58 protein-coding genes and 1 pseudogene (2 of these 59 cut by a window edge) are annotated in these 57,671 nt (G+C 52.7%); 48 read left to right on the plus strand and 11 right to left on the minus strand.

The features are described from left to right. Positions 1-545, minus strand: partial view of a lipoprotein gene (locus EH228_RS03975; protein WP_152320374.1) — the 5' portion only. It extends 19 nt beyond the left edge of the window; the window shows 545 of its 564 coding nt (coding positions 1-545); the start codon lies at positions 543-545; the stop codon falls past the left edge of the window. 555 nt (positions 546-1,100) lie between these two features. On the opposite strand from EH228_RS03975, the gene rimJ reads away from it, so the two are divergent. The 3 genes from rimJ (at position 1,101) to murJ (ending at position 4,326) form a co-directional block, all read left to right on the plus strand. Continuing rightward, entirely contained in the window at positions 1,101-1,697 is a 597-nt protein-coding gene (gene rimJ, locus EH228_RS03980) for a ribosomal protein S5-alanine N-acetyltransferase (protein WP_152320375.1), read from the plus strand. Between the two features lie 42 nt (positions 1,698-1,739). Beyond that, positions 1,740-2,663 (plus strand): Gfo/Idh/MocA family protein, encoded by a 924-nt coding sequence (locus tag EH228_RS03985; RefSeq protein WP_152320376.1) that lies wholly within the window; start codon positions 1,740-1,742, stop codon positions 2,661-2,663. Between the two features lie 127 nt (positions 2,664-2,790). Beyond that, positions 2,791-4,326, plus strand: coding sequence for a murein biosynthesis integral membrane protein MurJ (gene murJ / locus EH228_RS03990; protein WP_152320377.1), 1,536 nt, complete (start codon positions 2,791-2,793; stop codon positions 4,324-4,326). Between the two features lie 257 nt (positions 4,327-4,583). On the opposite strand, the gene rne is transcribed toward murJ, so the two are convergent. Then, positions 4,584-8,084 (minus strand): ribonuclease E, encoded by a 3,501-nt coding sequence (gene rne, locus EH228_RS03995; protein WP_152320378.1) that lies wholly within the window; start codon positions 8,082-8,084, stop codon positions 4,584-4,586. A 573-nt stretch (positions 8,085-8,657) separates the two neighbouring features. Here rne and rluC point away from each other — a divergent pair. Continuing rightward, a complete protein-coding gene (gene rluC / locus EH228_RS04005; RefSeq protein ID WP_152320380.1) occupies positions 8,658-9,620 on the plus strand; it encodes a 23S rRNA pseudouridine(955/2504/2580) synthase RluC in 963 nt (320 codons plus the stop codon). A 273-nt stretch (positions 9,621-9,893) separates the two neighbouring features. Here rluC and EH228_RS04010 read toward each other — a convergent pair whose 3' ends face one another. After that, positions 9,894-10,478, minus strand: a complete 585-nt coding sequence (locus EH228_RS04010; RefSeq protein WP_152320381.1) for a Maf family protein — start codon at positions 10,476-10,478, stop codon at positions 9,894-9,896. 142 nt (positions 10,479-10,620) lie between these two features. On the opposite strand from EH228_RS04010, the gene yceD reads away from it, so the two are divergent. The 22 genes from yceD to EH228_RS04120 all read left to right on the plus strand — a co-directional run bounded on the left by yceD (position 10,621) and on the right by EH228_RS04120 (position 30,037). Next, entirely contained in the window at positions 10,621-11,142 is a 522-nt protein-coding gene (gene yceD / locus EH228_RS04015) for a 23S rRNA accumulation protein YceD (protein ID WP_152320382.1), read from the plus strand. 14 nt (positions 11,143-11,156) lie between these two features. Beyond that, entirely contained in the window at positions 11,157-11,327 is a 171-nt protein-coding gene (gene rpmF, locus EH228_RS04020) for a 50S ribosomal protein L32 (protein ID WP_016192161.1), read from the plus strand. A gap of 23 nt (positions 11,328-11,350) precedes the next feature. Then, positions 11,351-12,385, plus strand: a complete 1,035-nt coding sequence (plsX, locus tag EH228_RS04025) for a phosphate acyltransferase PlsX (protein WP_152320383.1) — start codon at positions 11,351-11,353, stop codon at positions 12,383-12,385. A gap of 6 nt (positions 12,386-12,391) precedes the next feature. Continuing rightward, positions 12,392-13,345: a beta-ketoacyl-ACP synthase III gene (locus tag EH228_RS04030; protein WP_152320384.1), complete on the plus strand. Its 954-nt coding sequence runs from the start codon at positions 12,392-12,394 to the stop codon at positions 13,343-13,345. Positions 13,346-13,361: 16 nt separating this feature from the next. Beyond that, positions 13,362-14,285: an ACP S-malonyltransferase gene (gene fabD, locus EH228_RS04035; protein WP_152320385.1), complete on the plus strand. Its 924-nt coding sequence runs from the start codon at positions 13,362-13,364 to the stop codon at positions 14,283-14,285. A gap of 18 nt (positions 14,286-14,303) precedes the next feature. After that, the gene (gene fabG / locus EH228_RS04040) at positions 14,304-15,038 is read left to right on the plus strand and encodes a 3-oxoacyl-ACP reductase FabG (protein WP_152320453.1); all 735 of its coding nucleotides are present in this window, start codon (positions 14,304-14,306) and stop codon (positions 15,036-15,038) included. Positions 15,039-15,192: 154 nt separating this feature from the next. Next, complete coding sequence (acpP, locus tag EH228_RS04045; RefSeq protein ID WP_004157115.1) at positions 15,193-15,429, plus strand: acyl carrier protein; 237 nt, start codon at positions 15,193-15,195, stop codon at positions 15,427-15,429. Positions 15,430-15,513: 84 nt separating this feature from the next. Further along, on the plus strand, positions 15,514-16,755 hold the full coding sequence (gene fabF, locus EH228_RS04050) for a beta-ketoacyl-ACP synthase II (protein ID WP_152320386.1): 1,242 nt from the start codon (positions 15,514-15,516) through the stop codon (positions 16,753-16,755). A 170-nt stretch (positions 16,756-16,925) separates the two neighbouring features. Further along, complete coding sequence (pabC, locus tag EH228_RS04055) at positions 16,926-17,726, plus strand: aminodeoxychorismate lyase (RefSeq protein WP_152320387.1); 801 nt, start codon at positions 16,926-16,928, stop codon at positions 17,724-17,726. 11 nt (positions 17,727-17,737) lie between these two features. Next, positions 17,738-18,757 (plus strand): endolytic transglycosylase MltG, encoded by a 1,020-nt coding sequence (gene mltG, locus EH228_RS04060; protein ID WP_152320388.1) that lies wholly within the window; start codon positions 17,738-17,740, stop codon positions 18,755-18,757. After that, positions 18,747-19,379, plus strand: coding sequence for a dTMP kinase (tmk, locus tag EH228_RS04065; protein ID WP_152320389.1), 633 nt, complete (start codon positions 18,747-18,749; stop codon positions 19,377-19,379). Before mltG ends, tmk begins: the two co-directional genes overlap by 11 nt. Then, positions 19,376-20,374: a DNA polymerase III subunit delta' gene (holB, locus tag EH228_RS04070; protein ID WP_152320390.1), complete on the plus strand. Its 999-nt coding sequence runs from the start codon at positions 19,376-19,378 to the stop codon at positions 20,372-20,374. The genes tmk and holB overlap by 4 nt, the downstream gene beginning before the upstream one ends. A 9-nt stretch (positions 20,375-20,383) precedes the next feature. Beyond that, the gene (locus tag EH228_RS04075; RefSeq protein ID WP_152320391.1) at positions 20,384-21,175 is read left to right on the plus strand and encodes a metal-dependent hydrolase; all 792 of its coding nucleotides are present in this window, start codon (positions 20,384-20,386) and stop codon (positions 21,173-21,175) included. Positions 21,176-21,475: 300 nt separating this feature from the next. Beyond that, positions 21,476-22,909, plus strand: coding sequence for a PTS glucose transporter subunit IIBC (gene ptsG, locus EH228_RS04080; protein ID WP_152320392.1), 1,434 nt, complete (start codon positions 21,476-21,478; stop codon positions 22,907-22,909). 289 nt (positions 22,910-23,198) lie between these two features. After that, positions 23,199-23,549 (plus strand): purine nucleoside phosphoramidase, encoded by a 351-nt coding sequence (gene hinT / locus EH228_RS04085; protein WP_152320393.1) that lies wholly within the window; start codon positions 23,199-23,201, stop codon positions 23,547-23,549. A gap of 26 nt (positions 23,550-23,575) precedes the next feature. Further along, positions 23,576-23,947 carry a YcfL family putative periplasmic lipoprotein gene (locus tag EH228_RS04090; RefSeq protein ID WP_152320394.1) on the plus strand — a complete coding sequence of 124 codons (372 nt, stop codon included), beginning with the start codon at positions 23,576-23,578 and terminating at the stop codon, positions 23,945-23,947. Positions 23,948-23,958: 11 nt separating this feature from the next. After that, on the plus strand, positions 23,959-24,558 hold the full coding sequence (lpoB, locus tag EH228_RS04095) for a penicillin-binding protein activator LpoB (protein WP_152320395.1): 600 nt from the start codon (positions 23,959-23,961) through the stop codon (positions 24,556-24,558). Then, positions 24,518-25,387 carry a thiamine kinase gene (thiK, locus tag EH228_RS04100; RefSeq protein ID WP_240116217.1) on the plus strand — a complete coding sequence of 290 codons (870 nt, stop codon included), beginning with the start codon at positions 24,518-24,520 and terminating at the stop codon, positions 25,385-25,387. Before lpoB ends, thiK begins: the two co-directional genes overlap by 41 nt. A gap of 12 nt (positions 25,388-25,399) precedes the next feature. Further along, positions 25,400-26,422 (plus strand): beta-N-acetylhexosaminidase, encoded by a 1,023-nt coding sequence (gene nagZ / locus EH228_RS04105; protein ID WP_152320396.1) that lies wholly within the window; start codon positions 25,400-25,402, stop codon positions 26,420-26,422. 24 nt (positions 26,423-26,446) lie between these two features. Beyond that, positions 26,447-26,989, plus strand: a complete 543-nt coding sequence (ycfP, locus tag EH228_RS04110) for an alpha/beta hydrolase YcfP (RefSeq protein ID WP_152320397.1) — start codon at positions 26,447-26,449, stop codon at positions 26,987-26,989. A gap of 889 nt (positions 26,990-27,878) precedes the next feature. Continuing rightward, positions 27,879-29,183, plus strand: coding sequence for an NAD(P)/FAD-dependent oxidoreductase (locus EH228_RS04115; RefSeq protein ID WP_152320398.1), 1,305 nt, complete (start codon positions 27,879-27,881; stop codon positions 29,181-29,183). 314 nt (positions 29,184-29,497) lie between these two features. Continuing rightward, a complete protein-coding gene (locus EH228_RS04120; RefSeq protein WP_152320399.1) occupies positions 29,498-30,037 on the plus strand; it encodes a glycine zipper 2TM domain-containing protein in 540 nt (179 codons plus the stop codon). 266 nt (positions 30,038-30,303) lie between these two features. Here EH228_RS04120 and EH228_RS20780 read toward each other — a convergent pair. After that, positions 30,304-30,459: pseudogene (locus tag EH228_RS20780) on the minus strand (transposase); the annotation flags it as partial. Positions 30,460-30,681: 222 nt separating this feature from the next. On the opposite strand from EH228_RS20780, the gene EH228_RS04130 reads away from it, so the two are divergent. The 12 genes from EH228_RS04130 to EH228_RS04185 all read left to right on the plus strand — a co-directional run bounded on the left by EH228_RS04130 (position 30,682) and on the right by EH228_RS04185 (position 40,573). Next, positions 30,682-31,323, plus strand: a complete 642-nt coding sequence (locus EH228_RS04130) for a tyrosine-type DNA invertase (protein WP_152320400.1) — start codon at positions 30,682-30,684, stop codon at positions 31,321-31,323. 342 nt (positions 31,324-31,665) lie between these two features. Continuing rightward, positions 31,666-32,307, plus strand: coding sequence for a fimbrial protein (locus EH228_RS04135; RefSeq protein WP_152320401.1), 642 nt, complete (start codon positions 31,666-31,668; stop codon positions 32,305-32,307). A gap of 81 nt (positions 32,308-32,388) precedes the next feature. Beyond that, positions 32,389-32,973, plus strand: a complete 585-nt coding sequence (locus tag EH228_RS04140) for a hypothetical protein (protein WP_152320402.1) — start codon at positions 32,389-32,391, stop codon at positions 32,971-32,973. A gap of 25 nt (positions 32,974-32,998) precedes the next feature. Beyond that, positions 32,999-33,754, plus strand: a complete 756-nt coding sequence (locus EH228_RS04145) for a fimbrial biogenesis chaperone (protein WP_193323260.1) — start codon at positions 32,999-33,001, stop codon at positions 33,752-33,754. Between the two features lie 44 nt (positions 33,755-33,798). After that, positions 33,799-34,443, plus strand: coding sequence for a fimbrial protein (locus EH228_RS04150; protein ID WP_152320404.1), 645 nt, complete (start codon positions 33,799-33,801; stop codon positions 34,441-34,443). An 8-nt stretch (positions 34,444-34,451) separates the two neighbouring features. Then, the gene (locus EH228_RS04155; RefSeq protein ID WP_152320405.1) at positions 34,452-35,162 is read left to right on the plus strand and encodes a hypothetical protein; all 711 of its coding nucleotides are present in this window, start codon (positions 34,452-34,454) and stop codon (positions 35,160-35,162) included. 89 nt (positions 35,163-35,251) lie between these two features. Then, a complete protein-coding gene (locus EH228_RS04160; protein WP_152320406.1) occupies positions 35,252-35,941 on the plus strand; it encodes a fimbrial protein in 690 nt (229 codons plus the stop codon). 14 nt (positions 35,942-35,955) lie between these two features. Continuing rightward, a complete protein-coding gene (locus EH228_RS04165; RefSeq protein WP_152320407.1) occupies positions 35,956-36,693 on the plus strand; it encodes a hypothetical protein in 738 nt (245 codons plus the stop codon). A 52-nt stretch (positions 36,694-36,745) separates the two neighbouring features. Next, positions 36,746-37,468: a fimbrial biogenesis chaperone gene (locus EH228_RS04170; RefSeq protein WP_152320408.1), complete on the plus strand. Its 723-nt coding sequence runs from the start codon at positions 36,746-36,748 to the stop codon at positions 37,466-37,468. Positions 37,469-37,946: 478 nt separating this feature from the next. Continuing rightward, a complete protein-coding gene (locus tag EH228_RS04175) occupies positions 37,947-38,783 on the plus strand; it encodes a fimbrial biogenesis chaperone (RefSeq protein WP_193323261.1) in 837 nt (278 codons plus the stop codon). A gap of 84 nt (positions 38,784-38,867) precedes the next feature. Then, complete coding sequence (locus tag EH228_RS04180) at positions 38,868-40,352, plus strand: fimbria/pilus outer membrane usher protein (RefSeq protein ID WP_193323262.1); 1,485 nt, start codon at positions 38,868-38,870, stop codon at positions 40,350-40,352. Next, positions 40,283-40,573 carry a DUF3300 domain-containing protein gene (locus EH228_RS04185; RefSeq protein WP_338030637.1) on the plus strand — a complete coding sequence of 97 codons (291 nt, stop codon included), beginning with the start codon at positions 40,283-40,285 and terminating at the stop codon, positions 40,571-40,573. The genes EH228_RS04180 and EH228_RS04185 overlap by 70 nt, the downstream gene beginning before the upstream one ends. On the opposite strand, the gene mfd is transcribed toward EH228_RS04185, so the two are convergent. Together mfd and EH228_RS04195 are read right to left on the minus strand one after the other, a co-directional pair. Beyond that, positions 40,542-43,985 carry a transcription-repair coupling factor gene (gene mfd, locus EH228_RS04190; RefSeq protein WP_152320412.1) on the minus strand — a complete coding sequence of 1,148 codons (3,444 nt, stop codon included), beginning with the start codon at positions 43,983-43,985 and terminating at the stop codon, positions 40,542-40,544. The two genes, EH228_RS04185 and mfd, sit on opposite strands and share 32 nt — an antisense overlap. A 78-nt stretch (positions 43,986-44,063) precedes the next feature. Further along, a complete protein-coding gene (locus tag EH228_RS04195) occupies positions 44,064-44,273 on the minus strand; it encodes a hypothetical protein (protein WP_152320413.1) in 210 nt (69 codons plus the stop codon). 274 nt (positions 44,274-44,547) lie between these two features. Between EH228_RS04195 and lolC the strand changes: the two genes are divergently transcribed. The 4 genes from lolC (at position 44,548) to cobB (ending at position 48,624) form a co-directional block, all read left to right on the plus strand. Then, a complete protein-coding gene (gene lolC / locus EH228_RS04200) occupies positions 44,548-45,747 on the plus strand; it encodes a lipoprotein-releasing ABC transporter permease subunit LolC (protein ID WP_152320414.1) in 1,200 nt (399 codons plus the stop codon). Beyond that, a complete protein-coding gene (gene lolD, locus EH228_RS04205; protein WP_152320415.1) occupies positions 45,740-46,444 on the plus strand; it encodes a lipoprotein-releasing ABC transporter ATP-binding protein LolD in 705 nt (234 codons plus the stop codon). The genes lolC and lolD overlap by 8 nt, the downstream gene beginning before the upstream one ends. After that, positions 46,444-47,688 (plus strand): lipoprotein-releasing ABC transporter permease subunit LolE, encoded by a 1,245-nt coding sequence (gene lolE / locus EH228_RS04210; protein WP_152320416.1) that lies wholly within the window; start codon positions 46,444-46,446, stop codon positions 47,686-47,688. The genes lolD and lolE overlap by 1 nt, the downstream gene beginning before the upstream one ends. Positions 47,689-47,790: 102 nt before the next feature. Continuing rightward, positions 47,791-48,624, plus strand: a complete 834-nt coding sequence (gene cobB / locus EH228_RS04215) for a Sir2 family NAD+-dependent deacetylase (RefSeq protein WP_152320417.1) — start codon at positions 47,791-47,793, stop codon at positions 48,622-48,624. Between the two features lie 88 nt (positions 48,625-48,712). Here cobB and EH228_RS04220 read toward each other — a convergent pair whose 3' ends face one another. From EH228_RS04220 to EH228_RS04235, 4 genes are read right to left on the minus strand one after another with little or no spacing between them, the layout of a single operon-like run. Then, positions 48,713-49,558: a metal ABC transporter permease gene (locus EH228_RS04220; RefSeq protein WP_152320418.1), complete on the minus strand. Its 846-nt coding sequence runs from the start codon at positions 49,556-49,558 to the stop codon at positions 48,713-48,715. After that, positions 49,555-50,421, minus strand: a complete 867-nt coding sequence (locus tag EH228_RS04225; protein ID WP_152320455.1) for a metal ABC transporter permease — start codon at positions 50,419-50,421, stop codon at positions 49,555-49,557. Before EH228_RS04225 ends, EH228_RS04220 begins: the two co-directional genes overlap by 4 nt. Continuing rightward, a complete protein-coding gene (locus EH228_RS04230; protein ID WP_152320419.1) occupies positions 50,421-51,269 on the minus strand; it encodes a manganese/iron ABC transporter ATP-binding protein in 849 nt (282 codons plus the stop codon). Before EH228_RS04230 ends, EH228_RS04225 begins: the two co-directional genes overlap by 1 nt. After that, positions 51,266-52,168, minus strand: coding sequence for a metal ABC transporter substrate-binding protein (locus EH228_RS04235; RefSeq protein WP_152320456.1), 903 nt, complete (start codon positions 52,166-52,168; stop codon positions 51,266-51,268). The genes EH228_RS04230 and EH228_RS04235 overlap by 4 nt, the downstream gene beginning before the upstream one ends. 242 nt (positions 52,169-52,410) lie before the next feature. Between EH228_RS04235 and EH228_RS04240 the strand changes: the two genes are divergently transcribed. From EH228_RS04240 to EH228_RS04255, 4 genes are read left to right on the plus strand one after another with little or no spacing between them, the layout of a single operon-like run. Next, positions 52,411-52,974 carry a peroxiredoxin gene (locus tag EH228_RS04240; RefSeq protein WP_152320420.1) on the plus strand — a complete coding sequence of 188 codons (564 nt, stop codon included), beginning with the start codon at positions 52,411-52,413 and terminating at the stop codon, positions 52,972-52,974. Between the two features lie 40 nt (positions 52,975-53,014). Further along, the gene (locus tag EH228_RS04245) at positions 53,015-54,247 is read left to right on the plus strand and encodes a protein-disulfide reductase DsbD family protein (RefSeq protein ID WP_152320421.1); all 1,233 of its coding nucleotides are present in this window, start codon (positions 53,015-53,017) and stop codon (positions 54,245-54,247) included. A gap of 26 nt (positions 54,248-54,273) precedes the next feature. Beyond that, positions 54,274-54,840 carry a sigma-70 family RNA polymerase sigma factor gene (locus EH228_RS04250; protein ID WP_152320422.1) on the plus strand — a complete coding sequence of 189 codons (567 nt, stop codon included), beginning with the start codon at positions 54,274-54,276 and terminating at the stop codon, positions 54,838-54,840. Further along, positions 54,827-55,456 (plus strand): NrsF family protein, encoded by a 630-nt coding sequence (locus EH228_RS04255; protein WP_152320423.1) that lies wholly within the window; start codon positions 54,827-54,829, stop codon positions 55,454-55,456. Before EH228_RS04250 ends, EH228_RS04255 begins: the two co-directional genes overlap by 14 nt. Positions 55,457-55,555: 99 nt before the next feature. Here EH228_RS04255 and EH228_RS04260 read toward each other — a convergent pair whose 3' ends face one another. Next, positions 55,556-56,743 (minus strand): benzoate/H(+) symporter BenE family transporter, encoded by a 1,188-nt coding sequence (locus tag EH228_RS04260; RefSeq protein WP_152320424.1) that lies wholly within the window; start codon positions 56,741-56,743, stop codon positions 55,556-55,558. Between the two features lie 89 nt (positions 56,744-56,832). Between EH228_RS04260 and EH228_RS04265 the strand changes: the two genes are divergently transcribed. Together EH228_RS04265 and pepT are read left to right on the plus strand one after the other, a co-directional pair. Next, positions 56,833-57,399 (plus strand): helix-turn-helix domain-containing protein, encoded by a 567-nt coding sequence (locus EH228_RS04265; RefSeq protein ID WP_420841446.1) that lies wholly within the window; start codon positions 56,833-56,835, stop codon positions 57,397-57,399. Between the two features lie 112 nt (positions 57,400-57,511). Further along, positions 57,512-57,671, plus strand: partial view of a peptidase T gene (gene pepT, locus EH228_RS04270; RefSeq protein ID WP_152320426.1) — the 5' end (the start) only. 1,073 nt of this gene lie beyond the right edge of the window; 160 of the gene's 1,233 nt are visible here — the first part of the coding sequence; it begins with the start codon at positions 57,512-57,514; the stop codon falls past the right edge of the window.

Below are 57,671 nucleotides of genomic sequence, written 5' to 3' on the forward strand. Positions count from 1 at the left end.
ACCAGTTCGCCCGGTTTCACTTCAAGCCCTTTAGCGAAGCGTTTCGCCAGTGACTCCGCTTTGCTGCGGTCGGTACTGAGTACGTAAGCCGGTTTCTGATTGAAGTAATCCTTCAGTGACTGGTTCAGATAAGGTGTCAGGGCCGTTAGTACATTTTGCATCTTCTCTGGTTGCACTTGTACATCCACCAGTTCCATATCTTTCAGATACACGGCCCCTTGCTCCTGATTGAAGACCGGCTGGGCTTTCATGGTCAGTTTCATCTCGGCATTTTGCGGACCAAACAGGGAACTAATATTGACCTTTGCATTCCCCGTTAACATGATTTTGTTCGGTTCTTCACGGCCAATCTGACTACTGAGATCGGACAGGACAATATGGGCGTCGACCAGTCCGGATACGCCAATCTGCTTCTCGTAGTTGTTATGCTTTTGCAGCGCCTGATTGACTTCTTGTTCACTGATAGTGTACTGCGTTAGTTTGTCACAGCCGCTCAGTAATCCTACCAACAGCAAGGCGCTTAACCCGGCTAAAAACTTCTTCATAGCAATCCTCATAATGTGATGCCGTCAGTAACCCTCCTGACGAGGGGTATAGCTTGCCTGACATTGTAGCGGGAGTCACCAGGATTACCGGTAAAACAACAGGAAAATGAAAACGAAGGCAATCAGACTGGCAGCATCTGTGCGACAGGCACATTTTTCAGCGCGAAGATCATTCGGCCTTTCACACAGAAAGAGCAATGCTCGTAAATAAACAGAGGAAGTGGCCTCTTTACCATGATGGCCGCAGCTAAATGTCATATTCTTCATCTGTTGGTGTAACAATTATGCTGAAATTTTATTGGTGGTGTTTTATCGGTCGATCATTACGTGGATATATACTTTGAATATTCACGAAGCATAAGACAGTAAGAGTGCGAGCTTTCAGGAGCATAGACCGACAGGGTGACGGGGATGAATGAGAGCAGCTAACACACATCTTACTTGAAGTGTGGTGAGTATAGTGATAATTAGCAACCACATAGCGGTCAGTGGCGATGCAGGCTGGCTATTTATCAATCAAATTTATTCATCTGTCGGTTGAATTCAGGAGAAAAGATGTTTGGCTATCGTTCCGCTGCCCCGAAAGTATCACTGACAACCGACCGGCTGGTGGTCCGTCTGGTCCATGAACGTGACGCTTGGCGTTTAGCGGATTATTACGCTGAAAACCGGGTGTTTCTCAAACCCTGGGAGCCCACTCGCGATGACAGCCATTGTTATCCTTCCGGCTGGCAGGCTCGTCTCGGGCTGATCTCAGAGATGCATAAGCAGGGTAACGCTTACTATTTTGCGGTGATGGATCCGGATGAAAACGAAGTACGCGGTGTCGCGAATTTCAGCAATGTGGTGCGAGGTTCATTCCATGCCTGCTATCTCGGTTATTCGCTGGGTGAAAAGTGGCAGGGGAAAGGCATGATGTTTGAAGCGTTGCAGGCGACCATTCGCTATATGCAACGTCAGCAGCGTATGCACCGCATTATGGCTAACTACATGCCGCACAATCAACGCAGCGGTAACCTGTTGGCCCGGCTCGGTTTCGAGAAAGAGGGCTACGCCAAAGACTATCTGCTAATTGATGGCCGCTGGCAGGATCATGTGCTGACCGCGCTGATCGCCAGAGACTGGTTGCCTGAGCGACGTGGGCAGCGATGAAAATAATGCGACACGACGGGCAGTTGAGCAGGAGAGAGTAACATGGCTGAGCTGCAAGTGGGGATCGTCGGGCTGGGAAGTATTGCGCAGAAAGCCTGGCTACCGGTGGTGAGCAGAACGGATAACTGGCAGATCGCCGGCGCATTTTCGCCAAATCAACAGAAAGCGCGGGCAGTATGCGACAGCTACCGGATCCCGCTATTTCCCTCTCTCGCACAACTGGCCGCCGTCAGTGACGCCGTCTTTGTTCATACCACGACTGAAAGCCATTTCAGCATTGTAAAGTCATTATTGCTGGCTGGCGTGGATGTCTGTGTCGATAAGCCGCTGGCGGCGAAACTGAGTGAAGCAGAACAACTGGTGGAGTTGGCACATAAGCGGGGGCGAAAATTAATGGTGGCTTTTAACCGCCGTTTTGCCCCTCGTTATCTGCAGCTTAAAGCAGGTTTAGTCCAGTTGGCTTCGCTGCGTATGGATAAACATCGTTGCGACAGCGTGGGGCCGCAGGATCTTTTTTTCACGTTGCTGGATGATTATCTCCATGTGGTGGATACCGCATTGTGGTTGAGTGGCGGCCAGGCCAGGTTGCAAAGTGGCGCGTTGCTGACCAGTGATGCGGGTGAAATGCTTTATGCCGAGCACCATTTTAGCCACGCCAATATCCAGATGACGACCAGCATGCACCGTCGTGCCGGGACGCAGCGCGAAACGGTGATGGCGGTGGCCGATGGGGCTGTCTGGCAGGTGAATGATATGCGCGATTTTCAGTGGGAAACGGCGGGGCAGGTCATCAGCAGCCCGGTTCCGGGGTGGCAAAGCACGCTGGAACAGCGGGGATTCGTTGGAGCGGTACGACATTTTATCGACTGTGTGCAAAATCAGACTATGCCGCAAACCTCGGGTGAACAGGCACTGATGGCGCAGCGGATCGTGGAAAAACTCTGGCGCGATAGCGACCAGGAATAACGCTGTAACAATCGAATGTGGTCATTTCCTTCAGTATCAGTAGACTATCCTGGTTGCTGGCCCAGGAGATGGGTCAGATGATAATCGTGGCTCATGTCACCGTTCCCCAGGAAAAATCAGGAAACCCATGAACCTGTTGAAATCATTGGCAGCGGTCAGCTCAATGACCCTGTTTTCTCGCGTGCTGGGATTTGCTCGCGATGCTATTGTAGCCAGAGTCTTTGGTGCAGGGATGGCGACGGATGCCTTCTTTGTTGCTTTCAAATTGCCCAATTTATTGCGTCGGATCTTTGCGGAAGGCGCTTTTTCGCAAGCCTTTGTACCGATCCTCGCTGAATACAAAAGTCAGCAAGGCAGTGATGCTACGCGGGTGTTTGTCGCTTATGTATCAGGATTATTGACGTTGGCTTTGGCCGTGATCACGCTGCTCGGTATGCTTGCCGCGCCGTGGGTTATCATGGTGACGGCGCCAGGTTTTGCCGATACCGCAGATAAATTTGCCCTGACGTCTTCACTGCTACGGGTGACTTTCCCTTATATCATGTTGATTTCACTGGCCTCGCTGGCGGGAGCGATCCTTAATACCTGGAATCGTTTTTCTGTCCCGGCTTTTGCTCCGACACTACTGAATATCAGTATGATTGCCTTTGCGCTATTTGCCGCGCCGCATTTCCATCCACCGGTCATGGCGCTGGCGTGGGCGGTGGTGGTCGGCGGCGTGTTGCAACTGGGTTATCAATTACCACATTTGAAGAAAATCGGGATGCTGGTTCTTCCGCGTCTCAACCTGAAAGATGCTGGCGTGTGGCGAGTGATGCGTCAGATGGGACCGGCAATTATGGGGGTTTCCGTCAGTCAGATCTCGCTGATTATCAATACTATTTTCGCTTCTTTCCTCGTTTCCGGCTCCGTATCCTGGATGTATTATGCTGACCGCCTGATGGAGTTTCCTTCTGGTGTGCTGGGCGTGGCGTTGGGGACCATTCTGTTGCCTTCACTGGCGAAAAGTTTTGCCAGCGGTAACCACCATGAATATAACCGCCTGATGGACTGGGGGCTGCGTCTGAGCTTTCTGCTGGCGTTGCCGAGCGCAGTTGCGCTAGGGATACTCGCTAAGCCGTTGACTATTGCGCTGTTTCAGTACGGTAAATTTACCGCTTTCGATGCGGCGATGACTCAGCGTGCGTTGGTGGCCTATTCGGTTGGTTTGGTGGGATTGATCGTGGTTAAAATCCTCGCGCCAGGCTTCTATTCCCGACAGAATATCAAAACACCGGTCAAAATTGCGCTGGTGACATTGCTGATGACCCAACTGATGAATCTGGCGTTTATCGGCCCACTGAAGCATGCTGGTTTGTCGCTGTCGATAGGTCTGGCTGCCTGCCTGAATGCCGCGTTGCTTTACTGGCAACTGCGCAAGCAGAATATTTTTCAGCCTCAGCCGGGCTGGTTCAGCTTCCTGTTGCGCCTGGTCATTGCGGTTATCGTCATGGCGGCGGTGTTGTTGGGACTATTATCGGTAATGCCGGACTGGGCGCAGGGCAATATGCTGTGGCGGCTGGTTCGTCTGGCGGTAGTTTGTGCCGTCGGTGGCGGGGCTTATTTTGCGGTACTGGCGTTGTTGGGTTTTCGCGTCCGGGATTTTGCCCGGACAACGGTATAACCGGTTCTGTCTGCACCTGGCCCGTTAAGACGCTCAGTCCCGAATATTCGGGGCTTTAATCAAGGGATCAGTCTTGCTGACCCCTTTGTTTTTCTTCCTGACATAACGACTGATGAGATTCTTACAATGCCCAATAACGGGCGGAGGGTTCAGGTAGCGCCCGGGGAAGCGGTTTGATCAGCTCAAATTCACATTGAATACACAGTAAAAAGCCCCGGTCTTTCGACAGGGGCTTTTTTATCAAGGTGATGGTTTATTTAGTGTTGCGGACGCGTTGCCGGAGCCGCGGCATGATGTGTTGCCGCGTGTCCCCCAGCGGAACCTTTACCTTTAAAGTTAAAGGCCGGGCGAATCCAGTCACTGTGGCGGACTGGTTCCGGCTGATATTCAGGCGCAGGCGCTTTCGTCATTGGTGCTGTGGCGTGATGCTTGAACGCAGGGGCCAGTGCCGTAGTACGCTGGGACACTGATGCCGTATCAGTCACTGTCGATGCAGCAACACTGTTTGTCGCAGCCATGACTGATGACGGTACAGGTGTTTCCTGCGGCGCTGTTGTTTCAGTAACAGGTGTTACCGATTCTGCTATTGCGGCGGCAGGCTCGGCTTCCTCCGTTTTGGCATCGGTCGACGCGGCTGACGTCACTGGCGCAGCTATCACCGGTTCATCACGGGTAGGGACTGGCGCATGAGGCTCCACAGAGATCACCGGTTCTGCGAGTGTTTCCGCTTCACCGCGCAGTTTGGTTTCTGTACTGACATCAGTCGCGTTAGCGCTGGTCTGCTGGCTGATTTTTTCAGCAACAGGTTGCTCTTCAGCCTGTTTCGTATTAGCGACGATTCCTTCCACCGCGTTAACGAAGGTTTGAACGGCTGGATGGCTATCGTCTACCGACCGCGCTTCGGCGGCAGACTGAGCGGTCACCGGGATAACCGTCGCGTCTTCGCCTGCGGGCGCGGCTATAGCGCCGGTTTCATCAGCATTCACTGGCGTAATGGCAGGTTGATTTTCCGACTGTGGATCGGCGATATGCTCTGCCTTAGCCCCTTCCTGCGCTTCAGTCGGCAAACTACTGGCCTCTGTGGGGATGGCGGTAGCCGTTTCTTCGTGACCATATTCCGGCACGATGGATTGCTCAATTTCACTCTCATCACTAGCCTGCGCGACCGGATAGGAGATCCATACTTTACCAGAAGCCAATTCAGGTGAAGCAACGGCGAAGGTGAGCGGCATTGGCGACTGATTAGGGTAACGCTCATCACGATAACGGCGACGGCGTTGTCCACTGACACGCAGATGACGTGGAGAACGCCGTGAACGGCGCGGCATGCTATTGCTGTCACGATCTTCGCTTTCGTCTGCTTCCGGTGCGGTTACAGTGGCAACCGGCAATGCGACGTCAGGCTCTTCCGTTGGCGTGGCTTCTTGCGGAGCGAAGGCACGGGCTGCGGTTTGTTCAGCGGTTTCGATACGTACTTTCTGACTCAGTTGGCGTGGTTTACGGCGTGGCATCACCTGGACATGTTCTTCACGCTCTTCTACAGATACAGACGCTTCGGTAGCCAGCGGCGCCTCAACTGATTGCTCTTCTTGTACAGCCTGGCGCCGGTCTTCCGGACGACGACGTTGGCGATCGCCACGGCGTGATGGTTGCGGTTGCTGATCGAAAGACTCTTCGTTTACGGGTTGACGTTCTTCACGTGCCTCAGTCTCCGTCTGAACAACATTATTACGTTTGTTACGGCGATTATCTTCGCGACCTTCGTTGGCAGGAGCGCGATCACGAACCATACGCTCGTTACGGCTACCGCTGCGCTCATTACGATCACTGCGTTCATTACGTTCGCTGCGATCGCCATGGCGATCGTTAGAACGCTCGCTTCGCTCCCCGCTATTACGGTCACGGCGGTTATTCTGACGACGATTGTTACGACGTTCATTACGTGGTGCGGTCGTTTCCGCTACTTCCGCTTCCACGATGACGGGCTCAGATTGTTCGACCGGTTTTTCTTCACTGGCGAACAGGTTCTTCAGGCTGCGGAAAAAGCGATTCAGCAGGCCAGGTTCTCTGGTGATAACAGTCGTTTTTACACTGACACTGGCTGGTGCTTTGCTGGCTGCTGACTCGCTTTCCTGTGGAACAGGCGGCGCATCAGGCATCACAAAAGCTGCCAGAGCAGGTTGCTCAGGGCGTTTACGTTCGCCATTCTCTTCTTCTGAAGGCTGCGCCATTTCTGCTTCATGCAGTTTCGGCAGATGGTAGCTCAGCGTCTGAGTCTCTTCACCGCTGCGCACGCGCAACACGGAGTAGTGTGGGGTTTCCATCTGATCGTTAGGGACGATGATCGCCCGTACGCCACCCTGGCGTTTTTCGATGGCACTTACGGCGTCACGTTTTTCGTTCAACAGGTAAGAGGCAATCTGTACCGGTACGATAGCGTGGACTTCTTTGGTGTTCTCTTTTAGCGCTTCTTCTTCAATCAGACGTAAAATAGACAGTGACAGCGATTCGTTATCACGAATGGTGCCCGTTCCACTACAGCGAGGGCACACATGATGACTGGACTCGCCCAGCGAGGGACTGAGGCGCTGGCGTGACATCTCCAGCAGGCCGAAACGCGAAATATGGCTGATCTGGATGCGCGCGCGATCCTGACGGACAGCTTCACGCAGGCGATTCTCTACCGCGCGCTGGTGGCGAACGGGGGTCATATCGATAAAGTCGATAACAATCAGGCCACCGAGATCGCGCAGGCGCAACTGGCGGGCTATTTCATCGGCTGCTTCCAGGTTGGTATTGAAAGCGGTTTCTTCAATATCGCCACCGCGTGTTGCGCGTGCGGAGTTAATGTCGATAGCGGTTAGTGCTTCTGTCGTATCAATAACAATTGAACCACCGGAAGGCAGACGCACTTCACGCTGGAAGGCGGATTCAATTTGTGATTCGATCTGGTAGTGGCTGAACAGCGGGATTTCACCCGCATAGAGCTTGATTTTGCTGCTGAAGTCGGGACGACCGAGAGCGGCGATATGCTGACGCGCCAGTTCCAGAACTTTGGGATTATCGATGAGGATCTCACCGATGTCCTGACGCAGATAATCGCGAAAAGCCCGGACAATCACATTGCTTTCCTGATGAATCAGGAATGGAGCAGGGCGGCTTTCAGCGGCTTTCTTGATAGCTTCCCAATGTTTCAGTCGAAAGCTTAAGTCCCACTGCAACGCTTCGGCAGATTTACCGACGCCAGCGGTACGCACAATCAACCCCATACCATCAGGTAGTTCCAGCGAGGAAAGGGCCTCTTTCAGTTCAGTTCGGTCATCGCCTTCAATGCGACGCGAAATACCGCCTGCGCGTGGATTGTTTGGCATCAGCACCAGATAGCTGCCAGCCAGACTGATAAAGGTGGTTAAGGCTGCGCCTTTGTTACCTCGTTCTTCTTTGTCAATCTGTACAATAACTTCCTGACCTTCACGGAGCACATCTTTAATATTGGGACGTCCGTGGGAGGAATAATTGCTGGGAAAGTATTCGCGGGAGATTTCTTTCAGAGGGAGGAAACCATGTCTTTCAGCACCGTAGTCAACAAATGCTGCTTCAAGACTGGGTTCAATGCGGGTTATCTTGCCTTTATAAATATTGGCTTTCTTCTGTTCGTGTCCTGGGCTTTCGATATCCAGATCATACAGACGCTGCCCGTCCACAAGAGCGACACGCAACTCCTCCTGCTGAGTTGCGTTTATCAACATTCTTTTCATCGTAACTTACTCATTATTCTTACATTAGTGACAAAGCTACGGGCAATAGTAACGCTGGACGCGATCAACCGATGGCCCCGAGTCTCATCGCAAAGTCGTCAACCTCCCGGTTGTCGCTTGCTAAGGGGCGCAAAAATCTCGGCAGCCTGTTTTTCATTTGGAAAAACAGCGCTTTTAAAAAATGGGGGAACCGCCAGTGGATAACCAGAGTGAACCAATCCCGTCTTGTCGTCCAGGCTGCAACCCGCAGCCCGCTAAATGCCTGATTACACAATACGTCTTACGCCATTGCTGCGTGTATGGGTTATCCGGCAAAACTTCTTTTACGCTATTTTCTTGTTAACCAAGGATAGATTTTGGAAAACAGAAACATTATTCCATTGCTAACCCCGTGATAGCAAGGTGACTTTTCTTGCTCTGCGAAGTTTATCCCAGCTTTATCGACCGATTTGCATCGTGATTCAGCAAATTGCCTAAAAACTGGACGTAAAGCACCGCCTGGCAAGGCACACTGTCAGTTAAGCATAGAAAAAGGAGTGGCGCTATCCTGGCGCTGTATTTAGAATCGCCGCCATGAAAACGAATCCCCCCGCAGTCCGTATTGTGACGATTTCTGCTGATGAGGCAGGACAGCGCATTGACAACTTTTTACGCACACAATTGAAAGGTGTGCCTAAGAGTATGATTTATCGCATTTTACGTAAGGGTGAAGTGCGTATTAATAAAGGCAGAATTAAGCCAGAATATAAACTGGAAGAGGGTGATGAAGTGCGGATCCCGCCCGTCCGTGTGAGTGAGCGTGATGACGAAACGGTATCACCCAAACTGGCAAAAGTGGCGGCGCTGGCCGACGCCATCCTGTTTGAGGACGACAGCATTCTGGTGATGAACAAGCCATCCGGCACGGCGGTGCATGGTGGCAGCGGGCTCAGTTTCGGGGTGATAGAAGGATTGCGGGCGTTGCGTCCGGATGCGCGTTTTCTTGAGCTGGTGCACCGACTGGACCGTGATACGTCGGGGATTCTGCTGGTGGCGAAGAAGCGTTCTGCGTTGCGTTCATTGCATGAGCAACTGCGTGAAAAAGGGATGCAGAAGGATTATCTCGCGCTGGTTCGTGGTCAGTGGCCTGCCCATCTAAAGGTAGTACGGGCACCGTTATTGAAGAATATTCTGCAAAGCGGTGAAAGAGTCGTACGAGTGAGCAGCGAGGGTAAGCCTTCAGAGACTCATTTCAAGGTGGAAGAGCGCTATGCTCATGCCACACTGGTTAAAGCCAGCCCGGTAACTGGACGGACGCATCAGATTCGTGTGCATACGCTATATGCCGGACATCCGATAGCCTTTGACGATCGTTATGGTGAAAAAGAATTTGACTCACAATTGGCCGGCACTGGCCTGAAGCGACTTTTTTTGCATGCGGCCGCGTTGAGGTTCACACATCCGCAGAGCGGCGAAGTTATGCGGGTGGAAGCCCCATTGGATGAAGAGCTGAAGCATTGTCTCGCATTGCTGCGAAAGAGTTCTCCGGCGAAGTGAATGAGTGAATTAAGGGTAAACCCGCGCAAAAATGCCCCTGTGGCTCGTTAGCGATCAAGTGAAAGTCAGATTTATAAATGAAATGGCCTGAGCAGCTGCAACGCTATGGCTTTAGTTGCAGCAGGGGTGGATAAGCGGCCTGTTGAGCGCATGGACGGGGGAATCAAGCCCTCATGGCCGAGTTTACGCGTGACCGTGTTCCGATAATCCGTCCTGTCGAGACAAGCTGTCACCGCGATTGACTCTCTTACCGCGCTCAACATCGCATCCACCTTATTCTTTCAGCGGATCAATGCCTGCTGCCCGCAACATCTCGCACAGCGCTATCAGTGGCAGCCCCACCAGGGTGTTAGGGTCACGTCCTGACAGCCGCTCAAACAGGGTTATCCCCAGCCCTTCACTTTTAAAACTCCCCGCGCAGTTCAGTGGCTGCTCTTTTCGTACATAGTTAATGATCTCTTTTTCACTCAATTGGCGGAAATTGACACTAAACGGTTCATAAATAACATTCAGATTATTATTTCGGCTGTCGAACAGGGCAAGGCCAGTATAAAAAACGACGCAGCGTCCACTGGCTTGACGTAATTGTTCACAGGCTTTCGCTTCCGTATGGGGTTTGCCGATGATGCTGCCGTCAATAACACACACTTGATCCGAACCGATAATGCAATGATGTGGAAACGTCTCAGCCAGCGCCTGGGCTTTCGCAGTTGCGAGGCGCATAACAAGATCGGTCGCTTTTTCATTCAGTTGTGCGGTTTCATCGACTTCAGGTGCGGCGGTAATAAAGGGGATGCCCAGTCGTTCAAGTAGCGCTTTTCTGTACGGGGAAGTAGAGGCTAAAACCAGCTGTGTCATTTTTTTTCCAGATATAGATAGCGAATCAGTTCTGGACATTTTAAACTGTGCACCGCACTGGATGCGAATAATGGGTGAAAGATGCTGTAAATCGGCCTTTTTCTTTGACTCTACGTCGTGACACAGTTAATATGCGCGCCCTATGCAAAAAGTGAAATTACCCCTGACCCTCGATCCGGTCCGTAGCGCTCAGAAACGCCTTGATTATCAGGGTGTTTACACCTCTGAACAGGTGGAACGTCTTGCTGAATCGGTGGTCAGTGTGGACACAGATGTGGATTGCACCATGTCGTTTGCCATCGACAACCAGCGTTTAGCGGTACTTAATGGTACTGCGGCGGTATCCGTTACGCTGTCTTGTCAACGCTGCGGCCAGTCTTTTCCGCACGATGTCCACGTAACGTATTGTTTCAGTCCTGTCGTCACTGATGAGCAGGCTGAAGCATTACCGGAGGCGTACGAGCCGGTCGAGGTCAATGAGTTTGGCGAAATCGACTTGCTGGCGGTGGTGGAAGATGAAATTATCCTCGCCCTGCCGGTCGTTCCGGTGCATGATTCTGAACACTGTGAAGTGTCCGAGGCGGACATGGTCTTTGGCAAATTGCCTGAAGAGGCGGAAAAACCAAACCCATTTGCCGTATTAGCCAGTTTAAAGCGTAAGTAATAGGAGTAAGGTCCATGGCCGTACAACAGAATAAACCAACCCGTTCCAAACGTGGCATGCGTCGTTCACATGATGCTCTGACCACGACGACTCTTTCCGTAGATAAAGTTTCTGGCGAAACGCATCTGCGTCACCACATCACTGCAGATGGTTACTATCGCGGTCGCAAGGTCATCACTAAGTAATTCGCGGTCCAGTCGGCGATACTTTGACACGATTGACCCTGGCGATAGATGCCATGGGCGGGGATTTCGGTCCCTGCGTGACGGTGCCTGCGGCAATGCAGGCACTGGCCTCTAACTCGCAACTGCATCTTCTTCTGGTCGGCAATCCCGACAATATCTCGTCATTACTTGCAAAAGCTGATTCCGCCTTAATGGCCCGTCTGCAGATAATTCCTGCCGAATCGGTTATTGCCAGTGATGCCAGACCCTCACACGCGATCCGCCATAGTCGCGGTTCCTCTATGCGTGTGGCGCTGGAGTTGGTGAAAGAAGGGCGGGCGGAAGCTTGTATCAGTGCCGGTAATACTGGGGCGCTGATGGGATTGTCAAAATTACTGCTCAAGCCGCTTGATGGTATTGAGCGGCCTGCGTTGATGACCGTTTTGCCAAATCAGCAGCAGGGTAAAACCGTCGTGTTGGATTTGGGCGCGAATGTGGAATCGGACAGCGCCATGCTGGTGCAGTTCGCTATCATGGGCGCAGTGGCGGCTGAAGAAGTCCTGGCCATAGATACGCCTCGTGTGGCGTTGCTGAATATTGGCGAGGAAGAGACCAAAGGGTTAGACAGTATTCGCGAGGCTGCGGCAATTCTTCGTAAGTCGCCGGAAATTAACTATATTGGATATCTTGAAGGTAACGATCTTCTTACCGGGAAAACGGATGTCCTTGTCTGCGATGGCTTTGTGGGTAATGTCACGCTGAAAACCATGGAAGGCGTGGTAAGAATGTTTCTTTCGTTGTTGAAATCACAGAGCGAAAGTAAAAAAAGGGCCTGGTGGCTGACTCTGCTCGGACGTTTTTTGAAAAAACGCCTGGTGAAGCGTTTCGGCCATCTCAACCCCGACCAGTACAATGGTGCTTGTCTGTTAGGATTACGCGGTACCGTGATTAAGAGTCATGGAAGTGCTAATCAACGCGCGTTCGCTGCGGCGATAGAACAGGCAGAACAGGCGGTGCGGCGGCAAGTCCCGGAACGGATTGCCGCTCGCCTTCGAGCTGTATTACCTAAGAGTGACTGAGCGTACATGTATACGAAGATTATCGGTACGGGCAGCTATTTGCCCGAACAGGTGCGGACTAACGCCGATCTGGAAAAAATGGTAGAAACCTCGGACGAGTGGATTGTCACCCGCACCGGCATCCGTGAACGCCGTATTGCCGCACCGGATGAAACTGTTGCGACGATGGGCTTCCACGCCGCTGAGCGGGCGCTGGAAATGGCGGGTATTGACAAGGATGACATCGGCCTGATTGTGGTGGCAACGACGTCTTCCAGCCACGCTTTTCCAAGTTCAGCCTGTATGATCCAGCAACAACTGGGCATTAAAGATGCAGCGTCTTTTGACCTCGCGGCAGCCTGTGCGGGGTTTATTTATGCTTTGAGTGTCGCCGATCAATATATCAAAAGCGGCGCGGTGAAAAACGCGCTGGTTATTGGCGCTGATGTATTGGCACGTATGCTCGATCCTGAGGATCGTGGCACGATTATTCTTTTTGGCGACGGCGCGGGCGCGGTCGTCCTTACTGCCAGCGAAGAGCCTGGCATCATCTCGACTCACCTGCACGCCGACGGACGCTATGGGCAGTTGCTGACGCTGGCCAATCAGGACCGCGAACATCAGGAGCAACCGGCCTATATCACCATGGCCGGTAACGAAGTGTTTAAGGTCGCGGTTACTGAACTGGCGCACATTGTCGAAGAAACGCTACAGGCAAACCATCTGGAGCGGGAAGCGATCGACTGGTTGGTTCCGCATCAGGCCAATTTGCGTATCATCAGCGCGACAGCGCGTAAGTTGGGAATGGGGATGGAAAAAGTGGTGGTGACACTCGACCGTCATGGCAACACTTCTGCTGCCTCTGTCCCGAGCGCGCTGGATGAAGCCGTACGGGATGGACGAATTCAGCAGGGGCAGTTGATTTTGCTGGAAGCCTTCGGCGGTGGCTTTACCTGGGGTTCGGCATTAGTACGTTTTTGATTAACAGGATATGACAATGACGCAATTTGCAATGGTTTTCCCGGGACAGGGATCGCAGACAGTCGGCATGCTGGCCGAGTTGGCTGCAGAGAATCCTCTGGTCGGGCAGACTTTCCGTGAGGCTTCAGAGGCGCTGGGTTACGATCTGTGGGCGCTGGTGCAGCAGGGGCCTGCTGAAGAACTGAACAAAACCTGGCAAACTCAGCCTGCGTTGCTGGCCGCTTCGGTGTCCATTTTCCGTATTTGGCAGGAAAAAGGCGGAAAGGCCCCGGCAATGCTGGCGGGACATAGCCTGGGCGAGTATAGTGCGCTGGTTTGCGCCAATGTCCTTGATTTCAGTGAAGCGATTAAACTGGTTGAACTGCGTGGCAAACTGATGCAGGAAGCGGTTCCAGCGGGAACCGGCGCGATGCAGGCCATTATCGGCCTGGACGATGCGGCTATTGCCAAAGCGTGTGAAGCGTCTGCGCTGGGGCAGGTGGTTTCACCGGTGAACTTCAACTCACCTGGCCAGGTCGTGATCGCGGGTAATAAAGAAGCGGTAGAGCGTGCGGGAGCCGCCTGTAAGGCGGCTGGCGCCAAACGGGCTCTGCCGCTGCCGGTTAGCGTGCCGTCACACTGCGCGCTAATGAAGCCCGCCGCCGACAAACTGGCAGTAGCATTAGAAAAAATAACCTTCAACGTCCCATTATTTCCGGTGGTGAATAACGTTGATGTTAAATGTGAAACAGCGCCAGAAGCCATTCGCAGTGCGCTGGTTCGCCAGCTATACAGTCCGGTTCGCTGGACCGAATGCGTGGAATTTATGGCAGGCCAGGGTGTGACATCGCTGCTGGAAGTTGGTCCAGGTAAGGTGCTGACGGGCCTGACCAAACGTATTGTTGACACCCTGACAGCAGCGGCGGTGAATGACCCAGCCAGCCTGTCAGCGGCGCTTTAACAAAAGACGAGGATGATGATGAACTTCGAAGGAAAAATCGCGCTGGTTACTGGTGCAAGCCGTGGTATAGGCCGTGCTATCGCGGAAACACTGGTTGCGCGCGGTGCTAAAGTGGTGGGAACCGCGACCAGCCAGAGCGGTGCTGATGCGATAAGCGGCTATCTGGGCAGCAATGGCAAAGGCCTGCTGCTGAATGTGACCGACGGCGCATCCGTTGACAGCGCCCTCGAAAATATTCGCGCTGAATTTGGCGAAGTGGACATTTTAGTCAATAATGCTGGCATTACACGTGATAATCTTCTGATGCGAATGAAGGATGATGAATGGCAGGATATCCTGGACACGAATCTGACTTCCGTTTTCCGCCTGTCAAAAGCGGTAATGCGCGCTATGATGAAGAAACGTGCAGGCCGAATTATTACCATCGGTTCAGTGGTTGGAACGATGGGTAATGCGGGGCAGGCAAACTACGCAGCAGCAAAAGCGGGTTTGATAGGCTTCAGCAAGTCACTGGCGCGTGAAGTTGCGTCACGTGGTATTACCGTTAACGTTGTGGCTCCGGGGTTCATTGAAACCGACATGACGCGTGCGTTGACTGAAGATCAGCGTGCGGGCATTCTGGCGGAAGTACCAGCGGGCCGTCTTGGTGACCCGCTGGAAATCGCCAATGCCGTTGCATTTTTAGCCTCTGACGAGGCAGCGTACATCACTGGTGAGACGCTGCATGTCAATGGCGGAATGTACATGGTCTGATAATCACGAAAATTATTTGCGTTATTTGCGGTTATACCCGCAAAATAGCGTAAATTCGTGGTTTGACCAGCCGGGATTTAGTTGCATCTTTTTCAACATTTTATACACTACGAAAACCATCGCGAAAGCGAGTTTTGATAGGAAATTTAATAGTATGAGCACTATCGAAGAACGCGTTAAGAAAATCATTGGCGAACAGCTTGGCGTTAAGCAGGAAGAAGTTGTTAATACTGCCTCTTTTGTAGAAGATCTGGGCGCTGATTCTCTTGATACCGTTGAGCTGGTAATGGCTCTGGAAGAAGAGTTTGATACCGAGATTCCGGACGAAGAAGCTGAGAAAATCACTACCGTTCAGGCTGCTATTGATTACATCAATGGTCACCAGGCATAAGTGAGCATCTCCAGGCGGTCACTCGACCGCCTGAGTTTTATCTGGATTACCGCGTATTCTTTTTTCCCTCCCTGGAGGACAAACGTGTCTAAGCGTCGTGTAGTTGTGACCGGTCTTGGCATGTTGTCTCCTGTCGGCAATACCGTAGAGTCTACCTGGAATGCTCTTGTTGCCGGTCAGAGTGGCATCAGCCTGATCGACCATTTTGATACTAGTGCCTACGCAACGCGTTTTGCTGGCTTAGTAAAGGACTTTAACTGTGAAGAATTCATCACGCGTAAAGATCAGCGCAAGATGGATGCCTTTATTCAATATGGAGTTGTGGCTGGTATTCAGGCCATGCAGGATTCCGGTCTGGTTATTACTGATGAGAATGCCCATCGTGTCGGCGTCGCTGTCGGCTCCGGTATTGGTGGCCTGGGCCTGATAGAAGAGAACCACTCTGCGTTGGTTTATGGTGGCCCGCGAAAAATCAGCCCTTTCTTCGTTCCTTCCACGATTGTGAACATGATAGCGGGTCATTTGACTATCATGTACGGCATCTATGGTCCGAGTATCGCTATTTCAACCGCCTGTACCTCCGGTGTGCATAACATTGGGCAGGCTGCCCGTATGATAGCCTATAGCGATGCCGATGTGATGTTGGCTGGCGGTGCCGAAAAAGGCAGTACGCCGCTGGGTATTGGTGGTTTTGGCGCTGCGCGCGCGTTGTCCACTCGCAATGAAAATCCGCAGGCGGCAAGCCGTCCGTGGGATAAAGAGCGTGATGGTTTTGTACTGGGTGACGGTGCGGGTATTGTGGTGCTGGAAGAGTATGAGCACGCGAAAAAACGTGGCGCGAAAATTTATGCTGAACTGGTTGGTTTTGGCATGAGTAGTGATGCTTACCACATGACGTCGCCACCAGAAAACGGCGCAGGTGCTGCGCTGGCAATGAAGAACGCCTTGCAAGATGCGCAATTGTCACCGGAACAGATCGGTTATATCAATGCGCACGGTACTTCAACCTCTATCGGTGATAAAGCAGAAGCCCAGGCGGTGAAGTCAGTCTTCGGGGCCAGTGCTGATCATGTTATGGTCAGCTCCACCAAGTCGATGATCGGTCATCTTTTAGGTGCTGCAGGGGCGGTAGAGTCGATCTTCTCTATTCTTGCGCTGCGCGACCAGGTCGTGCCGCCAACCATTAATCTGGATAACCCGGATGAAGGTTGCGATCTGGATTTTGTGCCGCACACCGCTCGCCAGGTTAAAGGTCTGGAGTACACCTTATGTAACTCCTTTGGCTTTGGCGGAACCAACGGCTCGTTGATTTTCCGCAAAGTCTGATTGTCTTCTACTGCTTTAAAGGTCCATCTCGGTGGACCTTTTGTGATTTTCAGCCTGTCGTTTTCGCCCATTTTCATCTCTATACAATTCTGCACGGACAATCAGATGAATCCAGACATCCTTGCAGGTAATCTTACCGTTGTGCAACAGTCACTCAGGGGGAAGAACCAGTGTGGATTAATGGTGAAGCGCAGGACAGCCTCGCGGTTGGGGATCGCGCTATTCAGTTTGGCGATGGCTGTTTCACCACGGCGCGTATTCTGTGCGGCAAAGTTGTGGCGCTGGGTGCCCATCTTCAGCGGCTGTCCCTGGCCTGTGAGCGCTTGCTGATCCGGGGGGTTGACTGGGATGCTTTGCGTGATGAAATGCTTTTCGCCGCCGCTACGCGCGTCGAGGGTGTGCTGAAAGTGATTTTGTCCCGAGGTGCAGGCGGGCGGGGCTACAGTGCCAGTGGGTGCGACAGGCCGACGCGGATTGTCTCGTTATCTGACTATCCCTCCCATTATCACCAACTGAGGCAAAATGGCGTGAAGCTGGCGCTCAGCTCCATCAGGCTGAGCCGTAATCCGGTACTGGCAGGGATCAAACATCTCAACCGGCTGGAACAAGTGTTGATCCGTACGGAGCTTGAGCAGACGGATGCTGACGAGGCGTTGGTGCTTGACACTGAAGGCATGCTGGTGGAATGCTGTGCGGCAAATTTATTCTGGCGCAAGGGAAAACAGGTATTTACCCCGGATCTGACCAACTCGGGCGTCAGGGGTATTCAGCGTCAGCAGGTCATTCAGTTGCTGCGCGAGCAGGGTACTGAAGTCTTCGAAGTCCGACAGCCTCCCCAGGTGCTGGCAGAGGCGGAGGAGGTGCTGATAACCAACGCCTTGATGCCTGTATTGCCGGTTATCCAGATTGAGCAACTGACCTACAACTCAAGAAAACTATTTAACCTGATAGGCGCTTTCAAAGACGATTAGCAGGGATTTTTATGACAGCAAAAAGAAAAATTTTTACCGGGATCATCGTCCTTGTGGTGGCGGCAGTTTCCTTTAGTTACTGGCAGATCAAACAGTTTGAAACGTCCCCGTTATCGATAGAGAAAGAAACTATCTTCACCCTGCCGCCGGGATCAGGCAGGGGAGCGCTGGAAGCGGAATTAAAGCAGCAGAACATTGTGCCTCGCACTTTTTGGTTTGGCGGTCTGCTACAGTTGGAACCGGAGCTGGCGAAATTCAAGGCGGGAACCTATCGTTTCAAACCCGGTATGACGGTCCGCCAGATGCTGGAACTGCTGGTCAGTGGTAAAGAGGCGCAGTTTCCGTTGCGTTTCGTGGAAGGCACCAAAATGAAGGAGTGGCTGAGCGAGCTGCGTGCCGCACCGTATATCAAACATACTCTGGCAGATGATAAGCTGACGACGGTCGCCGCGGCGTTGAATTTACAGGAACCAGAGGTTGAGGGCGGATTCTATCCTGATACCTATTCCTACACGGCGAATACCACCGATGTGGCGATCCTCAAACGCGCGCATGAGCGGATGATGAAACTGGTCGATACGCTCTGGCAGAATAAAATGGTCGATTTACCTTATAAAGATAAGAACGATTTGGTCACGATGGCGTCGATCGTGGAAAAAGAGACGTCGCTGAGTGATGAGCGCAGTAAGGTCGCTTCAGTATTTATTAATCGCTTGCGTCTTGGAATGCGGCTGCAAACTGATCCGACGGTAATTTACGGTATGGGTGATAGCTACAAAGGCACGCTGACACGCAAGGATCTTGAGACGCCAACTGCGTATAACACTTATGTGATTAACGGCTTGCCGCCGGGGCCGATTGCGATGCCGGGTAAGGCCTCTCTGGAAGCTGCCGCGCAGCCGTCAAAGACAGATTTTCTCTATTTTGTGGCCGATGGTAAAGGTGGGCATACTTTCACGACCAACCTCGCCAGCCATAACAAAGCGGTGCAGGCATGGCGTTTGGCGCTGAAGGAAAAAAATGGACAGTAAATTTATTGTCATTGAAGGCCTGGAAGGCGCGGGTAAAACCACCGCACGTGATGTGGTTGTCACCACTCTGCGGCAACAGGGGATAACTGACATCGTCTTCACCCGTGAACCGGGAGGAACGCCGCTGGCTGAAAAGCTGCGTGACCTGATCAAGCAGGGTATTGAAGACGAACGGGTGACAGACCAGGCTGAGTTATTGATGCTCTATGCGGCGCGTGTTCAGTTGGTGGAAAACGTTATTAAACCTGCCCTTGCACGAGGCTCCTGGGTAGTCGGTGATCGCCATGATCTTTCTTCGCAGGCTTACCAGGGCGGAGGACGTGGTATGGATGTCGCCCTGATGAAGCAGTTAAAGCAGAGCGTGCTGGGCGACTTTGCGCCGGATATGACCCTGTATCTTGACGTTACGCCAGAAATCGGGCTACGGCGTGCCAGAGCCAGGGGCGAGCTGGATCGCATTGAGCAAGAGTCGCTGAACTTCTTTATTCGTACGCGAGAACGTTACCTGGCACTGGCCGCCAGCGACGATCGGATCAAAACCATTGACGCTACGCAGTCCATTGAACAGGTATCGCAGGCAATCAGCCGGACGCTGGTGCAATGGCTGCAGGAACAGCGATGATCTGGTATCCGTGGCTGAATCAACCTTACCGGCATATTATCGGACAGCACCAGGCGGGACGTGGTCACCATGCGCTGCTGGTGCAGGCGTTGCCCGGCATGGGCGATGCGTCGTTGATGTGGGGAGTCAGTCGCTGGCTGATGTGCCAGCAACGGGATGGGCTGAAAAGCTGCGGCGAGTGCCACGCTTGCCAGTTGATGCAGGCGCATACTCATCCTGACTGGTATGCATTGGAAGTGGAAAAGGGGAAAAGTTCACTGGGTATTGATGCTGTACGCAGCGTGACCGAAAAACTCTATCATCATGCACAGCAGGGTGGGGCAAAGGTAGTCTGGTTGGCTGATGCGGCGCAACTGACGGAGGCGGCAGCCAATGCGTTATTAAAAACCCTGGAGGAACCGCCGCAAAAGACCTGGTTTTTGTTGAGTTGCCAGCAACCGTCACAATTACTGGCGACGCTACGCAGTCGCTGTCTGAATTTTCATCTGTCCCCCCCTGATGAAAGGGTCAGTCTGGCATGGTTGCAAAAGCAGATGAGGGTGACAGAACAGGATGGTCTCAGCGCGTTACGTCTTTGTGGCGGCGCACCGGCGGCGGCACAGTGGTTACTGGAAGATAAAGTCTGGACGGCCCGGCAGACGCTTTGCCACGCCCTGCCTGCTGCGTTGCGTGGCGATATGCTTTCTTTGCTGACCGTCCTCAACCATGACGATGTGGTGCAACGTTGCGGCTGGTTGTGTGCTCTGCTGGTCGATGCTCTGAAGTGGCAGCAAGGCGGCAGTCAGTTTATTGCCAATATTGACCAGCAACCGCTGATCGCCGACATGGCGATGCAACTGTCTGCCCGGGTACTGGATGAAAGCGTACGCCAATGGATGACCTGCCGTGATCGGTTACTGAAGGTGGTTGCCGTTAACCGTGAATTATTACTGACCGATCAGTTGCTGCATTGGGAGCAAATGTTGTCTCGCCGGCAGTCTGGATTGATGAATTAGAGAGTCATTATGTTTTTAGTGGATTCACATTGCCATCTTGATGGCCTGGATTATGAAAATTTGCACCAGGACGTCAGCGATGTACTGGCGAAAGCCGCCGCGCGCGACGTTAAATTTATGCTGGCCGTCGCGACGACACTGCCAGGTTATCAAACGATGGTCCAGTTGATTGGCGATCGCCCCAATGTGGCATTTTCTTGCGGCGTTCACCCGCTGAATCAGGAGCAGCCTTACGACTTTTCTGAACTGCGCCAGCTGGCTGCCGACGAGCGTGTGGTGGCGATGGGTGAAACGGGCCTCGATTACTATTATCAGCAAGAGACTAAAGCACAGCAGCAGGCCTCGTTTCGTGAACATATTCGTATTGGTCGCGATCTGAAGAAACCGGTGATTGTTCATACACGTGATGCGCGTGAAGATACACTGGCTATCCTCAGGGAAGAGCAGGTTGAAGGGTGTGGCGGCGTGTTGCATTGCTTCACCGAAGATCGCGAAACCGCTGAGAAACTGCTGGATATGGGGTTTTATATCTCTTTCTCCGGCATAGTGACTTTCCGCAATGCGGAGACGATCCGCGAGGCAGCGCGTTATGTGCCGTTGGATCGTATTCTGCTTGAGACTGACTCACCTTATCTGGCCCCTGTACCTTACCGGGGTAAAGAGAATCAGCCAGCATATACCCGTGATGTTGCCGAATACATGGCGGTTCTCAAAGGCGTAAGCATTGAACAATTGGCTGAAACCACCACGGAAAATTTCTCCCGATTGTTTCATGTGCCGCTTTCTCGTCTCACCGACTGAACGTTGATTTTTTAGCGCGTTTAGCGCCGAATGCGTCATTTTAAGCAGTAAAGAACAGCGCCCAAACATGGGCGCTGCGGTTTGTTGTTGTTAAAAAATAGTCGTACCCAGATTAAAATCGCCTCGGCTCATGGGATGTCGCTGGAAACTTGATAACCATCAAATCAGGAAATAATTATTTATTTTACAGTTCAAAATAAATATCGATAGTGTCAAATTACGCCATAAATAACGAGATATCACGGCGTTATTTGCGTCATGCGCGAAAAAAAACACGCATATTCAGGAGTTATACATACCATGTTTAAAAATGCTTTTGCCAACCTGCAGAAGGTGGGTAAATCGTTGATGCTACCGGTTTCAGTTCTGCCGATAGCCGGTATTCTACTGGGCGTTGGCTCAGCGAATTTCAGCTGGTTGCCTGCGGTGGTTTCTCATGTGATGGCTGAGTCTGGCGGTTCCGTCTTTGCCAATATGCCGCTGATCTTCGCTATTGGCGTGGCGTTAGGATTTACCAATAATGACGGTGTTTCTGCGCTGGCGGCAGTCGTGGCATATGGCATCATGGTGAAAACCATGGCGGTCGTGGCGCCTCTGGTACTACATATCCCTGTTGGCGAGATAGAAGCGAAGCACCTGGCCGATACCGGGGTACTGGGCGGGATCATTGCGGGTTCGGTTGCGGCGTATATGTTCAACCGCTTCTACCGTATCAAACTGCCGGAATATCTCGGCTTTTTTGCAGGTAAGCGTTTTGTACCGATTATTTCTGGTTTCACTGCCATTTTTATCGGCGTGGTACTCTCCTTTATCTGGCCACCGGTTGGTTCTGCCATTCAGGATTTTTCTCAGTGGGCAGCCTATCAAAATCCGGTGGTGGCTTTTGGTCTTTACGGCCTGATCGAGCGCTCGCTGGTGCCATTTGGTCTGCACCATATCTGGAACGTGCCATTCCAGATGCAAATTGGTGAGTTTACCAATGCTGCGGGGCAGGTCTTCCACGGTGATATCCCTCGTTATATGGCGGGTGACCCAACTGCCGGTAAACTTTCTGGCGGCTTCCTGTTCAAAATGTACGGTTTGCCAGCGGCGGCTATTGCCATTTGGCATTCAGCCAGGCCAGAGAACCGGGCGAAAGTAGGGGGGATCATGATCTCTGCCGCGCTGACGTCATTCCTGACCGGGATAACCGAACCGATTGAGTTCTCGTTCATGTTCGTGGCGCCGATCCTCTACGTTATACACATCCTGCTGGCTGGACTGGCTTTTCCCATCTGTATTTTGCTCGACATGCGTAACGGCATCAGCTTCTCGCATGGATTGATCGACTTCGTGGTTCTGAGCGGTAACAGCAGCAGAATCTGGCTGTTCCCAGTGGTGGGGATGTTCTACGCTCTGATTTACTACACGGTGTTCCGCGTGTTGATCAGCAAACTGAATCTGAAAACACCGGGTCGTGAAGATAATCGCGCCGAACAGTCAGCCGCTGCGTCAAATGAAATGGCCGCTCATTTGGTGGCGGCGTTTGGGGGAAAAGAGAACATCACTAACCTTGATGCCTGCATCACCCGTTTGCGCGTCAGTGTGGACGATGTGTCTAAGGTTGATCAGACCAGACTGAAACAGTTGGGGGCTGCGGGTGTGGTGATTGCCGGCTCTGGCGTTCAGGCTATTTTTGGCACTAAATCTGATAACTTGAAAACCGATATGGACGATTATATTCGTAACATGTAACGGTTAGCTATAGCGCTGGAGGGGGGTGAAAGCCGCCCTTTTTTTATCCTCCTAAAGACGCAGTGAAGAAGGAGAAGAGGGGGAGCGCGATAGTCTGAAGAAAAAAGCGATGTCGATATATTCCGGGGCCGCAGCCTTCGATGATACAGGCGTTTTGGCCCATCGATTGGTTGTAAAATCGCCAACCCAATATGATCAGGCAAAGAAAAGACACTGGAAGGTTGAAAGAAAACAAATATCTCGCTCATACTGCGATGACTTAACTCGCCTAACTGCAGGATCTTAAACCATGGCTGAAGAAACCATTTTCAGTAAAATTATCCGTCGTGAAATTCCGGCTGATATTGTGTACCAGGATGAGCTGGTGACCGCCTTTCGTGATATCTCGCCAAAAGCGCCAACCCATATTTTGGTGGTGCCTAATCTTTTGATCCCTACGGCTAATGATACCGTAGCGGGTCATGAGGCAGCGCTGGGACGGATGATTGTGGTGGCGGCAAAAATCGCTAAAGCCGAAGGCATTGCAGAAGATGGCTATCGCTTGATAATCAACTGTAATAAGCATGGTGGGCAGGAGGTGTATCATATCCACCTGCATCTGGTTGGCGGACGTCCTTTGGGGCCGATGCTGGCGGGTTGAATGCCTCGTTAATGCGGACATTATTTATGAAACGGACAATCGCAACGGCGATGGTGATTCTGGCATTTTTGAGCGGTTGTAGCAGCGATCGCACCGTCATCAATACCTCGCAATCTCTGGTGATGGAGTCGTCAGTGTTGTCAGCGGGGATTACCACCGATGAGCCGGTGATGTCAGAACATGATGGACAGCAGCGGGCTTCTGCGGAGCTGTTCAACCAGCAGGGAGCCTCCGTCACCGTGCATTACCGTTTTTACTGGTACGATGACAAAGGGCTGGAAATTCTGCCCTTTGAACGACCACGTCAGGTCAGTGTTCCTGCTCACGCTAAAGTTGAAATATCATCGCAAACGGGTAACCTGACGGCCAGTAAAGTCCGGCTGTACCTTTATCTTTAGGAGATTATGGTGTGGAAAGGAAGGTAACAAAGCTCTCTGGCATCATATCACTGGCGTTGCTTCTCAGTGGATGTATCAGTGAATCACAGCAGCAACACCAGCAACCCGCTCCGGTGGAACCGGCTCAGCCGACTCAGCCGGTTCCACCGCCAGCGCAGCCGCAGCCGAGCGAGACCGTGCCGCAGCCGCCTAAAATGCAATCCATTAACTGGGACGCCAGTGTCACTCCGTTGGTGACACAGATGTTACAAACTGATGGTATCGCCGCTGGCAGTGTTCTGTTGGTGGATGGGGTGAAAAACAGCACCAATGGTAGCCTGCAAAGATCGAAAGCGACGGCTGCCCTGCACAAGGCGTTGCAGAACAATACGCAATTTAAAGTCGTGCCGCCTGGTCAACTGGCGACGGCGAAGCAGGCTTTGGGGCTATCGGCTGAAGATAGTCTGGGATCGCGCAGTAAAGCGGTCGGCCTGGCTCGTTATGTTGGCGCTCAGTATGTGCTGTACAGCAATGTTGAAGGTGATATTAAGTCCCCGACATTACAGATGCAGCTGATGCTGGTGCAGACTGGTGAGATCATTTGGTCAGGTAACGGTGCCGTACAGCACTGATCCTCAGCTAAGCCGTTTAATCGCCCGACACTTTCCGGCAGTGAAAATCACTGCTGGTTTTTGTCCGTTGGATGGTCTGACCGGACTAAGCCGAAAAATAGAGCTGGGAGAGGCAACATTGCTTGCCCGTTATCAGCAACCACAGGCTCCCATCCCGGGAGTGGATCGTCGTCGTGAATACCACATTCTGCGTAAGCTTTCCGTCACCGACCTGGCACCAGAGGCTATTGGTTACGCTGATAACTGGCTGCTGCTGCGTTGGCAAGCGGGAGAATGTTTTTCGGAGGCCGCTTTTTTGCAGGAACTGTTGTCGGTAACGGCGCGAGTGGCGCAATTACACCGACAGAAGTTGAGTGGCTACCGTCTGCGATTGTTGCGATTATTGGAGCAATACTGGCAAATTAGCCGGCCGGAAAGGCGGCGTTGCCGTTGGTTGCGCGCGTTGCGTCGGTTACAGCAGCAAGGAGAACCTCAGCCTTTGCGGTTGTCCTTGCTGCATATGGATATTCATCCAGGCAATATTATCCGCGGTCAGGATGGTTTAACGCTGATTGACTGGGAATATGCCAGTGACGGCGATGTGGCGCTGGAGTTGGCGGCAATCGTACTCGGTAATCATCTTAACGATACGCAGCAGCAACAGATGATTGAGTATTACGCCACGTTGCAGAAACTGGACGCCATGCTGCTGAAGCGGCAAATGTTGCGCTGGCGGCCATGGCTGAAGCTGTTGATCGCCAATTGGTATGAATTGCGCTGGCAGCGAGGGGGGGAAGTGCTATTTTACACGTTGGCAGAACAAGCCTGGCAGCGGGTGTTATCAGAATAAAGAGAGGCAAGTGTGGGACCGGTAATGTTAGACGTGCTCGGCTACGAGCTGGATGCGGAAGAACGTGAAATTTTGCAGCACCCGCTGGTGGGCGGTTTGATCCTGTTTACCCGCAATTATCACGATCCAGAGCAACTTGCCGAATTGGTGCGACAAATTCGTGTGGCCTCGCGACACCGGCTGGTCGTGGCGGTCGATCAGGAAGGAGGACGCGTACAGCGTTTCCGGGAGGGTTTTACCCGCTTGCCAGCTATGCAGTCTTTTTTCGCGCTGAACAGCGCCGCTGAAGCTGGTGTACTGGCCCATCAGGCAGGGTGGGTCATGGCGGCTGAAATGATCAGCATGGATATTGATATCAGCTTTGCGCCTGTGCTGGATATTGGCCATGGCAGCGCGGCTATCGGTGAACGCAGCTTCCATGAAGATCCTGCCATCGCGTTGCAAATGGCCCGCCATTTTATTAACGGTATGCATCAGGCTGGAATGAAAACGACCGGTAAACATTTTCCCGGACATGGCGCGGTCAGTGCGGATTCGCATAAAGAGACCCCACGTGATAACCGGAGTGAGGCTGACATTCGCCAGCATGATATGCACATTTTTCAGCAATTGATTAATGAAAATGCGCTGGATGCCATTATGCCCGCACACGTTATCTATACTGAAATGGATGCCAGACCGGCTAGCGGTTCATCTTACTGGCTGAAAACGGTGCTGCGCAATGAGCTGGGCTTCGACGGGGTCATTTTTTCGGATGACTTGTCGATGGAAGGCGCGGCGATAATGGGGAGCTACGCTGAGCGTGGTCAGGCCTCGCTGGACGCAGGCTGCGATATGATCCTGGTCTGTAATAATCGCCAGGGAGCGATAAGCGTGCTGGATAATCTGTCACCGATCAATGCTGAGCGAGTGACCCGGTTGTATCATCAAGGTACATTTACCCGCCAGCAACTGCTTGCATCTTCACGCTGGAAAGAAGCCAACCAGGCGTTGACTGGGTTGCAGACACGCTGGCTGGAGCATAAAGGCCGTTGACGGCGATCAACTGAGAGGATAGCGATGATCATCTATCTGCATGGTTTTGATTCAACCAGTCCGGGTAATCACGAAAAGGTGCTCCAGTTGCAGTTTATCGACCCGGATGTGCGGTTGCTCAGCTATAGTACCTTACACCCGAAACACGATATGCAGTACTTGCTTAATGAGACGGATAAACTCTTGCGCAGTACCCATGATGAGTGTCCGCTGATTTGTGGCGTTGGTCTGGGGGGCTTTTGGGCGGAGCGGATTGGTTTTCTGAGTGATATTCGCCAGGTGATTTTCAATCCTAATCTTTGGCCGGAAGAGAATATGCCTGGCAAGATTGACCGCCCGGAAGAGTATGTCGATATCGCCACCAAGTGTGTCAGTCATTTTCGTGATAAAAACCGTGATCGCTGCCTGGTTATTCTCTCGCGCCATGATGAAATGTTGGATGTTCAGCGTTCGGTTGCGGCGCTGGACCCATTCTATGAGATTGTCTGGGATGAGGTAGAGGGGCATAAGTTTAAGAATATTTCTTCTCATCTTCAACGTATTAAAGCGTTCAAAACGCTGGGATAAGCGGGCTGATTATATCGGCCTGCGCTCAATCCGAATGACCCGGGTCGCGGTGAAATAGCGGGAAGTCTGCCTGGGTCATGTGGCGATTGTGCATGAAGGTCAGATACTGATTGAAGCGCACTCACATAGTGATCGTCATAACGACCCAGGTGAATAGTGTGGGTTGTTTTTTTATTCATGAATGAGTTTTTTAAATACCTCCGATATAAATTGTAGACACCACCATAAATCCCCAGAACCAGGTCTTTTCTGAAAGCCTTTTTGACAGGATGGCAGTGGAGTAAATAAGAAAATTGAGAGAATGCATGGTATCCGAACAGGTTATTTATAAGTTTTATAATGATGATGTTATTTATACGAATGGTAAGGATATAACATTAAGGGGGTTTTTAGGGTGGTGAAGATGAAGGGATATTAAGGAGGGGCAGGGTGATAATTCTGACGAGGAATATGTCTTTTACTGAGATAATAATAGTAAATATATCTCTCTGTCTTGATATTATTTTACTGATTTTAATTCTGATATTGATTTTATATTGAATGATTTTTCCCGTTAATATGGCTGAACGCAGTCAGTGCGTCCCTGCCTGGCCTGTGGCGCAGAGAGTGAGCGGGTGCAGTGAGGGACGCGTTGTCGCGCCCTGCAAATTTCTACTTTTTCAGTTGAGTCAGGCCAGTAAATGAGGGGCAATTACACGCTGTAGAGAATGAATAACTGACAGTGAATCAGGACGCTGAAGAACGTTGATTCAGATCACTTTTAACAGGACTGATGATTTCCGGCGTGGTATTCTGCCAGCTGATAGCGAATTAACTCGCCAACCCTATGTTAATTAAGGATGTTTTTTAACTTTAAATTAACGATTAATTCACATTTTAAGGGGGTCATTTGACTACGCAAATGAAGAAGATTGTTATTGTTGGTGGGGGAGCTGGTGGACTGGAGCTGGCGACTCAATTGGGTCATAAATTGGGACGTAAGAAGAAAGCGGAAATCATCCTGGTGGATCGCGATTCTACCCACCTGTGGAAACCGCTGCTACATGAGGTAGCAACCGGATCGCTGGACGAAGGGATCGATGCCCTGAGTTATCTGGCTCACGCCCGTAATCATCACTTCCAGTTCCAGCTGGGTACGCTGACTGATATCAATCGTGAAGAGAAAAGGTTACAACTGGCTGAAATTCGCGACGCACAAGGCGAGCTGCTGGTGCCTGAGCGCGAGCTGGCGTACGACACGTTAGTGATGGCGTTAGGCAGTACCTCTAACGACTTCGGTACGCCGGGCGTGAAGGACCACTGTATTTTCCTCGACAATCCCCATCAGGCCCGTCGTTTCCACAATGAAATGCTTAACCTGTTCCTGAAGTTTTCAGCCAATGCTGACCCCCAGGGAAAAGTGAATATCGCTATTGTTGGGGGGGGCGCTACCGGGGTTGAGCTCTCTGCCGAGCTGCATAACGCGGTAAAACAACTACACAGTTATGGTTACAAAGGTCTGGATAATTTGGCGCTGAATGTCACCCTGGTGGAAGCGGGAGAGCGAATCCTGCCTGCGCTGCCGCCGCGCATTTCTACCGCGGCACATCAGGAACTCACCAAGCTGGGCGTCCGTGTGCTGACTCAGACGATGGTGACCAGCGCGGATGAAAACGGTTTACACACCAAGTCTGGTGAGTTTATCAATGCTGAGTTGATGGTCTGGGCTGCCGGAATTAAGGCGCCGGACTTTATGAAAGAGATTGGCGGCCTGGAAACCAACCGTATCAATCAATTGATGGTTGAGCCGACACTGCAGACCACGCGTGATGCGGATATCTATGCTATTGGCGATTGTGCTTCCTGCGCGCTTCCTTCAGGTGGGTTTGTACCGCCACGCGCCCAGTCGGCCCATCAGATGGCCTCGTTGGTGCTGCACAACATCCTGGCCGGGATGAAAGGGCAAAAGCTGAAAGACTATGTCTACAAAGATTACGGCTCGCTGGTATCACTCTCCCGTTTTAGTACCGTGGGCAGTTTGATGGGCAACCTGATGCGGGGTTCAATGATGGTGGAAGGCCGTATCGCCCGCTTCGTTTATATCTCACTGTATCGCATGCACCAGGTCGCTTTACATGGATATTTCAAAACCGGCCTGATGATGCTGGTGGGCAGCATTAACCGTGTTATCCGTCCAGGGCTTAAGCTGCACTAACATTAAATCTATTTCGTCGAAGCATATTGCTGAAACGGTGATTCTCACAGGCTTATGGTGTCGCTGACATCATAAGCTTTTCTTTTTACCCGCCGTCTCACTCTTGCAATTAAGAAGACTCTTAAAAGCTTTTTCTTATGGTGAGTTATCGCTATTTCGTCCTGTTGTCTTATTGTCACGATGAACCCTGATCCGCAAAATTTAACGCAACACCACCATGGCGCGTCGCGCACGCCAGGTAAGATGCCTCCGCTACGGGAGCCCGGCAGAGGTTAAAATGCGCGGTAACAAGTTCAATTTCAGGAGGACGTCCTGTGAATAAATCAATGTTGGCGGGTATTGGAATTGGCGTGGCAGCCGCTTTGGGTGTTGCTGCTGTAGCGAGTATGAATGTCTTTGATCGCAGTCCGCAGTATGCACAGGTTCTGTCAGTCACACCGATTAAAGAAACGCTCAAAAATCCGCGTCAGGAATGTCGTAACATCACGGTGACTCATCGTCGTCCGGTGCAGGATGAAAACCGTATTGCGGGGTCTGTCCTGGGGGCGGTGGCGGGTGGTGTGCTGGGACACCAGATTGGTGGTGGTCGGGGCCGCAGTGTGGCAACCATAGCTGGCGCGCTGGCGGGGGGATACGGCGGTAACCAGGTGCAGGGCGCGTTGCAAAACAGTGACACTTACACGTCCACTGAGCAACGCTGTCAAACCGTTTACGACAAGCAGGAAAAAATGCTGGGTTATGACGTGACTTATAAAATCGGTGACCAGCAGGGCAAAGTCCGCATGAATAATGATCCCGGTACGCGTATTCCACTGGATCACAACGGTCAACTGGTGCTGAATAATCAGGCCTGAGAGGCTACCAGGCACAACGTCATGCTGGTCAGGGGCCAAAAAACCCCTGGCATATGATTCTGGGTGGATGTCTTGTCTCTAAAGTGACCGTCCCGGCGGTCACTACATTCGATAATAAAACGGCTCATCGCCATGCGTCAGTCTTCATCGGCATTGTCTATTTCCATGCTGAGTCTGGAGCGTCAGCCTCATCACTTTTTTCACTCGTTCGGGAACCTCTTCTGTTTTTTGACCGCTGGTCAGATTACGCTGTTCAGTGATTCAATGTTGATGGCTGCGGGGAAACTTTTCAGCCCGTCCACACCGGTGATGAGGATGTCGGTTTTTCATCTCTGTCAGCACGTTCAGCCAGAACTTTACGCCTTCATTTTCGGCCAGACATATCCTTGCTGTTTTTTCTGACCGTCGATATTGATGTCCAGGAACATGGAAAACTATGGCTGGAGACTGGATGGCTGGGTCATTTTCACCCTGTTGAAGCACAACTGGCACATTACGCTCCCATTAGAAACTGGGGGCAGGCATTCTTAATAAAGAGGATTAAGATTTGTATTGGCCAAAATTTTATATGCGGGATGAAACACCTGGGTGTTTATGTATTTTTCATATTTTACCTGTTTAACGTTTTAACACCGGAAACCACTATGGGACAGCGAAAACATTTAACGCAAAGCGAAGTACAAAGTTTACTGGTATGTGCCCGTCAGGGGGGCAATCCTGAACGGAATTACTGTTTGATCTATATGAGTTTCATTCACGGGTTTCGGGTCAGTGAGGCCTGCCAGTTGCGTCTTTCTGATCTGGATCTAAAGGGGGGGAATCTGCATGTTCAGCGACTGAAGAACGGTTTCAGCACCAATCATCCGTTACTGGGCAATGAAGTTAAAGCGATCCGGGCCTGGCTGAAGGTGCGCCAGAACATGGCAGGCGCGGAGAGTGACTGGCTGTTTTTATCCCGCTATGGCGGCCCATTGACCCGGCAACGGATTTATCAGATTATTAGTAAACTGGGTAAATTAGCCAATATTTCTGTAGTTTCGCATCCGCATATGTTGCGCCATGCCTGTGGTTTTGCGCTGGCCGACCGGGGAGTGGATACCAGGCTGATCCAGGACTATCTGGGGCACCGTAATATCCGCCATACAGTGCGCTATACGGCCAGTAATGCGGAACGTTTCGAGGGCGTGTGGGGTTCAAAAATTAAACAAAAAAGTAGACAATTAGGACCAAACTGTAAAGCTATTATATTCATCTTTTCAAAAAGATCCAATTTAAAATTGGATTAATCCCAAAAAATATAACCATTTGTAAAATATAGATAAAAACGCCCCCATCTTACTAACCTACTGTTTTTTTTCAATCTTCTACAGTATTTCAATCCCCACAATAGCTTCCAAAAATTCTGTTCCCATGGTGTTCATTTTCCTTTTGTGAAGTAAATAATTCCATAATATTTTATAATTTTGGTTTATTTAACCTAAAAAATGAAAATTTTAGGTTAAAAACTCTGATATGTCCCAATGCTTGTCAAAATGGTCCTAATTGGCAACTCTTCGACGCGTCTGAAGGGCCGGTTACGTCCTCCTTCCTGGGGGGGCAAATGAAAAAAAACGTAATGAGACAAAAGTATGAAAAAGCAAATTCTTAATATGACGGCTATGGCAGTTACGGTGATGGGAATGATGGGGGGCATGAGTGCAGCCCACGCCGATCCGGGTAAATCGGCTGCAAGTGTGGAGATGAAGGCAACCGTGGCGAAAACCACCTGTAACGTTGTGGTTAATGATACCCAGGGAGTGTCTACTGTTGTCGCTGATTTTGGCACGTTTGTTCCGGCCGATCTGACTGGCAAAGTAAAAACTTCTCCTTTTGAGTTTTCTAAACCGTTTACAATTTCATTTGCAGACTGCGCAGGCGATTCGGTTGCGCAGGATGGTACTGTTTCGCTTCAGGGGCAGGGGCCGACTGCAGCAGGCTCTTCAAAAACAGCTTACGGTGATGCGGGGACAGACCAAAAGGTGGGCTTTGACCTGTCGCTCACCTGGCAAAATGACGCTTCAAAATCCGATATCACTGCGACAAAGGGTGTTCTCGATCCGAGTCATTCGACTGTAGATATCTACAGGGCTAAAGCCGCTACAACGCCTGGGGACCTTAAAAACGACCTGCCTAACGTAACGGTCACTCCTCGCTTCTTTACATGGAATGCGGCCGATGTGGGCGATGCATCGCTCGACACCACCGTTTCAGTCGCTGTGGTGTACAACTAATCACCTGAATGTGTGAAGGGCAGGATATACAGGGCAGGGATGGACGTCAGGGATGACACCGGAAGGTGAGAGGATTGAGAAATGCTGGAAAAAAAGATCATCAGGTTGTGCGCGGCAGTGATTATGTTGCCCATGGGGCATTCAGCGTTGATGGCTGCGCCGACCACGGTGATGTTAAAGGTGTCCATCAGTTCGCCAACCTGTGACATGCCGATGATTAGCCCATCCTCGCTCCATTTTTCGCCATTTACACCTGAAGATTTTCAACAGAAGAGCATGACGATGCTGGAAAGCCCGCCGGTGGTTCTGTCACTGCGTGGAAAGGGATGTCAGAAGACACCAGTGGTCCTGAACCGACGTTTATTGCTTATGGTTCTCGGTCCTGTCGGTTTAGGCGGTCATGGAGAAGCCTGGGGCGACCGGAATGAAGACCTGGCATGGGGTGTGCGTTTACGTTATCGCTCCTCAGGCTTCCTGAAATACCTGCAGATAGGCCCGAATAATAATCAAATAGAAGTTAACCGGGCACCTGAGAAGCACCATCTGCGACATGCCGGAGAAGATGAGCTGGTCATGCAACCTGAAATTTACTCCTGGGAACACAGCAGGGTGAAACCTGGAAAGAATTTAATGATACCGCTGGTTTTTTCAGTGGTCTATGAATGAAGCAATACCTTACGTGGACGAAAGAATGAGCAGGAAAAATAACAGATACCGGTGGTCAGACTGGATGGTGGTGTGCCTTAAAGGGGTATTTACCAGCGTTGTAGTTCTGGCAGGTGTTGTTGCCGTACCGGCACATGCATTTGTTCTGGGGGGGACGAGGGTCATTATGGAAGAGGGCAAAATATCGACTATCCAGGTGATAAGCAGCCCTCAGGACAATCTCTTGTTGATTAAAGCCCGTGTGGCAAGAGATGTGTCCATGCAGACCAGTGCACCTGAGTTGCTTGTTTCACCTCCTCTATTTCGACTTGATCCTGGGGCGCGTAATCAGTTGCGTCTAACAATGGTCAATCCTGCCGGTCTGCCGCGAGATCGTGAAAGCGTCAGGTATCTCAATGTATCAGGTATTCCGTCATCCAATCCGCTCAGTCCGGACAGGGGGAAGATGCAGGCCGGGATGGTTATAGGGCAGGGGGCGATTATTAAGGTCTTCTGGCGTCCCAAAGGACTTCCTGTCCCCCCGGATACCACCCTGCATGCCCTGCGGGCTCACCGGGTGCCCGCAGGCATAGCGCTGGAAAACCCGACACCGTATTACATCAGTTTCAGCATGTTAACGGCTGACGGTAAATACATGACACCGGCTAAAGACGCCCAGGCCATGCTGGCTCCGTTCAGCAGTCAGGTATACGGCACGGCCAGTGTACAGAAAAAAGAGGTTCAGTGGACGGCTCTTAATGACCTGGGAGCGCCGGTAAAAGGTCAGACGGTGGTGCACTGATAACGTCAGGTGTACACGAATTAGTGTCCCGTGGAGGGCATCAGATGAAAAGAATGAGCGTCGCCATGGCAAAAAGCAGGCGACATGCCGGACCGCTGAGGATACTGGTACTGCTGGCGTTGATGGTTAACGGTTTCCTGACAGGCGCACAGGCAGAAACGAAGCTGACGGTCAAAGGAAATCTGCAGCAGATGAGTTGCGATGTTGAACTTGTCACGCCTGCCAGTATTGCGATGGGCGTCTTCCTGTCGCGTGACTTTCAGGATAATAACGGTACGGCGGCTATCAGTAACATCACCGTTAAAGTCCATAACTGCGAAAATGTGGACCCCAAAAAAGGGTCTGTGGGGTTACAGGTGAGCGGAAGTACGCTTAAGGATAAACCCTATATTTTTAATGATAATTCGGCAGGCGATGCGGGTTTTATGCTTCGCGAAAATGATGTTGCACAGGGACCACATAACCAGGTGCTGGTATGGAATGGCCCTCTGGACACATTTTTTGCGATTGATGAAGCTGTGAAGGACGGCGATGTCACTTTCGGTAATGACGATCTGGATCCGACAGTCCAGGAGGGGGTGTTGCTTAATTACGGTATTGGTTTTGTCGCCGCGTCGCCAGACACGCTGCCGACAGCGTCAACAACGCCGGTCACGGCCTCCCTGACATTCACCTTTAATTACAGATGAGGTGGGCGGTGAAACGAGAAATGACAGTGATAGCGGGTTATCAGCGCCAGGGTGCAGGTCGACGTTGGTTATGTTGGTTATGGTGTTTACCCGGACTTCTGGCGGCAGGTAGCTGTCAGGCGGATAACGGAAAAAATTTTACACTTCCGGTGTCAGCCAGTATCACCAGTGGTACCTGTGAAGTCAGGATGTTCTCTGGCGAGGATGCCCCTGGTACCCCCGATGAGGGAGCCCTGGAACTCGAATCCGACGTGGACTTTTCTGACGCGAATAAACTGGGTGACGAGGGCGGGGTAGCAGGGCGGGGAGTGGGAACGGCCGTGACGCTGAAGTTGTTGTGTCATGGTTCGGCAGTCAGCGGTGCGATACCGGTCATCACCGCAAACGGCACGGCGATTGGTGCCGACGCGGCGGGCTATCTCTTTAAAGGTGATGGACGCTCTGATATCGATCCGCGTGTGGGTGCCATTATCAGCCTCGTTAAGGGGACGGGGGGGGATTTACAGGCATGGAATGCAAGTGAATACATCGCACCTGGCGGGACAATCGAACTGGATGCCATCACAGCAGGAAATAATGCTCAGACACAAAAACTGAGCGCCACACTTTACACGGGTATCTCCTGCGGGGATAAGGCAGCCTGCAACGTGGCCACCGGAGGCCCCCTGAAAACCGGGCTGTTGTACGCACCGGTGACGTTTTCATTTGCATACCGCTAAGCCGGTGCTGATGGCCGGGGCTGGTTCGTTACATACCGTGAAAGTTAAATACTGGAAGTGAAAGTTAAATGTTAACAGAGGAAGGCAGAATGTTAGCCAGAACGAATCACGCTTCACGCTCGGTGAGGTGGTCTCCGGGCATTCTCTGCAGTCTTATTGTCCTGCTGAGCACGTGCGTGTTGCCCTTTTCTCAGGTGCATGCCGCGGACAGTGTAACCCTGACGCTCAACTATACGGTGATTCAGGGTACCTGTTCTGTTTCGGTGGGGAGTAACCAAGACGCCACTGACGGGCAGCTGAATTTCTATGATGTGCAATATGCCTGGAAGAGTACCGACAGCTGGAACCAAATCAGCCTGAAGCCGTTTTACGTGAAGCTCTCTCAGTGCTGGGGGAGTCCCTCTTCGGCAACGCAGCCCATGCTGACCATTACCGGCGCAACGGACACCGCGACGGAGGATTCGGTTAACAGCAGTTTTATGTTTGTTGACAATGCCAAATCCTCATCGACGGGGTTCGGATTTGTGATTTTCAATACTGCGACGAATCCGGTGACGAACAATGCCGTACCGGACATCAACTCATCTGAGTCAGATGCACGTAAATACATCGCGATACCCGGAAAGGGAAAAGGGACGGCTGTCACCAGCGATACGGTTGTGACGCTTTCTGCTGCCGTAACCTGTGGCAGCACCTGCAGTCAGGGCGGTAATGTTAACCCCAATTTGCGCACCGGCAGTATTAATGGTGCCGTAACTTTTAACTTCCTTTATCACTGAGGCGGGAGCGGGACATGATAAGCAAAACAACCATCTCAGTCTTAATGCCCTTCAGAGGGCAGGCCTTCAGTCTGCATGTGATCGTATTACTGTCAGCGATGATATGTAGTGCTGCATCCGGCGCGACCGGGCCAGAGACGCTGAATATGACGGCGAATATGATTCAAACCTCCTGCGATATCACGTTTGTGCAGGGGGAGCAGGCCAACGGAACAGTGGTGAACAGCATTCCCCTCCCTGACACCGATCCGAGCGGTCTGACCAGTAACGGCGGGAGCGGCGGGGACTGCAAAGGTAGCGAGTGCATTGATACGACTCACTCCACGGCGGTTACGCTGAAGCTCAGCGGATGTTTTATCGGGAAGGATGACGTCAAGCCTACCGTGACGCTGACAGGTTTCAATGCCCTGTCGGCTGATGTGCCCTCCACGACTGACCTGGGCTATTTATTCCGCGATGCCGGCGATGCCGGTGGAACGTCGAGAGAGTACGCAATTCTGGTCGGAAAAAAGAAGGCAATGACCTGGTCTGCCGCGGACCTTTATAACAGCAGTGGGGGGCTGCCGGGCGGCACGGCAGCCAACTCGGTGATTGCCCTGACGGGTGGGGCGGGAGTGAATAACGGGAACTCCGGCAACGGTGCCTCGGCTACCGTATGGCTCGCGGTGAGCTGTGCATTTGGTTGTCAGTCGACCAGCGTCAGGTCGGGCTCATTAAATGCCTCCCTGACATTTAACTCCACTTATAAATGAATCAGAGGGCAGTGCACTTTCACGGCAGGTGCACTGGACCCGGGAGATAACTATGAAGCGAATGGCAGGACTACTGGCCGGCATGTTGGCACTGATAATGACCTGCAGCGCCATTGCGGAAGATAACGGCGGCGTCAGTTTTTCACGCAACCGTATTATTTTTCCGGCATCCGAGCGTGCGGTCAGCCTGACGGTAACCAATCACGGTGACAGTGTGTATCTTGTTCAGGCTGGGGTTTCCGGGGAACCGGACAGGCGGACAAAGGCTCCTTTTATTGTGACGCCGCCGCTGTTCCGCCTTGAAGGGCAGGCTGAAAACACCCTGCGCATCATGAGCAGCGGTGGCTCCCTGCCCCGAGACAGGGAGTCCGTGTTTTACTTTACCGGTCTGGTTATCCCGTCAGTGCAGCAGCCGACGGCAGCGGCGGTCGACAGTAAACTGTCTGCCACGCTTTCGGTGTCCATGCGATCCGTGATGAAGCTGTTCTGGCGCCCTTCAGGATTAAAACCTGCGCCGGAAAAGGCACCCGACGAACTGCGTTTTAGCCGCACGCCACAGGGGCTGAGGGTGACCAATCCAACGCCGTACTATCAGTCATTCGCTGAGCTGAGTATTGATGGCGAGGACATTAATCTCGACCAGGCACCTTCGATGGTGGCTCCATTTGGGGACATCACGTTCACGGCAAAAGGTCCGGCGCACAGTGTTACGTGGCGGGTGATGAACGACTATGGCGGAACGACGCTTGTGAAAACGCAGGCTGTGACGCAGTAAGTCCGACTTACAGCCTGCGTGTACATGTCATGTCAGAAAGACAGAGGTAACAGTGCGTCCGCTAAGACAATAAAACAGCAATAAAATTAAAAGAAACGAGAAAAAGAAAAAATAAAAGGAACAAAGAAAGTAAGTGGAAAAAAAGAAAATAAGTCAATGCCGGCAGGTAAGCAATAACGGTTAAACGAACATCAAATAAACAGGAGTCAAAAACAAAAAACAAAAAACAAAAAACAAAAAAGAATTAAAGAAATGAAGGAAAACATAGCAGCGCGGTGATGATGATAAAACAGTAAACAGGATAAACGCGTTGTTATATCTGCCCGGCGCCGGTATATGGCGGGCCATGATAGTTAAAAAATACGCCACGCAGGTGGTGTGCTCTCCTTTTGCCTGAAATCCGTAAAAGGATGCGCTCAGCCTGTATTTCTTCGGGTAACAGATATAAAGCAGACAAACAGATAACAGGATTATGAACGTGACCAAAACTTCCATATTCTGGTGTAAGGCCATCACCACGTCGCTGGTACTGGGCCTGCTGCTGGCACAGGGCGCATCGCCCGCCCTGGCGGGCCAGAAGCCTGCCGGTCCGGTTCGCTATCCGGGATTTGGCCTGGGCGCATCCCGCGTGGTGGTGATGGCAGATGACGCCAGTACCGGGCAGGTCATCGCCATGAACAACTCGGACAGCGTGTACCTGGTGCAGACGCGTATCTGGCCGGCCGACGGCCTGACGGGGTATCCGCTGACCCGTGACGGTGAGAAAAAAACCGCCGTGCCGTTTCTGGTAACGCCCCCCCTTAAGCGCCTGGATTCATGGAGCACCATGCAGCTGCGTATTCTCGTGACGCCGGCTAATAACCTCCCGGCGGACAGGGAGTCGCTCTTCTTCCTGGCCTCTAAGGCTATCCCGTCTGAAGCGCCCGTCACCCCGGCACAATCTGCGGACGGTGCCGCCGGTTCAGCCACGATGTCGATGGCGCTGCAGAGCTTTATCAAATTCTATTACCGCCCGAAGGGCCTGAAGCCACATGCGATTTTTGACGGTGATGTGGCCCCCCGTATTCGCGTAAGCCGCACTGCGGATAACCATCTGCACATCACTAATCCGACGCCGTACTACCTCACCTTTGGCGTGCTGACGGTGGACGGCAAGGCCGTTGGGCCGGAAGCGCGCCGGGCAATGGTCCCTCCGATGGGCGGATATGACTATCCGATGCCGGCGGGTGCTCCTGCCAGAGGCGGCATTGTGAAGTGGCAGTTAATTGATGAATTTGGGCTTGTCACGGATGAACAGCATCAGCCCCTCAGCTAGCCCCCAGGGCATTACGTCGACCCGGCACAGGAATGCTGGTTGTCTGCCATCGGCTTTAAACCGGATATGTACAGGAAAACGAATGTGGGTATTTTAACATCACTGCATAGCAGCCGCCGGGCGGCAGTCAGCTCCGATGCAGACAAGGGGTTGCAGGGCTTTCGTTTGCACCCAGTGGCAGCGGTGCTCTACCTTGCGGGCGTGATGCCGGTATGTGCACTGGCGCAGGATTATTTTAACCCTTCATTCCTGGATGATGGTTCGGGCAATACGGTTGACCTGTCGGCGTACGAGACGGCGGGGGCAATACCTGAAGGCAGCTATCTGGTCGATGTGTACCTGAATCAGGAGATGATGTCCACCCGACAACTCAGTTTTACGAAGGGCGCGGGCGGAGAGGTCGGGCCGGTACTGACCGTCGGGATGCTCCGGAAAATGGGGGTGGCCACGGACCGTGTTCCTTCCCTTAAAGGGGGGCCGGATGACCAGAAAATTGACAGTCTGGCAACGGCCGTGCCGGGAGCCACGGTTACGTTCAGCCTGGCAAAACTGCGTCTCGACCTGACTGTTCCGCAGGCGGACATGCTTGAGCAGGCCAACGGTACGGTGGATCCGTCTCTCTGGGACGAGGGTATGCCGGGCATGATGTTTAACTATATGCTCAGCGGCTCCCGCAGTGATATGGATGGTCAGTATGGTGAGGGGGAAAGCCACTCCGACAGCCTTTTCGGTACCGTAAACGGCGGGGCGAACCTGGGTCCCTGGCGCCTGCGCTCTACCTGGAGCTACAGCGATTCAACGACCAGTGGCAGCGGGTATAACAGCAGCCAGACCCAGCAGCAATTCATGAACACCTACGTACAGCGTGACGTGCAGTTCCTGCGCGGTGAGCTGCTGATGGGGGAGAACAGCACCGGCAGCGACATTTTTGACGCCATACCGTTTAAGGGCGTGCAGCTGACCTCCAATGACGACATGCTCCCGTGGTCACAGCGCAACTATGCCCCGGTGGTGACCGGGATTGCGAATTCGACGGCCAGAGTCTCGGTGCGCCAGAATGGCACGCTTATCTATGAAACCACGGTGCCGCCGGGTCCGTTCCGCCTGACCGATATCTATAACGCTGGCAGCGGCGGCACCCTGGACGTCACGGTGACCGAGGCGGACGGGACCACCCACGTATCCAGCCAGAGCTATGGCACCCTCAGCACCATGAAACGCCCGGGGACTGTTGATTATGAGATGACGGTCGGGCGCTATAACGGCAGTAACGGGGCTTATCAGGGCAGTGCTGACCCGCTCTTTGCGATGGCGACGGCGACGGCCGGTCTGCCGTACAGCCTGACCCTGTACGGGGGCGCACTGGTGGCAGAGAAGTACCTGTCAGGCGTGGTCGGCAGCGCGCTGTCCCTGGGCATTATGGGGGCCATAGCGCCACAGCGTTGTATTCACTCCTCGCGCCCGTCGCCCTGTTCCCGGATGCGCTGCTGGCCCAGGTCCTGGCGGCCAGTCTCCATCCTGATGATGTGGCGTCCGCCTGTGTCTGGCTGTTGCAGAATAAAACCCTGAGCGGCGCCGCGCTTCGGCAGTCGGTGGATGCCCGGGACTGGCCGCCCGCCGTGAAGGCGCTGACCGGTTTTCCGGATGTGCTGGCACAGATGGCCCGGAATCTGTCCTGGACCCGGTCGCTGGGTGACGCTTACCGCGATGCTACCCGTCACCTGATCATCTCAGGAGACGGGGTTTACTCCTCTGCTATCAGGCGGCGTTCGCCAGCAACTGGTCCATAAAGTCCCGCACCCACTTCATCCGCTCTTTACGTTCCGACAGGTCACGGATAAATTTCAGTTTGCTCGGGCCATCCAGTCGCCAGTGCTGCGGTTCTTTTTGTAGCAGGCCAATCAACCAGCCCGGATCGGCTTTGTTCTGCTCCGCAAATTCGATAAACCCGCCTTTTTCGCTGGCTTCCACCCGGCGAATGCCGATTTTTCGCGCGGTCAAACGGAGCGCCGCAATATCCAGCAGATTGCGGGCGGCATCCGGCAACTGACCAAAACGGTCAATCAGCTCCACCTTAAGATCATCCAGCTCGTCCTCTTGCTGGGCGCTGGCAATGCGTTTATAGAACGACAAACGGGTATTCACATCCGGGATATAGTTATCCGGCAGCAGGGAAGGCATGCGCAACTCGACTTCAGTTTGGTTACTGGTCAGATCTTCCAGCGATGACTCGCGGCCTTCTTTCAGCGCGTCCACCGCATTCTCCAGCAACTCCATATACAGGGTGAAACCGATGGTTTCCATTTGCCCGCTTTGATCTTCACCTAACAGTTCGCCTGCACCGCGAATTTCCAGGTCATGAGTGGCAAGCGCGAATCCAGCGCCCAGATCTTCCAGTGAGGCAATCGCCTCCAGACGTTTTTGCGCATCGGTGGTCATCGCTTTCGGATGTGGCGTCAGGAGCCACGCGTAGGCCTGGTGATGCGAACGGCCAACACGCCCCCGTAACTGGTGTAACTGCGCCAGTCCGAAGTGATCGGCCCGCTCGATAATAATGGTATTGGCGGTTGGGATATCGATGCCGGTTTCGATGATGGTGGTACAGACCAGCACGTTAAAACGCTGGTGATGGAAGTCGTTCATCACCTGTTCCAGGTCGCGCTCGCGCATTTGACCATGCCCGATGGCGACACGTGCTTCAGGAACCAGCTCGGCAATACGGTTGGCCGCTTTTTCGATATTCTCTACGTCGTTGTAAAGATAGTACACCTGGCCGCCACGCAACACTTCACGCAGGATTGCCTCACGCACTACCAGATTATCGTATTCGCGCACGAAGGTTTTCACCGCCAGACGACGCGCTGGCGGCGTGGCGATAATCGACAGATCACGCATACCGCTCATCGCCATATTGAGCGTGCGAGGGATGGGCGTGGCGGTTAACGTCAGGATATCGACATTGGCGCGCATCGCCTTGATTCGTTCTTTATGGCGAACGCCAAAGCGGTGTTCCTCATCGACGATCAGCAGCCCTAAATCGCGCCATTTGAGCTCGTTCTGCAACAATTTGTGGGTGCCGATCAGAATATCGATTTTACCATCACGCGCCTCATTCATGATTTGTGCCTGCTCTTTGGCTGTACGGAAGCGGGAAAGCATTTCAATGCGTACTGGCCAGTTGGCAAAGCGATCGCGGAAGTTATCATAATGCTGCTGTGCAAGTAGGGTGGTTGGTACTAACACCGCGACTTGCTTGTGGTTAATTACCGCGAGGAAGGCGGCGCGCATAGCGACTTCGGTCTTACCGAAGCCTACGTCCCCACATACCAGGCGATCCATCGCCAGCGGCTGGCACATGTCGCTTAGCACGGCATTGATCGCCTGGGCCTGGTCAGGGGTGGTTTCAAACGGGAAGCTATCACAGAACAGTTGGTACTGTTCGCGATCCTGTTTGAAGGCGAAACCCGCTTTAGCGGCGCGCAGGGCATAAATATCCAGCAACTCAGCCGCCACATCTCGCACTTTTTCTGCGGCTTTCTGCCGGGCGCGTGACCAGGTATCGCTACCCAATTTGTGCAGCGGCGCATTTTCATCCGCGCCGCCGGCATAGCGGCTGATCAGATGCAGGGACGACACCGGCACGTACAATTTGGCATCGCCGGCATAGGCCAGCATCAAATATTCGGCAATAATACCGCCGGTTTCCAGTGTGGTCAGCCCGATGTAGCGGCCCACCCCGTGTTCCAGATGCACCACGGGTTGGCCGGGATGCAGCTCAGCCAGATTGCGAATGAGTACATCTGGATTGATGGTGCGGCGGTTGTCTTGCCGACGATGGCTAACCCGCTCGCCGAGTAAATCACTTTCACAAATTACCGCGCGGTTGCGCAGGCTATCAATAAAACCGTGCTCGCTGGCGCCGATCATCAGGAAATGGCCCGCTTCTTTAGCAGCGCTCAGCGACTGGATAGTCTTCGGTATAATTTTGATGCGGGCTAACAGTTCCAGCAGTGTTTCGCGGCGGCCTTCACTCTCTACTGAGAATACCACCGGGCCGCTGAACGTTTCCAGGAAGTGTCGCAGTGTATCCAGCGGGGCCCTGGCCTGCGCCTGTACCGCCAGGTCCGGCAGACGTTGATAACCCAGGTTGGTATTGGCGGCTTTCTCTGGCAGCGCCTCGTTTTTCAATTGAATGCGTGGCCATTTTTTCAGCTCGCTGAACAGTTCATCGGTACGTAGCCACAAAGACTCAGGCGGCAGCAGTGGTCGCATTGGATCAACGCGACGATTTTCGAAACGCGCCATGACATCCGACCAGAAGCGATTAGCGCTGCTTTCCAGGTCACCGGTGTTCAGCAGCAACGTGTTAGCCGGAAAATAGCTGAAGAGTGCTGGCAATGGCCTATCAAAAAACAGCGGTTGCCAATATTCGATCCCGGCAGGCAGGGTGCCTTTACTTACCTGTTGATATATATGTTCCGCTTCACGCCGGACATCGAAGTGTTCGCGCCACTGGCTACGGAACAGTTCGATGGCGACTTTATCGGTTGGGAACTCATGCGCAGGCAGCAAATTAATCGCCCCGACTTCCTCCAGCGTGCGCTGGCTGTCTACCTCGAACAGGCGCAGACTGTCGATTTCATCATCGAAAAAGTCAATACGATAAGGCTGTTCGCTCCCCATCGGATAGAGATCGAGCAATGCGCCGCGTGTGGCGTATTCTCCATGTTCCATGACCTGATCAACGTGACGATAACCCGCCTGTTCCAACTGGGCGCGTAGTGTATCGCGCGCCAGACGCTGGCCTTTTTTCATCACCAATGCGTGCCCATGCAGATAGCTGTGCGGGCAGACGCGTTGCATCAGGGTATTGACCGGTAGGATCAGTATGCCCCGTTCAAGGGTGGGGAGATGGTAAAGGGTGGATAAACGCGAAGAGATAATTTCCTGATGTGGCGAGAAGCTGTCAAACGGCAATGTTTCCCAGTCCGCGAGTCCGACAACCGGTTCAGTGGTGAACTGTTTAATCTCATCCTGCAGGCGCAGTGCGTTTTGCATGTCTGGCGTAATCAATATCACCGGCCCCTGATGGCGAGCGATGATTTCGGCAGATTCAACGGCACAGGCGGCACCGCTCAGTTGTCCCAACTGGCGTTGGTCACCTGCTTTAATGGGCAGGGTGTATCGGAATTGTTCAGGCATAATCAGTCAGACGGTCTCTTTGACTTATAAGGAGAGCAGGGACATCGCGTCCCTGTTTCGGCTAACCGGAGTATACCTCTATTTTGGTGATTGTTGGGTGTAGTGCATTCGGGGGTGGTCAATATTTGCCCAGATCAGCTCATTTTCCTGGTGGTAACTGTGGTTACCGTCATCCCATTTTACGTAGTAACCTGCCGGAGCCGCATCCTGTTCGAAGACGTTAACAATCATCCCTTTGATATCACCTGTTTTGTGTCTGACAATACTGCCTTTAGGATATTTAGACATGTTCCCCTTCCCGCGCTGGCTCTACGACATTATCGCTACTACAAGTATTGCCCCCTTCACTGAGGTCGCAATACTCAATTTATGCTGATTGTTGTGTGATAATTAAACTATTGGCGTTTGTTTTTTGTGCGTCAGCGCCGTATTTGCAGTAACGGACGCCTTTGCTGACAAAACAATACAACCGACTCAGTAGCTTAGAGGTTCCATAACGTGGGCCGCTCCTTTATCATCTTCGGCAACTTTTTGTCTTATTCACCGCCAGAAGACGGATTACATGTATCAACCTGTCGCGTTATTCATCGGTCTGCGCTACATGCGTGGACGAGCATCAGACCGCTTCGGGCGGTTTGTTTCCTGGCTCTCTGCCATCGGCATCACCCTGGGGGTGCTGGCGCTGGTGACCGTATTGTCGGTTATGAACGGCTTTGAGCATGAACTGGAAAAAAGCACCCTCAACCTGATGCCTCAGGTGTTGATTACCCGTGAAAACGGTTCTATTAATCCACAGCAAATCCCGGCCAGTTCGTTACAGTTGCAGGGGGTTAGCCGTATAACCTCGTTAACCACCAGTGATGTTGTGTTGCAAAGCGCCCGTAGCGTTGGGGTGGGCGTGATGTTGGGGATTAACCCCGACGAGCCGGAGCCGCTGACGCCATTTCTGGACAACGTCCAGCAGAGTGCGCTGCAGTCTGGTCAGTACAACGTGATTGTTGGCGAACAACTGGCACAGCAGCTAGGGCTGAAGCGGGGTGATGAGCTGCGCCTGATGGTGCCTTCTGTCAGCCAGTTCACCCCGATGGGCCGTCTACCGAGCCAGCGTTTGTTTACTGTGGTGGGGACCTTTGCCGCTAACAGTGATGTTGATGGTTACCAGATTCTGGTTAACCAGCAGGATGCCTCTCGTCTGATGCGTTACCCGTTGGGGAATATAACTGGCTGGCGTCTGTGGCTGGATAAACCGTTGCAGGTTGATGCGCTTAGCCAGCAGAAACTGCCTGACGGGCTGGTCTGGAAAGACTGGCGTGAACGTAAGGGAGAATTGTTCCAGGCGGTCAAAATGGAGAAAAATATGATGGGGCTGTTGCTCAGCCTGATCGTCGCCGTTGCCGCTTTTAATATCGTCACCTCGCTGGGGCTGTTGATCATGGAGAAGCAAGGCGAAGTGGCAATCCTGCAGACTCAGGGACTGACGCGCCGTCAGATTGTGCTGGTCTTTATGGTGCAGGGCGCGACGGCTGGCATCTTTGGCGCGGTACTGGGGGCGTTTTTGGGCGTGCTGTTGTCCAGTCAGTTGAACAACCTGATGCCACTGATTGGTCTCTTTCTTGACGGTGCGGCGCTGCCGGTCGATATTTCTGTCCCGCAGGTGGTGACGATTGTTATCACCGCGATAGTGGTGGCGCTACTTTCCACGCTTTATCCTTCCTGGCGCGCGGCCGCCGTCCAACCTGCTGAGGCTTTACGTTATGAGTAACCCAATTCTGTTGCAGTGTAACAACCTGTGCAAACGCTATCAGGAAGGCAGTGTGCAGACTGATGTACTGCGTAATGTCTCTTTCAGCGTGGCGCCAGGTGAAATGATGGCGATCGTCGGCAGTTCCGGTTCAGGCAAAAGTACGTTGATGCACCTGTTGGGCGGGCTGGATACGCCCACGTCCGGCGACGTGGTGTTTAACGGCAAATCACTTAACGGCATGTCTTCCGCGGCTAAAGCGGAGTTACGTAACCGCGAACTGGGTTTTATCTATCAGTTCCACCACCTGCTGCCGGATTTTAGTGCGCTGGAGAATGTGGCGATGCCCCTGCTGATCGGTAAAGTGGCTAAGGTCGAGGCACAGGCAAAAGCCCTTGAGATGCTCAGTGCTGTAGGGCTTGATAAACGAGCGGCTCATCGGCCAGCCGAGCTTTCTGGCGGCGAGCGGCAGCGTGTCGCCATCGCCCGGGCGTTGGTTAATAATCCGCGTCTGGTGCTGGCGGATGAACCCACAGGTAATCTGGATGCCCGTAACGCTGATGCTATTTTTGATCTGCTGGGTGAGCTAAACGTGCGGCAGGGGACGGCTTTCCTGGTGGTGACCCATGACCTGCATCTGGCGAAGCGGCTTAACCGCCAGATGGAAATGCGTGATGGTCAGTTAAGTGGCAACGTGACTCTGGCAGGGCTGATGTAATGACGGGGCCTCTCTCTTTTCTTCTCGGGCAGCGTTTTAGCCGTGGGCGACGTCGTGGTGGCATGGTGTCGTTGATTTCCGTACTTTCCACCGTGGGTATCGCGCTGGGGGTGGCGGTGTTGATTGTTGGCTTGAGTGCGATGAATGGTTTTGAGCGCGAGCTGAACAATCGTATTCTCGCGGTGGTGCCTCATGGTGAAATAGAACCGGTTAATCAGCCCTTTACTGGCTGGCAGGGGCTGCTACCCAAAGTGGAGCAGGTCAACGGCATCGCCGCGGCTGCACCCTATATTAACTTCACCGGGTTGATTGAAAGCGGCGCTAAGCTCCAGGCCATCCAGGTGAAAGGCGTTGACCCACAGCAGGAAACTAAACTGAGTGCGTTGCCGTCCTGGGTACAGAACCATGCCTGGCAGAGTTTTGGGGCTGGAAAACAGCAGATAATCCTTGGGCAAGGTGTGGCGAAAAGTCTTAACGTTAAACAGGGAGACTGGCTGACCATCATGATCCCTAACAGTGACCCGCAACACAAATTGCTGCAACCAAAGCGTGTTCGCTTACAGGTTAGCGGTATTCTGGCCCTCAGCGGCATGCTTGATCACAGCCTGGCGTTAGTTCCGCTGGCCGATGCACAACAGTATCTGGGCATGGGGGATAGTGTCACGGGTATTGCATTGAAAATGAACAACCCTTTTGCCGCGCAGAAACTGGTACGTGACGCGGGTGAAGCGACGCATTCTTACGTTTATATCCGTAGCTGGATTGGCACATACGGCTACATGTACCGTGATATCCAGATGATCCGCGCCATTATGTATCTGGCAATGGTATTGGTGATTGGGGTGGCCTGCTTCAACATTGTTTCCACGTTGGTGATGGCGGTGAAGGACAAGCGCGGTGATATCGCGATTTTACGCACCCTCGGAGCAAAGGATGGGCTGATCCGCGCTATCTTTGTCTGGTATGGCCTGATGGCCGGTCTGGTGGGGAGTATCAGTGGCGTGGTGATCGGTGTGTTGGTGGCGTTGAATCTCACACCGATTATTCATGGGATTGAAATGCTAACGGGCTACCATTTTCTGTCCGGTGATATCTACTTTATTGATTTTCTGCCGTCAGAGGTTCACTGGCTGGACGTGGTTATCGTGCTGGTGACGTCACTGATACTCAGCCTGATAGCCAGTTGGTATCCGGCCAGAAGGGCGAGCCGGATCGATCCCGCCCGCGTGCTCAGTGGTCAGTAATCTTTTGATGCCAGGGGATAAATGACTGGTCATGTTGCCACGGAGACCTAAGCGGAATACGTGATAGCGTACTCTTGCATGTTAAAGACCAGAGGAATGATGATGCGTATACCCCGTTGCCAGTTAAGACTGGCGCGTTATAAGAAAACCCGACGTCAGGTGCATCAGCGCTTTCGTCAGCGCATTTTTGAGCGTGATCGTAACATCGAAATAGCCCGCCATCCGCTGCCCCGAGTGGTGGTACTGACCGGGGCCGGGATCTCCGCTGAATCGGGTATTCGGACGTTTCGCGCGGCAGATGGCCTGTGGGAAGATCACAAAGTGGAAGATGTCGCCACACCAGAGGGATTCATCCGCGACCCGGTGAAGGTGCAGGCATTCTACAATGCCCGCCGTCGCCAGCTTCAGCAGCCTGGAATCGAACCGAACGCCGCGCATAAAGCTTTGGCTGAGCTGGAAGAGGCGCTGGGCGATCATTTCTTGTTGGTCACTCAGAACATCGACAACCTGCATGAACGGGCCGGTAGCCGCAATATTATTCATATGCACGGCGAGTTGCTGAAGGTGCGCTGTACCACCAGTAGTCAGGTGTTGTACTGGCAGGAAGACGTGAAGGCTGATGATCGCTGCCACTGTTGCCAGTTCCCTTCAACGCTGCGCCCACATGTGGTGTGGTTTGGTGAGATGCCACTGCAAATGGATGAGATTTATGAGGCGCTAAGGCAGGCCGACTATTTTGTCGCTATCGGTACTTCCGGCCATGTTTATCCGGCCGCCGGTTTTGTCCATGAGGCGAAGTTGCAGGGGGCGCATACGATTGAACTTAATCTGGAACCAAGCCAGGTGGGTAGCGAGTTTGAAGAAAAAGAGTACGGTCTCGCCAGTGACGTCGTGCCAAAATTTGTGCAAAATTTGCTGAAAAAGCTCGGTAAATAATCGCGGCTCAAATCAACAGAGCAACAGCGGGTTGCCCTGTTGATGGTGCCGGAACGGGCATTTCAATCTGTTTCCTACCCTCTGCTATTCATGCCGGTTGCAGCGTTGTGCGGCGTCTGGCTTTCATGCTGACTGACACAAACACCGCGATAAACACCATGGCGAAAAGTACCACAATGGTTGGTGCAGGGGCGCTGTCGAGAAAGAAAGACAGATAGACGCCGCTGAAGGTGACGATTATTGACAGCAATAAGGCGACCAGTAGCATGCTGGAAAATGTTCGTGTCAGCAGCAAGGCAATGGCGCCAGGGGCTATCAGCAGTGAGATAGTCAGGATAATCCCCACGGCTTTCAGTGCGGCCACGATAGTCAGGGCGGTCATGCACAGTAGTCCATAATGCAGCAGTTTGCTATTCAGGCCACAGGCACTGGCCTGGCATGCATCGAAGGCATAGAGCAAAAAATCGCGCCATTTGACCACAAAAATCGCGAGAATCAGTAACGCAATGGCCCCTGTTTCGGCTAAATCACCGAGATTAATGCCCAGCATATCGCCAAACAGAATGTGGTCGAGATGGATCTCGGCTTTCACTGCCACGGACATAATCAACCCGATGGCAAACATCGCGGAAAATACGATACCCATCAGTGCATCCTGTTTTATCCTGCTGTTTTCATTTAGAAATCCGGTCGATACCGCACAGAAAAGACCGGCAAAAAATGCCCCGACGCCAAAAGGCAGTCCGATCATGTAAGCCAGTACCACCCCGGGAAATACCGCATGACTCATGGCATCGCCCATCAGTGCCCAGCCTTTCAACACCAGTAAACAGGAGATCAGCGCAGCGGGAATGGCGATCAGCACCGCAATCCACAGGGCGTTGACCATAAAGCTAAACTGGAAAGGTTGCAGCAGTACTGAAAGGAGACTCATGGGGTTTCTCCTGAGGCGAGCATCGTCTGGAGAGCACGTTTATGTCGCTTCAGCCAGCCATATTTGGGTGAGAACAAAAAAGCCAGCAGGAAGATTAATGCCTGGGTGACCACAATAATTCCTCCCGTCGCACCATCCAGAAAATAGCTGCTCCAGGCACCAAGAAAACTGGTTAACGCTCCGATAATAACCGCGAGAATCAGCAGCCGTGGAAAGCGGTCTGTCAGTAAATAAGCCGTGGCGCCCGGGGCAACCACCATGCAGACCACCAGAAACGCGCCGACTGTTTGCAGCGCCGCTACCGTGGTGACTGACAGTAATACGAAGAACAGCACTTTTAACCTCGGCGGGTTCAGACCAATTGTCCATGCGTGGTTCTCATCAAAGAAGACCACCAGCAGATCTTTCCATTTCAGCAATAAAATTGTCAGAGAAACGAAGCCAATAATGGCTAATTGCAGAATGTCGGCCGGTGAAATGGCCAGAATATTGCCTGAGACAATGGTCTGGATATTCACCGAGGCCGGATTAAGCGAAACCATAAATAAGCCAAAGCCAAAGAAAGAAGAAAAGATGATCCCGATAATGGTATCTTCCCGCAGGCGTGAACGTTGATTGAGGAACAGCATCGCCCCCGCCGCCAGACCTCCCGAGAAGAATGCGCCAAGAGAGAAGGGTAAACCCAGCATATAAGCACCAGCCACGCCAGGTACAATGGCATGTGACAGCGCATCACCAATCAACGACCAGCCTTTCAGCATCAGATAGCAGGAGAGAAAGGCGCACACGCCCCCGACCAACGCGGAAACCCACATGGCGTTCAGCATGTACTGATAGGTAAAAGGTTCCAGTAAGATAGCCATCATGATTGCTCCCTGATGGGGATCCGAGCCGGCTGACTGGCAACCACAGCGGCAGAGGGGGGGATACCTCCTTCCACCGCCATTGGGTATAAAATGCCATCGAAGGTTTTAGCGAGATTTTGCTGTGTAAAGGTGTCGGGTGTTGGGCCACAGGCCAGCACGGTGCCTTTTACCAGCACGGTGTAATCACAGAAGCGGCTGACGACGGAAAGATTGTGTGTCGACACCAGTAGCGTACAGCCTTCATCACGCATTTCTTGCAGTAGCGCGATAATCCGTTCTTCTGTTTGTACATCAATCCCGGTAAACGGTTCGTCAAGCAGTACAATTTTTCCACCCTGAGCGATAGCTCTGGCAAGGAAAATGCGTTTCTTTTGCCCGCCGGAAAGCTCGCCAATTTGCCGTTGACGAAAATCACGCATTCCCACCCGCTCAAGCGCGGCATTGACCGCATCATGGTCGGCTTTACGTGCGATGCGCAGCATGCCCATATGGCCGAAGCGCCCCATCATCACTACGTCTTCCACTAATACCGGGAAGTCCCAGTCAACGTCTTCTGACTGGGGAACATAGGCCACCAGATTTTTTTTCAGCGCCTGCCGGGGAGGCATATCAAGCAGCGTCACTTTCCCCTGGGAGAGTGGGACAAACCCCATAATGGCTTTGAACAGCGTGGACTTTCCGGCACCATTGACCCCCAGCAGTGCGGCAATGCTGCCCTGAGGGATGTTCAATTCGGCATTGTGCAGAGCAGTATGACCATTGCGGTAAGTCACGGTAACGTCGCTGACCAGGATACCGCCGCTTTTACGTCGCGAAGACGGCTGGGATAAGGTTGAGGTTTTCATGGTTGTAACCCATCACTGATCCCTTGCACGACGGTTGCCGTGGTGACGCGCAGTAAATCAAGATAGGTGGGAACCGGACCATCTGCGGCGCTGAGGGAATCGACATAGAGCACGCCGCCGTAATGCGCGCCCGTTTCTTTCGCCACCTGACGGGCGGGTTTATCCGAGATGGTGCTTTCGCTGAATACGGCGGGGATCGAGAATTTTTTAACCGCGTCGATAACTTTCCTTACCTGTTGCGGCGTTCCCTGCTGGTCGGCGTTGATTGGCCACAGATACAGTTCTTTCAGCCCAAGATCACGCGTCAGGTAAGAAAATGCCCCTTCGCTGCTCACCAGCCAGCGCTTTTCTGGTGGAATACGGCTAATTGCTTCGCGGAGTGGCGCAATAGTTGCGGCGATTTTTTGCTGATAAATTTCCGCATTTTTACGGTAAGTTTCCGCATTCTCTGGATCATATTTCACCAGTGCGTCACGGATGTTATTGACATAGATACGGGCATTTTCGGCAGACATCCATGCGTGCGGGTTAGGTTTGCCGTGGTAGGGGCCTTCGGTTATCCCCATGGGAACCACGCCCATGGAAACTTCCACCTCCGGGACTGCGGATAAGTGTTGATAAAACTTTTTGAACCACAATTCCAGACTGAGTCCATTTGACAGGATCAGTTGGGCATTCTGGGCATGACGGATATCGCCAGGCGTGGGTTGATATTCATGAATTTCCGCACCAGGCTTGGTGATTGATTCGACTACAGCCGCATCACCCGCTACATTTTTCGCCATATCGGCAATGATGGTGAAGGTGGTCACCACTTTAAATTTATCCTGTGCTGACGCGTAAGGTGCGCTGAGCATCAATATCACGTTGAACAGGCCAGTACAGGCCCACACGGCCATCAACCCTTTTTTTCGCATGTATGTTGACTCCTGAAAAGAGAGATATAGCAATAGCTATGAAATATAGCATTGGCTATATCAGATGACAATCATTCTCATTTTCTATTGGATTGACCATACATGCGGTGTTGAACTGCGGTGGCTTAAAAACCGGAAAATATTTTTCTTTCCGGCGAAACTTTTTGTCGTACCACAGCGAACTGTAAGAGACAGCACTTTTGCTAATCCTGATGGAGCTTTTCATGAACCGTACAAAAAAACTGCTATGTTCTCTGTCCACGGCTGCATTCATGAGCCTTGCTCTGCCGGTTATTCACGCTGAGGCGGCGCTTCCTGTCGGCGCCCAGGCTCCCGACTTTACGTTACAAGGGGCGCTGGCTGGGAAACCGCTAACCTTCTCTTTACAGCAGGCACTGCAAAAAGGGCCTGTCGTACTCTACTTTTTCCCGGCGGCCTTCACCAAAGGTTGTACGATTGAGGCGCATGATTTTGCCGAGGCCACCGACAGTTTTAAAAAACTGGGGGCGACGGTTATTGGCGTCACTGCGGGGAATACCGATCAGGTTGGCGAATTCTCCAGGCTGGAATGTCGGGATAAATTTGCTGTCGCGGCGGATCCTGGGGCTAAAATCGCCAGTGAATACCAGACAACCATGCAGATGAAGGGTAAAACGGTTTCTGATCGTACTTCCTACGTTATCGCGCCGGACGGTAAGATCCTGCTGAGCTATACCGACCGCAATCCGGATATTCACATCCAAAAAGCAATGGATGCAGTGAAACATTACGCCGCCGACCATTCCTGATAACCGTTGCCAGGTAAATCACTCGCCGACAGAGGCCGCTATGTTAACTGCAATCCTGTCCGCCTTTTTAGGCGGCATTATCCTGAATTTCATGCCGTGCGTATTCCCGGTGATTTCCCTGAAGGCGCTGGGGTTGCTGCGCCATCAGGGAAACACCGCAAGTGCGCGTTCTGAAGGTTTGGCATTTTTGGCGGGGGTGATTGTCACCATGATGGCGCTTGTCGCTATTCTGCTGGCTGCCCGTGCCGCTGGAAACGCCGTCGGTTGGGGGTTCCAACTGCAGTCTCCGTTGGTGATTGCGCTCCTGGCGCTGATTATTCTGGCGGCCGCGCTCAATCTCCTGGGGGTCTTTGAAGTTGGGCTGACGCTGCAACGGGCAGGAGAAATCGACATTGGCCGCAGCGCGTTAATCCGCTCGGCGCTGACGGGGGCGCTATCTATCATCGTGGCGACGCCCTGTTCGGCGCCGTTTATGGCCAGCGCGATAGGTTATGCTCTGGTTCAGCCGCCGGGGGTTTCACTGGCGATATTTTTCTCACTGGCGTTGGGTTTTGCCGCCCCGTTTACCCTGGTCTCGCTCTTTCCGCAACTGGCGAGACGTCTGCCGCGTCCGGGAGCATGGATGGATGTCCTCAAGCACGGGCTGGCTTTCCCGATGTTTGGCGCTTTTGCCTGGTTAGTCTGGGTGCTGGCGCAGCAGGCTGGTACTGCCGCACTGGCGACTATTCTGGCTTGTTCAGTGGTGTTGAGCTTCACGGCATGGATCTACGGGATGGCGCAAAAAAGGCGCTTCAGCGAAAAACCGCATAAGCTGTTATATGCGGTAACCGCCGTGTTGCTGGTCGCGGTGATCGTCCCGCTTGCCGGGGGCATTCAGCCAGGCCCCTCCTTGCCTGATGAGCAAACAGCGAGTACGGTCACGCCGGTAAAATGGTCGCCACAAGCCGTCGCTGAGACCCGTGGACAGGGTAAAGAGATTCTGGTGGATTTCACGGCTTCCTGGTGTATCACCTGCCAGGTCAACCAACGTACTACACTGTCAACCAACGCGGTGAAAGAAGCGCTGTTACGCACTGGCACCGTGTATATGGTGGCGGATTCGACAAAATTTAATCCAGATATTGATGATGTCATGAACGAGTTTGGTCAGGGTGGATTACCGTTATATGTGGTGTATCCGGCCGGTGGCGGTTCGCCGAAAGTTTTGCCTCAGGTACTGACGCCGTCCATTGTGGTGAACGCACTGAATCAGGCCAGAGGTAAAAAGGTGTGATCGGAGGAAGGTTAAAAAGGCGATAAATGGATAAATCCGCTACAGCACGTGATCAATGGCCACGACTAATGGCGCAAGCGCAAGCAGGAGATCAGCAGGCTTACACTCGTCTGTTGACTGCGCTGGTGCCGATTATTCGCTCAATGGTGCGCAAAAAAATTGATGACAGGACGCTGGTTGAAGATGTTATCCAGGATGTTTTGCTGACGATTCACCGAATTCGCCACACTTACGATCCCGCCAGCCCGTTCCTGCCGTGGCTGATGGTGATAACCCAGGCCCGGACCATTGACGCGTTACGTCGGCGTAGCCGACAGCGTCACTGGGAAGTCGGGGACGACGAGGCTGTTATGCCGCCGTCGATAGAAACGCCTTCGTTGCCGGAGCGGCAGGATCCCAGGGATGAGCTGGCCACCTATCTACAGCAGTTATCGATCCGGCAGCGGAAGATCGTGGAGCATGTCCACTTGAAAGAAATGAGCCTGGCTGAAGCCGCACTACAGAACAATCTGACGGTTTCTGCCGTGAAGTCGCTATTGCATCGCGCGTTAACTAATCTTCGCCGTTTTGGAGCTAAGCATGGCAGATCATGATCTTTTAATAGAAAAACTGAGCCGTGATGCGACCCCGGTGAAAAGAGTGCGTCCGACGGGGTGGCGCGTATTTATATGGTTAGCAATAGCGCTGCCATGTGGGGCGGCGGCCAGTTTACTGGTGCACAGGACGCTGATTGACTGGTCGTCACCGGGAATGACCGGGACCATATTGCAATTACTCCTGACGTTTTTTACCGGTACACTGGCGATTCACAATGCTTTCCAGATGAGCATTGCCGGGCGGTATTTCCTGAGCTGGCGATGGTTTATGCCGCTGGTGGTTTTCTGGCTTGGCAGTAACCTGCTTCATTTGCGTGATGCGCCAATGATGAAGGGACAGGTTGACGAAACAAATTGCTATCTCTTTATTCTGGTGGTGAGTGTGCCGATGATGCTCATGGTGATCGGCTCGCTGCGTCAGACCCGTACATTGTATCCGGTGCGCAACCTGGCGGTTGCGGGTGCTGGCGTTGCCTGTATGGCTTTGTCGCTGTTGTCGCTGTGCCATCCGATTGACCTGTACTGGCTGGATTTTATCCAGCATCTCGCGGCAGTGTCCACCATTGTGCTATTGACTATTATCCTGGGGCGCAGATGGGTCGTTGTATCCTGAAAATGTCGTACTGAAGCGGGAGATTGAGTCAGTGTGCTGATTCTCTGGGATAAGACGCGCCAGGCGGACAATTGATTTTTATCGTGCTAAAGGCGGAATTTATCCCGCCTTTTTAGGTTGTGGCAGCGCCAGAATCAGATGCGTCATCACGCCGCCCGCCAGGCCCCAGAATGCAGAGCCAACGCCTGACAGCGTCAGGCCTGACGCCGTAATCAGGAAGGTGATGACCGCTGCTTCACGCTGTTTTTCATCCGCTATCGCGCGTTGCAGGCTACCCGCAATGGTACCCAACAGTGCCAGTCCGGCGATAACGTGGAGAAGTGCTGGAGGCAGGGCACTGAAAAGTCGTCCAATCGCGCCACCAAATATTCCCGCCAGCAGATAAAAGAGCCCGGCGCAAATTGCACCCCAGTAGCGGCGTTGTGGATTGGGATGGACATCAGGTCCCATACAGATGGCGGCTGTAATCGCCGCGATGCAGACGGAAAACCCGCCGAATGGCGCCAGCAGCAACGAGGTCAACCCTGTCCAACTGATAAGCGGTGAGATAGGGAGCGGGTAGCCCGCGGCATTCAGTGTGGCAATGCCCGGTGCATTTTGCGAGGCCATGGTGACCACAAAGAACGGTACGCCAATCCCCAGCAGCGTGGCCAGGTTAAAGTGTGGCGCGATAAATTCGGGAAGTGTCAGGCTCAGTGGCTGTGGTGAGCAGTGGATCTCTCCCTTTAACGTGGCGACGACCAGTCCGGCCAACAGCGTCAGTACAATAGCGTAGCGAGGCAGATAGCGTTTCGCCAGTAAATAGATCAGGCACATCGTGGCCGTCAGGGTGAAATCGAGCGTAAAAGAAGCAAAGGCATCCACGCCGAAACGCAGTAAGATCCCGGCCAGCATCGCGGCAGAAATCGCCTGTGGAATGTGATTCATCAGGCGCGCGAACAACCCGGTGATACCGCAAAGGAAAATCAGCCCTGACGCGAAAATGAACACGCCGATGGTTTCCGGCACAGAAGTGCCCGGCAGGCTGGTGACCAGCAATGCCGCCCCCGGCGTTGACCATGCGGTCAGGACTGGCGCACGATAATAGAGAGAAAGGCCGATTGACGTCAGGCCCATCGCCAGCCCAAGCATACTGAGCCAGCCGCCAATTTGCTGTGCAGAGGCCCCAGCTGCGCCAAAGGCCTGGAAAATTATTGCGGCAGAACTGGTATAACCCACCAGGACGGCCACAAAACCCGCCACAATGGCAGGCAAGGTCAGATGTTGCAGGGAAAAGGGCGGGCGCATAGACTGATCCGGGTTGTGCGTTATAACGTACAAACTAACATTGTGCGTTATAACGCACAAGCGCAGGAGCAGAAAATTAACAAGGGGACATGATGAGCGATTCGCATTTGCAGCCTGGATTTACACTGAAAGCGTTACGCCAGTCGCGGGGCTGGAGTCTGGCTCAGGCAGCGGAGGAAACCGGGGTCAGTAAAGCGATGTTAGGGCAAATTGAACGGAATGAATCCAGCCCGACGGTCGCGACGTTATGGAAAATCGCTACCGGGTTTAATGTCCCTTTTTCCCTGTTTATTCCGACTGAGCGCCCCTGTGAATCGGCTACGATGCTCCGGAGTAGTCGGACTCGCTGGCCTCAGACTCAGGACTCAATGCAAGTCACGCCATTGTTCCCTTATGACCCGCAGTTTCGCTTCGATATGTTGGCTATTGAGCTGGCCTCTGGTGCGCTCAGCAACTCATCCCCCCATGATTTGGGGGTGATTGAGCATGTGGTGATTACGGAAGGTGAACTGCAACTGGCAGTTGACGGAAAATGGCATACCCTTATAGCGGGCGAGGGCTTGCGTTTTCAGGCTGATTGCCCTCACAGTTACCGCAATGATGGAGAGCAACCGGTGAAGTTCCATTGTTTAATCCACTACCCACCGCCACATTGATGTTGCAGACAGGCTTAAACAGGCGCGAGCACCTGCCTCTGAACTGACCTGACGCAATATATTTTTAAAAAAAGTTACAGATAATGAAATCTGTCATTCAGAGGGAAGGAAGATGAACGATTTACTCGACCGCTTTTTGCACTACGTTTCATTCGACACGCAATCAAAAAGCCATGTTCGCCAGATTCCCAGTACCGAGGGACAGTGGCGACTGGCAAGAGTTCTGCAAGAAGAGCTGAAAACACTGGGATGCAGTGAGGTCATGCTCAGCG

Origin of the sequence: Erwinia endophytica, from assembly GCF_009295515.1 — a bacterium.
Taxonomy (GTDB): Bacteria; Pseudomonadota; Gammaproteobacteria; order Enterobacterales; family Enterobacteriaceae; genus Erwinia; species Erwinia endophytica.

Excerpts from the sequence above, each read along its gene's own strand:
- rimJ (WP_152320375.1), top strand. The coding sequence starts at position 1,101 with ATGTTTGGCTATCGTTCCGCTGCCCCGAAAGTATCACTGACAACCGAC.
- EH228_RS03985 (WP_152320376.1), top strand. The coding sequence starts at position 1,740 with ATGGCTGAGCTGCAAGTGGGGATCGTCGGGCTGGGAAGTATTGCGCAG.
- murJ (WP_152320377.1), top strand. The coding sequence starts at position 2,791 with ATGAACCTGTTGAAATCATTGGCAGCGGTCAGCTCAATGACCCTGTTT.
- rne (WP_152320378.1), bottom strand. The coding sequence starts at position 8,084 with ATGAAAAGAATGTTGATAAACGCAACTCAGCAGGAGGAGTTGCGTGTC.
- rluC (WP_152320380.1), top strand. The coding sequence starts at position 8,658 with ATGAAAACGAATCCCCCCGCAGTCCGTATTGTGACGATTTCTGCTGAT.
- EH228_RS04010 (WP_152320381.1), bottom strand. The coding sequence starts at position 10,478 with ATGACACAGCTGGTTTTAGCCTCTACTTCCCCGTACAGAAAAGCGCTA.
- yceD (WP_152320382.1), top strand. The coding sequence starts at position 10,621 with ATGCAAAAAGTGAAATTACCCCTGACCCTCGATCCGGTCCGTAGCGCT.
- rpmF (WP_016192161.1), top strand. The coding sequence starts at position 11,157 with ATGGCCGTACAACAGAATAAACCAACCCGTTCCAAACGTGGCATGCGT.
- EH228_RS04030 (WP_152320384.1), top strand. The coding sequence starts at position 12,392 with ATGTATACGAAGATTATCGGTACGGGCAGCTATTTGCCCGAACAGGTG.
- fabD (WP_152320385.1), top strand. The coding sequence starts at position 13,362 with ATGACGCAATTTGCAATGGTTTTCCCGGGACAGGGATCGCAGACAGTC.
- fabG (WP_152320453.1), top strand. The coding sequence starts at position 14,304 with ATGAACTTCGAAGGAAAAATCGCGCTGGTTACTGGTGCAAGCCGTGGT.
- acpP (WP_004157115.1), top strand. The coding sequence starts at position 15,193 with ATGAGCACTATCGAAGAACGCGTTAAGAAAATCATTGGCGAACAGCTT.
- mltG (WP_152320388.1), top strand. The coding sequence starts at position 17,738 with ATGACAGCAAAAAGAAAAATTTTTACCGGGATCATCGTCCTTGTGGTG.
- tmk (WP_152320389.1), top strand. The coding sequence starts at position 18,747 with ATGGACAGTAAATTTATTGTCATTGAAGGCCTGGAAGGCGCGGGTAAA.
- holB (WP_152320390.1), top strand. The coding sequence starts at position 19,376 with ATGATCTGGTATCCGTGGCTGAATCAACCTTACCGGCATATTATCGGA.
- EH228_RS04075 (WP_152320391.1), top strand. The coding sequence starts at position 20,384 with ATGTTTTTAGTGGATTCACATTGCCATCTTGATGGCCTGGATTATGAA.
- ptsG (WP_152320392.1), top strand. The coding sequence starts at position 21,476 with ATGTTTAAAAATGCTTTTGCCAACCTGCAGAAGGTGGGTAAATCGTTG.
- hinT (WP_152320393.1), top strand. The coding sequence starts at position 23,199 with ATGGCTGAAGAAACCATTTTCAGTAAAATTATCCGTCGTGAAATTCCG.
- EH228_RS04090 (WP_152320394.1), top strand. The coding sequence starts at position 23,576 with ATGAAACGGACAATCGCAACGGCGATGGTGATTCTGGCATTTTTGAGC.
- ycfP (WP_152320397.1), top strand. The coding sequence starts at position 26,447 with ATGATCATCTATCTGCATGGTTTTGATTCAACCAGTCCGGGTAATCAC.
- EH228_RS04130 (WP_152320400.1), top strand. The coding sequence starts at position 30,682 with ATGGGACAGCGAAAACATTTAACGCAAAGCGAAGTACAAAGTTTACTG.
- EH228_RS04135 (WP_152320401.1), top strand. The coding sequence starts at position 31,666 with ATGAAAAAGCAAATTCTTAATATGACGGCTATGGCAGTTACGGTGATG.
- EH228_RS04140 (WP_152320402.1), top strand. The coding sequence starts at position 32,389 with ATGCTGGAAAAAAAGATCATCAGGTTGTGCGCGGCAGTGATTATGTTG.
- EH228_RS04145 (WP_193323260.1), top strand. The coding sequence starts at position 32,999 with ATGAGCAGGAAAAATAACAGATACCGGTGGTCAGACTGGATGGTGGTG.
- EH228_RS04150 (WP_152320404.1), top strand. The coding sequence starts at position 33,799 with ATGAAAAGAATGAGCGTCGCCATGGCAAAAAGCAGGCGACATGCCGGA.
- EH228_RS04160 (WP_152320406.1), top strand. The coding sequence starts at position 35,252 with ATGTTAGCCAGAACGAATCACGCTTCACGCTCGGTGAGGTGGTCTCCG.
- EH228_RS04165 (WP_152320407.1), top strand. The coding sequence starts at position 35,956 with ATGATAAGCAAAACAACCATCTCAGTCTTAATGCCCTTCAGAGGGCAG.
- EH228_RS04170 (WP_152320408.1), top strand. The coding sequence starts at position 36,746 with ATGAAGCGAATGGCAGGACTACTGGCCGGCATGTTGGCACTGATAATG.
- mfd (WP_152320412.1), bottom strand. The coding sequence starts at position 43,985 with ATGCCTGAACAATTCCGATACACCCTGCCCATTAAAGCAGGTGACCAA.
- EH228_RS04195 (WP_152320413.1), bottom strand. The coding sequence starts at position 44,273 with ATGTCTAAATATCCTAAAGGCAGTATTGTCAGACACAAAACAGGTGAT.
- lolC (WP_152320414.1), top strand. The coding sequence starts at position 44,548 with ATGTATCAACCTGTCGCGTTATTCATCGGTCTGCGCTACATGCGTGGA.
- lolD (WP_152320415.1), top strand. The coding sequence starts at position 45,740 with ATGAGTAACCCAATTCTGTTGCAGTGTAACAACCTGTGCAAACGCTAT.
- lolE (WP_152320416.1), top strand. The coding sequence starts at position 46,444 with ATGACGGGGCCTCTCTCTTTTCTTCTCGGGCAGCGTTTTAGCCGTGGG.
- cobB (WP_152320417.1), top strand. The coding sequence starts at position 47,791 with ATGCGTATACCCCGTTGCCAGTTAAGACTGGCGCGTTATAAGAAAACC.
- EH228_RS04220 (WP_152320418.1), bottom strand. The coding sequence starts at position 49,558 with ATGAGTCTCCTTTCAGTACTGCTGCAACCTTTCCAGTTTAGCTTTATG.
- EH228_RS04225 (WP_152320455.1), bottom strand. The coding sequence starts at position 50,421 with ATGGCTATCTTACTGGAACCTTTTACCTATCAGTACATGCTGAACGCC.
- EH228_RS04230 (WP_152320419.1), bottom strand. The coding sequence starts at position 51,269 with ATGAAAACCTCAACCTTATCCCAGCCGTCTTCGCGACGTAAAAGCGGC.
- EH228_RS04235 (WP_152320456.1), bottom strand. The coding sequence starts at position 52,168 with ATGGCCGTGTGGGCCTGTACTGGCCTGTTCAACGTGATATTGATGCTC.
- EH228_RS04240 (WP_152320420.1), top strand. The coding sequence starts at position 52,411 with ATGAACCGTACAAAAAAACTGCTATGTTCTCTGTCCACGGCTGCATTC.
- EH228_RS04245 (WP_152320421.1), top strand. The coding sequence starts at position 53,015 with ATGTTAACTGCAATCCTGTCCGCCTTTTTAGGCGGCATTATCCTGAAT.
- EH228_RS04250 (WP_152320422.1), top strand. The coding sequence starts at position 54,274 with ATGGATAAATCCGCTACAGCACGTGATCAATGGCCACGACTAATGGCG.
- EH228_RS04255 (WP_152320423.1), top strand. The coding sequence starts at position 54,827 with ATGGCAGATCATGATCTTTTAATAGAAAAACTGAGCCGTGATGCGACC.
- EH228_RS04260 (WP_152320424.1), bottom strand. The coding sequence starts at position 56,743 with ATGCGCCCGCCCTTTTCCCTGCAACATCTGACCTTGCCTGCCATTGTG.
- EH228_RS04265 (WP_420841446.1), top strand. The coding sequence starts at position 56,833 with ATGATGAGCGATTCGCATTTGCAGCCTGGATTTACACTGAAAGCGTTA.